The organism is Streptomyces sp. NPDC050085 (genome assembly GCF_044460595.1).
Taxonomy (GTDB): Bacteria; Actinomycetota; Actinomycetes; order Streptomycetales; family Streptomycetaceae; genus Streptomyces.
Genome location: NZ_JBITJZ010000026.1, coordinates 1 through 56,885, shown reverse-complemented (window position 1 = coordinate 56,885; position 56,885 = coordinate 1). Strand labels below are relative to the sequence as shown.

The following is a 56,885-nucleotide window of genomic DNA, read 5'->3' as shown; positions in this document are numbered from 1 at the left end:
CGACGCTGCCGGGTGGCTCGAGTAGTACGTCTCGTACTGGCCGCCCGGCTTCGTCATCTCGCGGAGCTCGGACGGGGCGGCTATGGATGCCTGGACTTCGGGGTGTACGCCGATCCACCAACCGATCAGGGCGGCTATCCCTGTGGAGACGAGTGCGGTGGGGACCCACCAATGGCGTGCCTTGTAGACCGCTGCCGGGAAACCGTGGGTGAGGAAGCGCGTGACGTCGCGCCATGAAGCGCGGCGGGTTCCTGTCACTGCACTACGCGCGCGTGCCACGAGTTGGGTGAGGCGACCGATGACGCGCGGGTCCGGGGCGCTCGACTGAATGAGGGAGAGGTGCGTGGCCGTGCGCTGGTACAGCGTCACCAGTTCGTCCGCCTCTGTGCCGGTCAGACGGCGTCGGCGCCGCAGCAGAGCGTCCAGGCGGTCCCACTCGGCTCGGTGGGTGGACACGAAGACGTCGAGATCCATCCGGTCTGCTGCTCCTCGCTTTCCGGCACCTGTACGGCGCGATCTGCTCTCAGCTTGGCAGACTGGCGGTTCCGAGGGCAGGTGAGGGAAGGGTGGGTGGCCGGCGTGAGTGAGCTGGTGACGGGCGAGGCGGTGGCCTTGGAGCTGCGGCCCGCGAAGCTGCCGAGCCGGGCGCTCGCCGTGCTCATCGATCTGGCGGTGTATTTCGTCGTCTACATCGCTGTGACGATGGCCGTGGTGGCTGCGACCTCCTCGATGGACGATGCCGCTGCTGCCGCCCTGTCCGTGGCCCTGTTCCTGCTGGTGCTGGTCGGGGTTCCGATCGCCGTGGAGACGTTGAGCCACGGGCGGTCGCTGGGGAAGCTCGCGTGCGGGCTGCGGGTCGTACGGGACGACGGTGGGCCGATCCGGTTCCGGCACGCGTTGGTGCGGGGGGCCGTCGGGGTCGTCGAGATCCTGATGACCTTCGGGGTCGTGGCGTGCATCGCCTCGCTGGTGTCGGCGCGTGGTCGCCGGGTCGGGGACGTGTTCGCGGGGACTCTCGTCGTACGGGAACGGGTGCCCACGGGGCAGGCCGCGTTCGTGCCGCCCCCGCCGCCGTGGCTGGTGGGACGGTTCGCCCAGCTGGATCTGTCCGCCGTGCCGGAGGGGCTGTGGCTCGCCGTGCGTCAATACCTGACGCGGATGGGGCAGTTGGATCCGCAAGTCGGGTGGGGTGTGGCCCAGCGGCTTGCCGCTGATATCGCCGCGCACACCGGGGCGCCGGCCCCCTCCGACGTTCCTCCGGCCGCGTTCCTGGCCGCGGTGATGCACGAGCGGCAGTCGCGAGAGGTGCAGCGGGCCTTCGGTGCGGTGGGGCATGCGGGGCAGGCCGGTCCGCCGATGTCGGGCGCGGTGCCTGGAGCGTACGGCGGTCCCGGGCAGGCCGCGGGTGGCGTGCCGCCCGTCGTTCCGTCTGCTCCCGCGGGTTTCCCGTCCACTCCCCCGGCCGCGTCGCCTCCTGCTCCGCAGCCCGGCAACTCCGGTTCGGATCAGGCGGGTTCGGAGCCGCCGGCCACCGGGTTCGTTCCGCCTGCCTGAAGTCGTGCCGGAAGTCGGGCCTGAAGTCGTAGCGGGACCGGCGGAGTTCAGGCGAACGTCGACGGTGGGGTCTCGAGGTTCTCCAGCTCGATGCCGGGGGCCGCGAGGACCACGTCGCCGCTGATGTGGACGGTGTGCTGTTCCCCCGTGTCCAGGGCTGTGACCTGGTATTCGTCCACGGTCAGGGGGCCGTTGTCAGTGGCGTGTGCTTCGCTGTTCAGCAAGGTCCAGGACTGGTCCAGGGTGCGGGGGGCCAGGACGGGATCCGTGAGGGCGACGAGGCGGACGCGGGTCGAGGGGGATGCGGGGGTGAGGTTCAGCAGACGCGTGGTGGCGATGAGGAACGCGGGGGATGTGCCTGTGAACGCGTGCGCGGGGGCGTTTCCTTCGGTGGCGTGGGTGCCGGTGGGGTCGGTGCGTACCCAGGTCACGCCGTCGAGTGCGGCGCCTCTCACCTGCCAGCTCGCGGCGTTGAGTTCGAGGCGGATGGGGCGGCCGAGCGCGTCGAGGGCGAGGTCGATCGAGCCGGCGTGTTCGCCGGAGGGAGTGGTCCGTTGGGCGACGTAGCGCCAGCCGGAGGGGCCGGGTGCGCAGTGGAAGTGCTCTTCACCGAGGGGGGTGTGATCGTGCGGATCGTGGAGCGAATATCGGCCGCGGGGCATGGGGTTCGTGGGGTCCTCTGTCTGGCCTGATGACGGCCGCCGTCGGTCGGGATGTCCCGGCCGTGCGGGCCGGCGGGCGTCGAAGGACGTGTCCACCGTAGCCAGCGGTGCGGCCCGGCACGGGACAGGCCCCCGGCACGGGGGTGCGGGGGCCTGTCCTGTCAGTCGGCGGGTGCGACCGGGTGGTGCTCAGCCGGTGCTCAGTAGCGGTAGTGGTCCGGCTTGTACGGGCCCTCTACCTCGACACCGATGTACGCGGCCTGCTCCGGGCGCAGCTCGGTGAGCTTGACGCCGAGCGCGTCCAGGTGGAGACGCGCGACCTTCTCGTCGAGGTGCTTGGGCAGCACGTACACGTCGGTCGGGTACTCGGCCTGCTTCGTGAACAGCTCGATCTGGGCCAGCGTCTGGTCCGCGAACGAGTTGGACATCACGAACGACGGGTGGCCGGTCGCGTTGCCCAGGTTCAGCAGGCGGCCCTCGGACAGCACGATGAGGACCTTGCCGTCGGGGAACGTCCACGTGTGGACCTGCGGCTTGACCTCGTCCTTCACGATCCCCGGGATCTGCGCCAGACCGGCCATGTCGATCTCGTTGTCGAAGTGGCCGATGTTCCCGACGATCGCCTGGTGCTTCATCTTGGCCATGTCGCTCGCCATGATGATGTCCTTGTTGCCGGTCGTCGTCACGAAGATGTCGACCTGGTCCACGACGTCGTCCAGCGTCGCGACCTGGTAGCCGTCCATCGCCGCCTGCAGCGCGCAGATCGGGTCGATCTCCGTGACGATGACACGCGCACCCTGGCCGCGCAGCGACTCCGCGCAGCCCTTGCCGACGTCGCCGTAACCGCAGACCAGCGCCGTCTTGCCGCCGATGAGGACGTCCGTGGCGCGGTTGATGCCGTCGATCAGGGAGTGGCGGCAGCCGTACTTGTTGTCGAACTTCGACTTCGTCACCGCGTCGTTCACATTGATCGCGGGGAACAGCAGGACGCCGTCGCGCTGCATCTCGTACAGGCGGTGGACACCCGTCGTGGTCTCCTCCGTCACGCCGCGGATCTCGGAGGCCAGGCGGGTCCACTTCTGGGAGCCCTCGGAGATCGTGTCGTTCAGGAGCTGGAGGATGACACGGTGCTCGTCGGACTCGGCGGTGTCGACCGAGGGGACCTTGCCGTCCTTCTCGTACTCGACGCCCTTGTGGACGAGGAGGGTGGCGTCACCGCCGTCGTCCAGAATCATGTTCGGACCGCCGGTGGGCGAGTTCGGCCAGGTCAGCGCCTGCTCCGTGCACCACCAGTACTCCTCGAGCGTCTCGCCCTTCCAGGCGAAGACGGGGACGCCCTGGGGGTTGTCCGGCGTGCCGTTCGGGCCCACCGCGATGGCCGCGGCGGCGTGGTCCTGGGTGGAGAAGATGTTGCAGGACGCCCAGCGGACCTCGGCGCCCAGGGCGACCAGGGTCTCGATGAGGACGGCCGTCTGGACCGTCATGTGCAGGGAGCCGGTGACGCGGGCGCCCGCGAGGGGCTGCGTGGCGGCGTACTCCTTGCGGATCGACATCAGACCGGGCATCTCGTGCTCGGCGAGGGTGATCTCCTTGCGCCCGAAGTCGGCCAGGGACAGGTCGGCGACCTTGAAGTCCTGGTCCTGTCGGGTGGCGGCAGAAGTCATGAGTGAGCTGCTCCTCGGTGCAGTTGCGGTCGGTCGAGGTGGGCTGACGCGCCTACCCGTACGGGATGCGCGCATGGCTGGTCTGCGAGTGCCCGGGACACGGGTGGCCCCTGGCGCTCGCAGCGCAGTCCGTCGGAGGCCCTCTCTCCCTCGGACGACCCGGCGTGCGGGCCGCCCGACCGCCATCAGCAGCGACGTCTGGCTCGTTACGAATCTACACCGATCGGCGCAGTCGCCCCCACCCCCGCTCCACCCAGCTGGGCGTAGGGGCGTGGCTGATTCTCGCCTGTTGATTCACAGGAGCAGAAGTGGCGTGAGACCGGGCAATTAGGGACTTTTGGGCTTTTGATCCCGTGCTTATGTGTTGCAGGATGCTAGGAAGGCCGCGAACATTTGCGCGGTCTTGTAAGGCGAAGGCGCAAAGGAGAGCCACGTGACCAGTCCGGCCGACCCCCACGCGGGCGGAGGGGCCGTCGAGCAGCAGAAGAAGTTGAAGCTGCTCGCGGTGACCGCCTGTCCGACCGGCATCGCGCACACCTATATGGCGGCGGAGAAGCTGCAGCAGGCAGCCGATGCCCTCGGCATCGACATGAAGGTGGAGACGCAAGGATCCATCGGCGCCGAGAACGTCTTGACTGACAACGATGTCAAGAACGCCGACGGCATCATCATCGCCGCGGACAAGGAAGTCGACCTCGACCGCTTCGCCGGCAAGAAGGTGCTGAGCGTCCCGGTCGCCGACGGCATCCACCGGCCCGAGGAGCTCATCGCGCAGGTGCAGAACGCTCCGGTGCAGGCCGCCGGTGCGGCTCCCGCGGCCGGCAGTGGCGGCGGCAAGGAGCGGAGCCTCGCGTACAAGGCGCTGATGAACGGCGTCTCGTACATGATCCCGTTCGTTGTCGTCGGCGGTCTGCTGCTGGCCATTTCGCTCTCGCTCGGCGGGCACGCCGACCCCAAGGGCGGCCTGGTCATTCCGGAAGAGACCTTCTGGTGGTACGTCAACAAGCTCGGCACGACCGGCTTCAGCCTGATGCTGCCGATCTTCTCCGGCTACATCGCGTACGCCCTGGCCGACCGTCCCGCTCTCGTGCCCGGCATGATCGGCGGCTTCCTGGCCTCGGACGCCGTGGGCATCTACAAGGCCGACGCCAACGCGGGCTTCCTCGGTGCGATCGTCACCGGTTTCCTCGCCGGATACCTGGTCCTGGGCCTCAAGAAGGTCAAGGTTCCCAAGGTCGTCCAGCCGATCATGCCCATCATCGTGCTGCCGATCGTCTCGACCTTGGCGCTCGGGCTGTTCTACATCTACGTGATCGGGCAGCCGATCTCCTGGGTGTTCACGCACCTGACCAACTGGCTGAACGGGATGACCGGTTCGAGCGCGATCGTGCTCGGCATCATCATCGGCCTGATGATCTCCTTCGACATGGGCGGCCCGGTCAACAAGACGGCCTTCCTCGTCTCCGTCGGCCTGATCGGCACCAACAACGCCGTCATGGGTATGGCCGCCGCCGCCATCCCGGTCATGCCGCTCGGCCAGGGCCTGGCCACGCTGCTGCGCAAGAAGCTCTACAGCAAGCAGGAGCAGGAGACAGGGCTCGCCGCCTTGTTCATGGGCTTCTTCGGAATCTCTGAAGGTGCCATTCCGTTCGCGGCCGCGCGACCACTCCAGGTGATCCCGGCCAACATGCTCGGTGGCGCCGTCGCCGGTGCGATCGCCGGTGTGGCGGGCGTCGAGGACTCCGTGCCGCACGGTGGTCCGATCGTTTCGCTGTTCGGTGCCATCAGCGGGGTCGCGATGTTCTTCGTCGCCATCGCCGCCGGTACGGTCGTCACCGCGCTCACCACGAACGCGCTGGTCGGCATCCAGCAGCGCAAGTTGAACGGTGGAGCCTCGGTGGCCGAACCCGCTCTGGCGACCGTCGGCGCCGGCGCTGGTGCCGGTGCTGGTGCTGGTGCTGGTGCCACGGTGCAGGCGGCGGCAGCGGCGCCGCAGGCCTCGACCGCCGTTGCTCCTTCCCCGGCCGCCGCCGAAAAGCCGAGCGGCAGCGACGACGAGGTCCTGTCCGGCTATCTCACCGAGCAGACCGTGAAGGTCCAACTGGACGCCCAGGACAAGGAGTCCGCGATCCGCGAGATCGCGGGGCTGCTCGCGTCCACCGGCAAGGTCAAGGACGTAGAGGAACTGGTGCAGACCGCGCTGCGTCGCGAGGCGCAGGGGACGACGGGGCTCGGCGAGGAGATCGCCATTCCGCATGCCAAGACGGATGCGGTGGCGTCGCCGGTCGTCGGGTTCGCCCGGTCCGCCGAGGGGATCGAGTGGGGCTCGCTGGACGGGACGAAGGCGAAGCTCGTCTTCATGATCGCGGTGCCGGAGGCGGCCGCCGGTGACGAGCATCTGCGGATTCTCGCGCTGCTGTCGCGGAAGTTGATGGACACGGAGTTCCGGGCGCGGTTGCAGGCCGCTCCGGACGACGCCGCGATCCTGCGGGTGCTGGCCGAGGTTCAGTAACCGCGGGTCATGACGCAGTGGGGCCCCCGCCGAAAGAATCGGCGGGGGCCCCACTACGTAGAACGAAGACTCAGTGACCCGGCGTCTCGGCAGGCGTCGGGCCGCCCGGCGTGGCCTCTCGGTCCGGGCCCTTCGCGGCCTCGGCCTCGCTGTAGATGTCGGGCTCGAGGTAGATGACGCGGGCGATGGGGACGGCGGCGCGGATGCGGGCCTCGGCCTCGTTGATGGCGCGGGCGACCTCGGCGGCCGTGTCGTCGTGCTGGACGGCGATCTTCGCGGCGACGAGGAGTTCCTCGGGGCCGAGGTGGAGCGTGCGCATGTGGATCAGGCCGGTGACGGTGTTGCCGTCGACGACCGCCTTCTCGATCGCCGCGACCTCGTCCGTGCCCGCGGACTCGCCGAGGAGCAGGGACTTGGTCTCCAGGGCGAGGACGATCGCGATGGTGATCAGGAGGAGGCCGATGCAGAGCGTGCCGATGCCGTCCCAGACGCCCTCGCCGGTGGCGAGGGTGAGGCCCACGCCGAAGAGCGCGAGGATCAGACCGATGAGCGCGCCGAAGTCCTCCAGGAGGACGACGGGAAGCTCGGGGGCCTTGGCGCGCTTGATGAACTGGCTCCAAGTGAGCTTGCCGCGCAGGGCGTTGGACTCCTTGATGGCCGTACGGAAGGAGAAGCCCTCGGCGATGATCGCGAAGACGAGGACGCCGACCGGCCAGTACCAGTTGTCCAGTTCGTGCGGGTGCCTGATCTTCTCGTAGCCCTCGTAGACGGCGAACATGCCACCGACGGAGAAGAGGACGATGGAGACCAGGAAGGCGTAGACGTAGCGCTCGCGCCCGTACCCGAAGGGGTGTTGCGGGGTCGCTTCGCGCTGGGCCTTCTTGCCGCCGAGCAGCAGCAGGGCCTGGTTTCCGGAGTCGGCGAGCGAGTGGACCGACTCGGCGAGCATCGACGAGGAGTTGCTGAAGAGGAACGCCACGAACTTCGCCACCGCGATTGCGAGATTGGCGGCGAGCGCCGCCACGATCGCCTTTGCTCCGCCTGAAGCACTCATGTTGTTCCTGGTGTCCCTTCGAGGTCGTACGTCCCGTGCCGCTGCCGCGAGAAGCCATGCTGCTTTGCCCGGCCTTTGCGGTGGGTCATTGTTGCAGCACGGGACGGCTCAGAGTCCTCTCAGGCCACGACCGTCGCCCGGAAAACCGTGCCGACTCCGGACACTTCAGCCTTTTCGCCCGCAGCGACGAAGGCCGACTCGCCGGGTGCGAGGGTGAGGTCACCGGCCCGGACCGTGCCCGCCGTGCAGAGCAGGATCTGCGGGGTGGCCGCGGTGAGGTCGCGCGCGGCGGCGCCCTCGGGCAGGACGAAGCGGGAGAGGCGGAACTCGTCGATCGGGGTGTCGTAGACCTCTTCGCCGTCCGGGGAGGCCTCGGGACGCAGCACGCCCGGGTCGGTGGCCTCGAAGCGGACGATGCGCAGCAGCTCGGGGACGTCGACGTGCTTGGGGGTCAGGCCGCACCGCAGGACGTTGTCGGAGTTGGCCATGATCTCGACGCCGAGGCCGTTCAGGTACGCGTGCGGGACGCCCGCGCCGAGGAACAGGGCTTCGCCGGGCTGCAGTTGGACGTAGTTGAGGAGCATGGCCGCGATGACGCCCGGGTCGCCGGGGTAGTGGTGGGCGATGCCCGCGTACGGCTCGTAGTCGCCGCCGATGCGCTGGGCGGCGGCCGTGGCGTCGGCGACGGTCTGGGCCATCTCGTCGCGGTCGGCGCTCAGGACGGCGGTCAGCACCTCGCGCAGCGCGGCCTCTTCGGGGTGGGCGCGCAGCAGATCGGCGTACGGCTTGAGGCTGTCGACGCCGAGGCCCTCGAGCAGCTCGGCCGCTTCCTCGGGCGCGCGGAAGCCGCACAGGCCGTCGAACGGGGTGAGGGCGCAGATGAGTTCGGGCTTGTGGTTGGCGTCCTTGTAGTTGCGGTCGGGCGCCGTGATCGGAACGCCCCGCCTCTCCTCTTCCTCGTAACCCTCCTTCGCCTGCTGGAGGTTCGGGTGCACCTGCAGCGAGAGGGGTGCGCCGGCGGCGAGCAGCTTGAGCAGGAAGGGCAGGCGGGGGCCGAACTTGGCGACCGCCTCCTCCCCCAGCTCGGCGGCCGGGTCCGCGTCGATCACCTCGTTGAGCGGGCCGCGCTCGGTGCGCGAGGGGGCGCCGGGGTGGGCGCCCATCCACATCTCGGCCTGGGGTTCGCCGGTCGGCTCGGCGCCGACGAGGTGCGGGATGGCGGTGGTGGAGCCCCAGGCGTAGGGGCGGATGGTGTTGGTGAGGCGGTCCATGCGTCCAGTCTTCCGGTGCGTACGGCGATGAGTGCGGCGGCGAGCGCGTGCCGAGGGGGTCAGCTCACGCCGTGGAGGCGAGGCCCAGGTAAACGGCGGCGAAATCCGTGACGGCGATCAGCTCGGCGAGGGTCTCGAGCTCGGTGCCCTCCTCCGGTTCGAGTTCGCTGATCGCGGTGTCGTGCGACAGCGCGAGTTCGCGGGCGGCGGGGGCGGCGGAGAGGCCGCCGGTGGGCCGGTCGCGGAGCAGGACGACGCGGGCGCGCAGGGCCTGCTCGTCCTCGACGCGGTCGCGGAAGAAGTCGTCGGGGTTGCCGCCCGCGGCGAGGGCACTGGTGAGCAGCGCGCCGTGCGCGGGCATCGCCTCGGGCAGGTCGGCGGCGAGCGCGGGGCGTCCGGCCAGCTCGGCGAGGGCGGCGGCGAACCTGCGGCCCGCCGGGCCCGCGGCCGCGCCCTCCGTCCAGATCAGCGGGAGCGATTCGGCGAGCTCGGAGGCGAGGGTCTTCGCCGGATTGCTGTACGTCGCGATGGCCGGGCCGCAGCGCTCGGCGGTGCGGTCGAGGCGGTCGGCGACCTTCTCCAGGACCTCCGCGGGCGCGGCGAGGAGGCCGGTGCGGTCGAGGAGCGCGAGGAGGGGGGTGAGCAGGGCCCAGAGCGCGCCCGGCGCGGAGGCCGCGGCCGGTTCGTCCTGCTCGTACGGGGCCGTGGCCATCGGGACGAACAGGCCGTGGGCGCCGGCCACGGCTTCGGTGAGCGGGGCGCCGGTCGGGCAGACGGCGACGACGGTGACGCTGCGCCGGTAGGCCTGCTCTACCAGGAGCGAGAGGCTCGGTTCGGTGCCGTCCGGGGTGGCGATCAGGAGCAGGTCGACGGGGCCCGCCCAGCCCGGCAGGTCCCAGCGCAGGGCGCCCGCGGCCGCGGCGACGCCGGTGGCGCGCAGCTTCGTCACCGGGCAGGCCGCGCCCGCCAGGCGGCCGATGAGGTCGGCGACGCCTGCGGCCGCGGTGCCGGGGCCCGCGATCAGGACGGCGCGGGGGCGGCCGTCCGGCTTGAGCTCGGTGATACCGGCCTCTGCCGCGTACCGGGCCGCCGTGCGGACGCGGGCGCCCGCTTCGGCGGCGCCGCGCAGCAGGCCGCGGTGGTCGGCCCTGGCCAGCGCCTCCGGGTCGTCCAGGAGCGGTTCGTCGAACATGGCGGCGGGCCTCCTGCTCGTGAGCGGGGTGGTTACGCGGGGCGGCGGGCCTCGTCGACCAGGAGGACGGGGATGCCGTCGCGGACCGGGTAGGCCAGGCCGCAGTCGTCGCCGGTGCAGATCAGCTCAGCGTCGGCCTCCTTGAGGGGGGCGTGGCAGACCGGGCAGGCGAGGATCTCCAGGAGGCCGGCTTCGAGCGGCATGGGGGGTCCCTTCGGGGTGCGGGTGTGTGGGTACGGGGTGCTTTTGTTCAGCCCCGGTCAGCGTACCGCCGGGGCGGTGTCGCGGGCCGGGTGGATCATGGGCGGGCCAGGGGTGCCGGGCCGGGGGGGGCGGGGGCCGCTGCGGGTCAGGCCCGGATGACGGCCAGCACCTCGTCCCGCACCTTCTCCATCGTCTCCGTGTCCCGCGCCTCCGCGTTCAGGCGCAGCAGCGGCTCCGTGTTCGACGGGCGGACGTTGAACCACCAGTCCGTGGACGTGACCGTCAGGCCGTCGAGCTCGTCCAGGGTGATCCCGTCGCGGTCGCCGTACGCGGCCCTGATCGCGGCGAGGCGGTCGGCCTGGTCGGCGACCGTGGAGTTGATCTCGCCGGAGCCGGCGTAGCGGTCGTAGGAGGAGACCAGCGCGGAGAGCGGGCCGTCCTGGCCGCCGAGTGCCGCGAGGACGTGGAGCGCGGCGAGCATGCCCGTGTCCGCGTTCCAGAAGTCCTTGAAGTAGTAGTGCGCGGAGTGCTCGCCCCCGAAGATCGCGCCGCTCGTCGCCATCTCCTGCTTGATGAAGGAGTGGCCCACGCGCGTGCGGACCGGCGTGCCGCCGTTCTCCTTCACGACCTCGGGGACGGACCAGGACGTGATCAGGTTGTGGATGATCGTGCCCGCCCCGCCGTTCCTCGCGAGCTCGCGGGAGGCGACGAGGGCGGTGATGGCGGACGGGGAGACCGGGTCCCCGTTCTCGTCGACGACGAAGCAGCGGTCCGCGTCGCCGTCGAAGGCCAGGCCGATGTCGGCGCCCTCGGCGCGCACGCGGGCCTGGAGGTCCACGATGTTGGCCGGGTCCAGCGGGTTCGCCTCGTGGTTCGGGAACGTGCCGTCGAGCTCGAAGTACATCGGTACGACGTCCAGCGGCAGCCCGTCGAACACGGTCGGGACGGTGTGCCCGCCCATCCCGTTGCCCGCGTCGACGACCACCTTCAGGGGGCGGATGGAGGTGAGGTCGACCAGGCCGCGCAGGTGCGCCGCGTAGTCCTCCAACGTGTCGCGCTGCGTGATCGTGCCCGCCGTGGCGGCGGGCTCGGGGGCGCCCGACTCGCTCCATTCCTCGGCCAGTTGGCGGATCTCGGCCAGGCCCGTGTCCTGGCCGACGGGGGCGGCGCCCGCCCGGCACATCTTGATCCCGTTGTACTGCGCGGGATTGTGCGACGCGGTGAACATGGCGCCGGGCAGGCCGAGCGCGCCCGACGCGTAGTACAGCTGGTCGGTGGAGCACAGGCCGATCTCGGTGACGTCCGCGCCGAGGGCGGCGGCACCGCGCGCGAAGGCGCGGGTCAGCCCGGGCGACGAGGGCCGCATGTCGTGCCCGACGACGATCGCCGAGGCGTCGGTCACGCGCACGAAGGCGGCGCCGAACAGCTCGGCGAGCCTCTCGTCCCACTGGTCCGGGACCACCCCGCGCACGTCGTACGCCTTCACGATCTGCGACAGATCAGCAGCCACTGCCGGCCCAGCCCTCCTGGAGTCCTTCACTGACTCCACAAACTACCTGGCCGCGCCGACAACCGACCGTGAACCCCTCATTCCTCCCAAAGAACGCAGCTGTCCGCGTCGTCACTGGTCAAGCAGGTCAGGGCAGCATCCACGACAGCACCACCGTGCTCTGGGCGTACACGATCAGGCACATCACCAGCAGCAGGCCCAGGCTCCACGGCAGCACCTTGCGCAGCAGGTCGCCCTCCTTGCCCGCGAGTCCGACGGCCGCGCAGGCGATCGTCAGGTTCTGCGGCGAGATCATCTTGCCGAGGACGCCGCCCGAACTGTTCGCGGCCGCAAGGAGTTCCGGGGACAGCCCCGATTGCTGGGCGGCGGTGACCTGGAGGGCGCCGAAGAGCGCGTTGGCCGAGGTGTCGGACCCGGAGACCGCGACGCCGAACCAGCCAAGTACGGGCGACAAGAAGGCGAGTCCCGCGCCCGCCGCCGCCACGAAGTGCCCGATGGTGGCGGCCTGTCCGGACAGGTTCATGACGTACGCGAGGGCGAGCACGCTCGTCACGGTGAGGATCGCGAACCGCAACTCGTACACGGTCCCCAGCCATTCGCGTACGGCCACGCGCGCGTGCACGCCGAGCACGACGGCCGTGCACACGCCTGCCAGCAGCACGAGCGTGCCTCCGGTGGAGACCAGCGGCAGCGTGAAGACGTTGCCGCTCACCGGCTTGCCGGCGGAGTTGGCGACATCGAGGAAGGGCCAGTCGAAGACCCGGTTCGCCTTGGCCAGCCAGTCCTTGACGGCGGGGATCTGGGCCACCGAGAAGATGACGACGATGAGCGCGTAGGGGGTGTAGGCGCGCACGACGTCGGGCCGCGCGTCCTCCTGGTCGAGGTCCTCGCTGCGTACGCCGGTGAGGACGGCCACGCGTACGGGCTCGGCGGCGGGCCTGCGCGCCTGCGGCACGGCGACCAGGGCGCCCGCGCCGATCAGGGCGGCCCCGATGTCGGCGAGTTGGGCGGAGACATAGTTCGAGGCCGCGAACTGGGCGACGGCGAAGGCGACTCCGCAGGCGAGCGCGGGCACCCACGTCTCGCGCAGCCCTCGCCGCCCGTCCACCAGCCAGACGAGCACCAGCGGCACGAAGAGCGCGAGCAGCGGCGTCTGACGGCCCACCACGGACGCGACGGAGTCCAGCGGGAGCCCGGTGACCTGGGCGAGCGTCACGACCGGCGTGCCCATGGCCCCGAAGGCGACGGGCGCCGTGTTCGCGACGAGGGAGACCACCGCCGCCTTGACCGGGTCGAAGCCGAGCGCGACGAGCATCACCGAGCAGATCGCGACGGGCGCCCCGAACCCGGCGAGCGCCTCCAGGAGCGCACCGAAGCAGAACGCGATGACGAGGGCCTGGATGCGCGGATCGTCGGACAGGCGCCCGAAGGAGCGGCGCAGGATGTCGAAGTGCCGGGTGCGGACCGTCATCCGGTACACCCACAGGGCGTTGACGACGATCCACATGATGGGGAAGAGCCCGAACAGTGCGCCCTGCGCGGCGCCGGAGACGGTCTGACCGAGCGGCATGTCGTACACGAGCCATCCGACGAGGACGGCGACGCCCAGGCCGATCAGGCCCGCCACGTGGGCCTTCATGCGCACGGCGCCGAGCAGGACGAGGACGGTGACGAGCGGCAGGGCCGCGACGAGGGCGGACAGGCCCAAGGAGCCGCCTACGGGCTCCAGTTGCTGGACGAACACGAGCGCCTCCCGGAATCCCGGATTCCCATGAGACAGGGTGGCGAAATCGTCGGGGGCTCGACAATCACGGGTCAACGCGTACGACGGCGAAGATCCCGTGAAGGGCCAACGGGGCTTCGGGGAGCGTCAGTTGTCGGGCGAGCGCAGCACCCTCAGGTGGCCGCGGCGCGCGACCTCCATCGGATCCGCCGTGCGTGCGCCGCCGGCCTCGGCCGCGCGCTCCTGGGGGCGGGCCGCCTCACGCACCGCGTTGGCGAGGGCCTCGAGGTCGTCGCCGCTGGGGCGGCTGGGGCCACTGCCGTCGGTCAGCCGGACGACCTCCCAGCCGCGCGGCGCGGTGAGGCGCTCGGAGTGCTCGGCGCACAGGTCGTAGCAGTGGGGTTCGGCGTAGGTGGCGAGCGGGCCGAGGACCGCGGTCGAGTCGGCGTAGACGTACGTCAGCGTCGCGACGGCGGGCCGGCCGCAGGCGGTGCGCGAACAGCGACGTACAGGGCTCACGACGTTGGACGGTACCGCACTCTTGAGCGGGCCGCGACGACTCTCCCTGAGGTCACCCCACCGTGTCGTGGTGTGAGACGGCGCACACCGGTCCGCGCGGGCGCGCTCGTGACCTGCGGGGACCCGGGGTCGTACGCCCCGCCCGACAGTTGAAAGCGGTCACCACTCAGGACAAATGGCTTCAACTAACGCGAGTTCAACGGTCCGGGAGAGATGTGTAATCAGGCCCAAGATTGGCTTGATCGGTCAGGAAGCGACATGCGGTGCTCCGTACGGAGCCGCCCTGCTCGGAGCGGTCCGGAGGACTACGCTGCGTCGGTGATGGAAAGGCCCCCGAACCCCGACACCCCCGACGGCGCCGCCGACGCGACCCCGCGCCCACCGCGCCGCCGCGACCGGCACGGCCGCGGTATGCGCGGGCCCGTGGCGCCGCCGCAGGTGCCCCTGTCCGCGAGCCGCGCCGAGGTCTTCGCGGACCTCGTGCAGGACTCCGTGGAGCGCCTCGAGCGGCGCTGGCCGCAGCTCTCCGAGGTCGACTTCCTCGTCCTGGAGGTGCCGCGCCTGACGGCCGAGGACGAGGCGTGGGGCGCGGACGCGGTGCCGCTGGGCGGCACGATCCCCGCACGGGACGGGACGCCCGCGCGCGTGGTCGTCTACCGGCGGCCCGTCGAGATCCGCACCAAGGGGCGCGACGAGCGCGCCGCCCTGGTGCACGACGTCGTCGTGGAGCAGGTGGCCGAGGTCCTCGGGCTCACTCCGGAGACCGTCGACCCCCGGTACGGGGACGGCGAGGACTGAGTCCCTGAAGGCCTCGGGGAGCTACTTCTGCAGGACCGAGAGGTCCTCGTCCGCCTGCGGCACCGACACCGTCCCGCGGTCGTCGGGGAGCGTCTGGATCGTGAACGCCGGAACGTCGTCCTGCTTCTCCTCCAGCATCCGCGAGCCGTAGACGGTGCCGCCGGACACGGGCTCCACCGTGAGCGCGTACCTGCCCTTCAGGCCGCTCGGCACGGGCGGGGCGACCGCGAGGGTCGTACCGCCCTTGACCGTGTACTCCTTGGTGACGGCCGTGCCGCCCTCGCTGCCCGCGGACGCGGTGACCTTCACCTTGCCGGTGGCGCCCGGCGCGGTCAGGGACAGGGTGGCGCCCTTCGCCCGGTTGTCGGCGACCGTGGCGCGGGCGCCGATGTCGCGGGTGGCCGGGATGAACGCCGTCTCCTGGTTGTCGCCCTTGCCGCGGGTGACCTGCAGCGCGGCGACGACCGGCACGGAGGCGCCGGTCGGCGTCAGGATCAGCGAGCCCGCGTCGCCGCGCGTCACCGCCCCGAGGTCGGCGGCCGCCGTCATGCCGGACTTCACGTGCAGCGTGTCGTGGCCCGCGGGCGTGATCTTCCCGCTGGAGGTGGCGAGTTGGACCTTCAGGTCGGCGTCGTCCTGCCCCGGCGCGAAGGCGACCAGGCGCACGCTCGTGGCGTCCTTGGGGATGCCGGGGAGCACCAGCGAGGCCGCGGGGTCGGTGGCGGCGGGCAGCCAGTCGCCGCCCGTCTTGTCGTCGTCGGCCGAGACGGCGGCGGCGACCCGGCCGCTGCGCGCCGTCACGTGCAGCGTCAGGTCCGCGTACGGCTTGGCGGTCAGCGTCGAGAGCAGCAGCGGGACGCTGGAGTGCGGGCCGACGGAGATGCCCTCGCCGACGTCGGACTTGATCGTGCCGTCCGGGCCGTACAGCTGCACGTCCACGACCGCGGCCTCGTCGTCCGGGTTCGTGAGGTGGACGTAGTCGCTGCGGTCCTTGGCGGTGGACGCGCCGGGGAAGTAGAAGTCGGTGTCCGGCGCCGAGCAGCTCACGCCGCGCAGGCCGCGGCCGGTGCCGGCCTCGACCGTGGTGCTCTGCTGGACGGTCCAGCCGGGGGCCAGGGCGCCGTCGGCGGTGCCGACGAGGGCGGGCGCGTCGGCGCCGGAAGCATCACCCGTGGCGGGCTTGCCGGGCGCCTTCGGGGTGACGGGCGCCGTGTCCTTCTTGTCCTTGCCCTTGACGTCGCCGGCGTCGCCCGCCCCCTTCTTCGAGGGCACCAGCTGTGCCTTGCCCGCGGACTCGGCCGCTTCCTTGGAGGTGGGCGTGTACGACGTGTACGCGGTCTCCGCGAGGTCGGACTGGCTGGGGGCGGGACACAGCAGGCTGGAGCGCTCCACGGGCAGCTGGGCGGCCGCCTCGGCGGGCGCGTCGTCCGTGCCGCCCGAGGTCGCGGCGGCGAACCCGGTGACGGCGGCCAGGGCCGTGGCGGCGGCGATCAGGGACAGGGTCGTGCGGTTCACTGCTGGCTCCCGTCGGGGCGCTGCTCATGGTCGGCGCCGTTGCCGTGGCCGTGCTGCTGCTCGTACGTGGGGTCGTACGGCTCCTGCTGCTCGTACGTGCCCCCGTAGGTGTACGGGTCGTACTGGCTCGCCTGGTAGGGGTCCGCCTGGTACGGGTCGGCCTGCGGGTCGTACCCGTAGGCCGCGCCGCCCTGTTGGTACTGCTGCTGCTCCCCCGCGGCGTACGTGCCGTACTCGGCGTTCGCGTAACTGGGCTGCTCCCACTCGCCGTACGTCTGCTGCTGCGGGATGTCGGCCACCGGTGCCTCCTCCGAAGGAGGAGGCGGTACAGCGCCCTCGGCGCTCTGCTCGGCCTCGGCCTGGGCGCGCAGCCTGCGTGCCCTGCGGCCCTCGCCCGCGACGGCCTGGGCGGGCACGACCGGCTCCTCCGGCAGGTCGTCGTCGACGTCCTGGCGGCGGCCCGGCAGGGCGAGCACCACGAGGACGAGGGCGAGTGCGCCCTGGACCCACAGCCAGGCGGTGTGCGTGACCGGCGCGTCGTAGGTGACGTCCAACCGGCCGCCCGACGCGGGCAGTTCGAAGCCCTGCGCCCAGCCGTCGACGGTGGTCTTCGTCAGCGGCGTGCCGTCGAGCGTCGCGGTCCAGCCCTCGGCGGCCTGGTCGGCGAGGCGCAGCACGCGGCCCTCCTTGCCGGCGGGCACGTCCGTGTGCACGTCGACGGGGCCCGCGGCGACGGCCTCGGCCTCCTCCGACGTCGATCCGGCGTCCGCCGTGGGCAGCACGACCACGCGCGCCACCTGCCGGTCGACGCGCCACAGGGCGGTGCCGTCCTGCTGGCTGAGCCGGGTCAGGCCGGGCGTCGCGTCCAGGACGCGGCCCATCTGGCGCGGCGCCCCGTCGCGGACGAGGACGTAGCGCACGGCGAAGCCGCCGAGCTGGTCGGCCTGGTCGGCGCCGGAGCCCGCGACCAGGTTGGCGACGACCTTGTCGAGGTTCTTGTTCTCGCCCTCGGCCGCGGTCAGTTCGCCGTCGCCGAGGCGGGCTCCGGCGCCCCGCACGAGCGAGTACGAGACCTCGCCCGCGGAGCCGTCCATGACGAGCGTGCGGGCCTGGTCGCGGGTGCCGGCCTCCTCGGCGACGAACGCGGGCACCTGCACCGGGTCGCGCCGCTCCAGCGGCCCGTCGGCACCGGCGATCATCCAGCCCGCGGCGAGCAGCAGCGGGCCCGCGGCCGCGGCGAACGCGATGAGCGCGGCCACCGGCTGGCGCCAGCCGAAGCTCTGCTCGGCCACGCGCGAGCGCGCGCCGTCGGCGCCGAGTGCGGCGGCGGCGAGCAGGGCGATGCCGTAGACGAGGGTGGCGGGGCCCGCCCACGTCGAGCTGTTCGACAGGACCGCGAAGACCAGGGCCACGAGGGCGACGGCCCAGGCCGTGAGGACGGCGAGGCGGCGCTCCTGGCGCAGCAGTGCGGCGAGCGCGGCCAGGACGATGCCGATGAGCAGCAGGCTGCCGGTGGTGCCGGGGCCGCCCGGAGAGGCGCCGAGCAGGCTCAGGGCGCTGCCGGAGCCCTTCCCGTACGGCAGTCCGGCCTCCTTGAAGAAGCCGAACGGCAGCAGGGTCAGCGACCACGGGGCGAGCATCAGCAGCGGGGTGCCGAGCGCGGCGAGGAAGCGCAGCCCGTAGGCGGTGATGTCGTCGCGCCGCACGACAAGAAGGGCGATGCCGAGGACGAGGGCGATGGGCCACACGATCGGCGTGAAGGCCGTCGTGACGGTCAGCAGCAGCGCGTACGCCCAGGTGGCCCGCCAACTGCCGCGCGCGCCCCGGTCGTTCATGAGGCCGGAGGCCGAGAGCCCCGCGCGCGCGATGAGCGGCAGCAGGATCACGAGGACCGCCGTGCCGAGGCGGCCGCCCGCAAGGGCGCCGGTGGCGGCGGGCAGGAACGCGTACGCGACGGCCGCCCACGCGCGCAGCAGCCGGGACTCGACGAGCGGCCTGGAGGCGAAGTACGCGGTGAGTCCGGCGAGCGGCACGGAGCCGACGAGCAGGACCGTGACGGCGAGTCCGGTGGAGCCGAACAGGACGGAGGCGAGCGCGGCGATGATCGCGAGGTACGGCGGCGCCGCCTGCGTGCCGCCCGCGCTGGTGGCGTGCCAGGCGTCGAGGTAGCGCGACCACAGCTCGGAGGAGTCACCGGGCGCGGGCAGCAGTGCCCCGCCCGCGAGCGCGCCGCTTCCCAACAGGCTTCTGCAGGCGATGAGGGAGACGAACAGCAGCACTACGAAGAGCATCGGTCCCGGCTTGCGGGCGATGCGCTTGAGGCGGGCGAACTGCTCGACCTGGATGAAGTCCGCGTCGTCGCTGCCGGGGCCCGATTCCAGACCGCCGCCGCCGTGGCGCCCGGCCGTGGTGGTCTCCGGGTCGGAGGCGCCGAAGAGACTGCCCGCGACCTGCTCGACGGTGAGCCGCACCGTCGCTCCGGGCGGCGGGAACAGCGGCCGCAGTTCCTTGCCGTCGACGAGGCCCTTGCCGCGCCGCCTGCGGGCGGCCAGGATCCGGCCCGGTCGCAGCAGCGTCGCCATCAGACCGGCGATCTCGTCGAAGGCCTGTCCCGGCACCTTGCCGACGAGGTAGGCGACCGTACGCAGCACGGTGCCGACCACGAGGCGGACCAGGACCCAGGGGAGCGTCACCGCGCGCGCGTTGACGAGCAGCGTGTAGACCGCGCCCGCCTTGTCGACCTTGTGCGGCGACGACGCGGTGCGGCCCACGCAGTCGACGGTGCGGCGCTCGCGCGCGGAGGCCTCGGCGTGTCGCACGACGGCGTCGGGGGCGACGACGACGCGGTGTCCCGCGGCCTGCGCACGCCAGCACAGGTCGACGTCGTCACGCATCAGGGGCAGCCTGCGGTCGAACCCGCCGAGCTGCTCGAAGACATCGCGCCGGATCAGCATCCCGGCGGTGGACACGGACAGGACGGGCCGCACGTGGTCGTGCTGGCCCTGGTCCTGCTCGCGGCGGTCGAGGCCGGTCCAGCGGCGCCCCGAGTTGGCGATGGAGACGCCGACCTCGAGCAGCTGCCTGCGGTCGTACCAGCCGCGGAGCTTGGGTCCGACGATCGCGACGTCGCTGCCCGCCTCGCGCTCGGCCTCGACGACGCGCAACAGCTGGGCGAGCGCTTCCGGTTCGGGCGCGCAGTCGTCGTGCAGCAGCCACAGCCACTGCTCGGGCTCGCCGTGCGGCAGGTCCGGCAGGTCGTAGGCGTCGTCGCGCCAGCTGCGGCTGACGGGGTCCCAGCCACTGGGCCGCTTCAGATAGGGCAGCTCTTCCGGGGTGAGCACCCCGGCGCCGCGCACGGCCTCCTCGACGGCCTGGCCGAAGCCGGTGCGGCGGGCGAGGTGCAGCACGCGCTCACCGCCGAGGGCGTCGGCGATCAGGGCCGCGGAGTCGTCGGCGCTGCCGGTGTCGGCCGCCACCGCGTTCTGCACGGGGCGCTCCTGGCCGAGCAGGCCCGACAGGACGTCTGGCAGCCAGCGGGCACCGTCGTGCGCGACGAGGACGGCGGTGACGACATGCCTGGGGAACTCGGGGGCGCTGCTCGGGTCGAGCCCTGCGGCGTGCCCCGGGTTGAACGCGGCGGCGGCAGTACCGAATTGGCCTGCCGAGTGGCTGTGCACGGACATCGAGGTACGGGCCCCGGTTCGTTGGACTGCGGTGGACGTCTGTGCCCACTGGGGGCACCGTGGCGTCTCGGACGGGGCCCCACACTAACGGCTGCCAACAACAGCGGCCCGCCGCCTGTGGACAACCACCGGCGACAGGCCGTACGTACCGCGCATATTGGGGACTAGACAGCGGCCTTCTTCAGGCGCCGGCGCTCGCGCTCGGACAGGCCGCCCCAGATGCCGAACCGCTCGTCGTTGGCGAGCGCGTACTCGAGGCACTCGGAGCGCACCTCGCACGCCAGGCAGACCTTCTTGGCCTCCCTCGTGGAGCCGCCCTTCTCCGGGAAGAAGGACTCGGGGTCGGTCTGGGCGCACAGTGCGCGCTCCTGCCAGCCGATTTCGTCTTCCGCGTCTTCGACCAGCAGATCCTGAAACGACTCGGTCATAGTGCGCCCCTCGTCTGTCCGTGCGTCCCCGTGATGTTGCCGTTACCGATTTCGGCTGAACGACACGAGTGAAATTACAAGTGTGCCGATCCGGGGCAGTCAAGCCGGGATCTGCTATTGGGCCCCTGATTCACTCTGCGGAACCAAGGCTATGCGGAAAGTGTTCAAATCGGCAAAAACCGTGACACTTGCCAGCGGCCCATCCGGATGTCACCACCCGCACGCGACCTCTCGCCCCCCTCGTAAACCACTACAAGGAAGGACGTCGCAGAGTTTGATCTCGTTCCTGCGCGCCTACAGAAGCGAAGCGGATCACATTCGGATCACGGGATCGCAACGGCGTTTGCGCGCCTGACTGCTGCGCCACATGTCCGCTCCCGAGACTGCACAAACCTTTCGCCTGCCAGAGATACCGGATGAGGTGAAACATATCTCGCAATCCGGACATTGGGTTGACAGGGCAAGCATGAACCGGTGTCCTGGTGGGCATGCTCGCAAATTCGGCCCAGACGACGACCCGCACCACCGGGTCCGCCGCTGCTGCCTGCGCGTGTTGTTGCTGTTCCAGCTGTTGAGTCGTTGAGCCACCGAGCTCCGACCGCACGCTTCTCCTCCTCAGTACGGCCCTTCGCCCCACCCTGACGCCGGGGCACCCCGCACTCTCCTTCCGAGGAACAACGACACCCCATGAACAGCGACAGCGACCTCCAGATCGCCGGCGACATCCTCGAAGTACCGCACCTGCTGCAGCCCGCTCGGGAACACCCCGAGACCGTGGCCGAGTTCGTCGGCCTCGCGCGCTCCATCGCCGCCGACCGCTCGCAGTGGGAGCACCTCGTCGCGTACGACGCCACGAGCCGCTGGTACCACCGCCTGCGCACCGGGCCCGGCTACGAGGTGTGGCTGCTGTCCTGGGTGCCCGGGCAGGGCAGCGGGCTGCACGACCACGGGCGGTCGTCCGGCGTACTGACGCTGCTCGAGGGCGAACTGACGGAGCGTACGGAGAACGGGGCACGGACCCTCGGCGCCGGGGCGCAGCGCGTGTTCGCGCCCGGCTACGTCCACGAGGTCGTCAACGACTCCCTGGAACCGGCGGTCAGCCTGCACGTCTACTACCCGGGCCTGACCGAGATGCCCATGCACACGGCCACCTGCTCGACCCCTCAGCAGGCCACTGTCTGAGACCGGCTGCCGGATTGTCGGTGCTGCCTGCGATGCTGTGGGGCATGCGCATTGTGGTTCTGGCAGGCGGCATCGGTGGTGCCCGGTTCCTTCGTGGTCTGAAGCTGGCGGCTCCGGACGCGGACGTCACGGTCATCGGCAACACCGGGGACGACATCCACCTCTTCGGCCTGAAGGTCTGTCCCGACCTCGACACGGTGATGTACACGCTGGGCGGCGGCATCAACGAGGAGCAGGGCTGGGGACGTACGGACGAGTCGTTCAAGGTCAAGGAGGAGCTCGCGGCGTACGGGGTCGGACCCGAGTGGTTCGGGCTCGGCGACCGGGACTTCGCGACCCACATCGTCCGTACGCAGATGCTCGCGGCGGGCTTCCCGCTCAGTGCCGTCACCGAGGCGCTGTGCGAGCGGTGGCAGCCCGGGGTCCGGCTGATCCCCATGTCGGACGACCGGATCGAGACGCACGTCGCCGTCGATGTGGACGGTGAGCGCAAGGCCGTGCACTTCCAGGAGTACTGGGTGAAGCTGCGGGCCTCCGTGGACGCGCAGGCCGTCGTGCCGGTCGGCGCCGAGCAGGCGAAGCCCGCGCCCGGCGTGCTGGAAGCCATCGCCGAGGCGGACGTCGTTCTCTTCCCGCCGTCGAATCCCGTGGTGAGCGTCGGGACGATCCTGGCCGTGCCCGGGATCCGGGAGGCCATCGCCGAGGCCGGGGTGCCGGTCGTCGGGCTCTCACCGATCGTGGGCGACGCGCCGGTGCGGGGCATGGCGGACAAGGTGCTGGCCGCGGTCGGGGTCGAGTCCAACGCCGCCGCCGTCGCCGAGCACTACGGGTCGGGGCTGCTCGACGGGTGGCTCGTCGACACCGTGGACGCGGGGGTCGTGGAGCGGGTCGAGGCCGCCGGAATCCGGTGCCGGGCCGTGCCGTTGATGATGACCGACCCGGAGGTCGGGACCGCGGCAGCGGACATGGCGCGGGCCGCGCTCGCGCTCGCCGAGGAGGTGCGGGGCGCGTGACGTCGTCGCAGGCTCCGTCCTTTCACGCGTGGGCCGTCGCCGGAATTCCCGAGGTCAGGGAGGGCGACGAGCTCGCCAAGCTGATCGTCGCCGCCGAGCCCGCGCTCGCCGACGGTGACGTCCTGCTCGTCACCTCGAAGATCGTCAGCAAGGCCGAGGGGCGCATCGTGCGCGCCGACGACCGGGAGGCGGCGATCGACGCCGAGACCGTCCGGGTCGTGGCGCGCCGCGGAACGCTGCGGATCGTGGAGAACAAGCTGGGGCTCGTGATGGCCGCGGCCGGTGTCGACGCCTCCAACACCCCTGCGGGGACGGTGCTGTTGCTGCCCGAGGACCCGGACGCGTCCGCTGCCGCGATCCGGGACGGGGTGCGCGACGCGCTGGGCGTCGAGGTCGGCGTGGTGATCACCGACACCTTCGGCCGGCCCTGGCGGAACGGGCTGACGGACGTCGCCATCGGCGCCGCCGGCGTCCGCGTGCTCGACGATCTGCGCGGGGGCGTGGACGCGTACGGGAATCCGCTGAGCGCGACCGTCGTGGCGACCGCCGACGAGCTGGCCGCCGCCGGGGACCTCGTGAAGGGGAAGGCCGGGGGCCTGCCGGTCGCTGTCGTGCGCGGCCTCGGGGAGTCCCTCGTGCGCGAACAGGCCGGTTCCGCACGGGAGTTGGTGCGCGGTGCGCGCGACGACATGTTCCGGCTCGGGACCTCCGAAGCCGTACGGGAGGCCATGACGCAGCGGCGTACCGTGCGGGCGTTCACGGACGAGGCGGTGGATCCGGGCGCCGTGCGGCGGGCCGTCGCCGCCGCCGTCACCGCGCCCGCGCCGCACCACACGACGCCCTGGCGGTTCGTGCTGCTCGAGTCGGAGGCGGCTCGGGGGCGGTTGCTCGACGCCATGCGCGAGGCGTGGGTCGCCGATCTGCGGCGGGACGGGAAGAGCGAGGAGTCCATCGCGAAGCGGGTGCGACGCGGGGACGTGCTGCGCAACGCGCCGTATCTGGTGGTGCCCTGTCTGGTGATGGACGGGTCTCATACGTACGGGGACGCGCGGCGGGATGCCGCCGAGCGGGAGATGTTCGTGGTGGCCGCGGGGGCCGGGGTGCAGAACTTCCTGGTGGCGCTGGCCGGGGAGCGGCTCGGGTCGGCGTGGGTGTCCTCGACCATGTTCTGCCGGGACGTCGTGCGCGACGTACTGGAGCTTCCGGAGGGCTGGGATCCGATGGGGGCCGTCGCGGTGGGGCATGCGGCCGCGGCGCCCGCCGAGCGGCCGGCCCGGATCGTCTCGGAATTCATCGAGGTCCGGTAGCTACCACTCGGCGATGTTCACCCGGCGCATCTTCGGCTGCCTGCGCGGCGGGGCCACCCCGCTGAGCAGGATCAGGCGGGCCGCCCGGTGGCGCTGGCCCGCGTACGGGGCCAGGAGTTCCAGCATGTCCTCGTCCGTCGCGTCGCGGTTGCGGGCGAGGGCGTAGCCGATCGTGCCGGGCAGGTGCAGGTCACCGGTCGTGACCTCGTCGGGGGCGCCGTTCGTGCGCTGGATCGTCTCGGCCGAGGTCCAGGGGCCGATGCCGGGGACGAGTTCGAGGCGGGCGCGGGCCAGGGGCGGGTCCATGTGCGCCGCCTCTTCCAGGCGGCGGGCGACCTGGGCCGCCCTGATGATCGTCGAGGCACGCTTGTTGTCGACGCCCGCCCTGTGCCACTCCCAGGACGGGATGCGCGTCCAGGCGTACGGGGTCGGGGGGATCCGCATGCGCAGGTCCTGGCCGCCTGCCGGGCCCGGGGCCGGTTCGCCGTACTTGTGCAGGAGGAGGCGCCAGGCGCGGTACGCCTCGTCCGTCGTGACCTTCTGCTCCAGGATCGACGGGATCAGCGACTCCAGGACCAGGCCCGTGCGGATCAGGCGCAGGCCCGTGCGGCGGCGGGCCGATTCGGCGACCAGGCGGTGGCGGGGCGTGAAGGCGGCCGGGTCGTCCGACTCGCCGAGCAGCTCCGGGAGTTGAGCGAGGAACCAGTCGGCGCCTGGACCCCAGGCCTGGGCCTGGACGGTGCCGTCGCGTTCCTCGGTGAGGCGGAGGGTGCCGGGGCCCTCCGGGGTGCGGCTGGATCGCCAGATGCCGGTGGGGGTGGTGCGGAAGGTGGGGTCCGCGGGGCCTCGGCGCAGGGGGCCGAGGGTGAGGCCCAGGTGGAGGGGGGCGGGGGGTGTGTAGGTGCGGGTCGCGGGTGCGGGGTGCGGGATGAGGGGCGCGGCCGGGGGCACGGCTGTTTCGCCGCCGCGCACGGTGGTGCGGGTCGGTTGTGTGCGGGGGGCGTATCGGCGGCCTGCCACGGGGGTCCTCGGTCGGGGCGGGTGTGTCTTTCGAGGGTAGGGCGTCTTTTCCCCCCCCGACCCCCGACCCGCCCCTTCCCGAAAATGCCCCTCCGGGGCGGGAGGGGCTGAGGTTTCGGGGTGGAAACAGCTACTGGTCCGAGGAGAAGCGGATCGAGGCCGGGGGGATCGTGGCGTCGCACCATACGCGTACGCCCGTCTGCAGTTCGTTGTCCGCGCCCACCTCGGCGCCGTCGCCGATCACCGCTCCGGTGAGGATCGTGCGGGCGCCGATGCGGGCGCCCTTGCCGATCAGGGAGTCCGTGATCACCGCGCCGGGTTCGATCACCGCGCCGTCCAGGACCGCCGAGCCGGAGATGCGGGCGCCCTCGCCGACGCGGGCGGCGTCGCCGATCACGGTGCCGCCGGTCAGCTTGGCGTCCGGGGCGACCGTCGCCGTCGGCAGGACCAGGCGGTCGCCGCAGCGGCCGGGGACCGCGGGGGACGGGGCGCGGCCCAGGACCAGGTCGGCCGAGCCGCGGACGAAGGCCCCCGGCGTGCCGAGGTCCAGCCAGTACGTGGAGTCGACCATGCCCTGGAGGTGGGCGCCCGAGGCGAGGAGGTCGGGGAACGTCTCGCGTTCCACCGAGACCGGGCGGCCCGTCGGGATCGTGTCGATGACCGAGCGGCGGAAGACGTACGCGCCCGCGTTGATCTGGTCCGTGACGATCTCTTCCGGGGTCTGGGGCTTCTCCAGGAACGCCGTCACCCGGCCCGTGGCGTCCGTGGGGACCAGGCCGAACGCCCTCGGGTCCTCGACCCGGGAGAGGTGGAGCGAGACGTCTGCGGCAGTGCGCTCGTGCTCGCTGACCAGCGCTCTGATGTCGAGCCCGGTGAGGATGTCACCGTTGAAGATCAGGACCGGGTCGTCGGGGCCCGAGTGCAGGTGCGAGGCGACGTTGCGGATCGCGCCGCCGGTGCCGAGGGGCTCGGCCTCGGTGACGTACTCCAGGTGGAGGCCGAGACGGGAGCCGTCGCCGAAGTACGGCTCGAAGACCTCCGCCAGGTAGGACGTGGCCAGCACGATGTGGTCGACGCCCGCTGCCTTCGCGCGCGCCAGTTGGTGCGTGAGGAAGGGGACGCCGGCCGCCGGAACCATCGGTTTCGGCGTGTTCACCGTGAGTGGCCGGAGTCTGGTGCCCTTGCCGCCGACCAGGAGGATCGCTTCTGTCACCTTGTCGTCTCTGCTTCCTGCTGGGGCCGGCCGAACTGTCTTTCGGCCGGCCAGTGTATGCAGACCGTGTGGGGTGCCCGGGCCGGCCGCCGGCCTCAGCGACCCTGCAGGCGGGCCGAGCTGCTGCGTGCTTTACCGAGCTTCTTGTAGAGACGGCGTCCCGGGCATTCGGTTGCAAAGCCGTCCCGGTGGCCTGAGATCACATGCAGTCGCACGTTCTTTCCCTTGCGGTAGAGATTGCCACCGCCCGACTTGAGATATGTCGTACCGCGCGGATTTGCCCCGTACAGGCCGAGCTTCCAGGCCGTGAGCCGCGCGATCGCGTTCAGGGCGGCGGCGGGCGGGTTCGAGCCGTTGAACGAGCCCAGGACGGCGATGCCCATGCTGTTGGTGTTGAAGCCGAGGGTGTGGGCGCCCATGACCGGCTTGGCGATTCCGCCCGCCCGGCCTTCGTAGATGGTGCCGCACTTGTCCACGACGAAGTTGTAGCCGATGTCCCGCCAGCCACTGCTCTTGACGTGGTAGCGGTAGATACTGCGGATGACGGAAGGGGCTTGTGAGCAACGGTAGTTGTTGCCCGATGCGCTGTGGTGGACGAAGGCGGCCTTGACGACCTTCGTGTAGACGAAGTCGCGCTCGCGGAGCTTCTCGTTGGCGCCCCAGCCCTTGCGCGTGACGATGCGCGGGCGGGCCCCGACGTACGGGCGGGCCTTCGTCAGCGCCGCGTCGCCGCCGCGGGCCTCGATCAACTCGTCCTCGGTCGCCTTCTTGGTGAGGGCGGGGACGGCGGTGGCGCCCAGCGGGGCCAGCTCGGCGTTGACCGCGGAGGAGGCGGCGGCCTCGGCGGTCAGGGAGACGCCGCGGGGGCCGTCGGCCGGGGCGCCCTGGGCCGGCTCGTCGCCCGGGTCCACGAGTTCGAGGCGCAGGCCCCTGGGGAGGAGGGGCTCGGGGGCGGCCGCGGCGCGGGTGGCCGCGGGGGCGTCGGCCTTCACCCGTACTTCCACGCCGTCGGAGTCGCCCACCCACAGGGGGGCGGTGGAGCCGTGGACGTGTCCCGAGGCGCGCTCGGGGGTGTCCAGGTCGGGGGCGTCGTCGTTGTGGGTCTCCAGGTCCTGCCAGGCGGACCAGGTGGTGGTGGTGGTGCCGGTGGTGCGGGTGCGGACCTGGACCTGGCCGTGCAGTTCGGCGCTGAGGTCGTCCCAGACGACGCCGACGAGGGAGAAGGGGCGGACGTCGCGCTGCGGCAGGCCCTGTTCCCCGGCCGCGCCGTTGCCCGCGGCGCGGGTGGCGGCGAGGGGGGCGAGGGCGAGGGACTGGGTGGTCCCCGGGAGCGACTCCTGCACCGGGGTCGGGGCCGGCGCTGCGTGCGAGGTGGCGGGCAGGGTGAGCGGGAGGGCCAGGGCGGCCGCGCAGGTGACGCCGATCGAGGAAGCAAGGAATCCACGCATGCCCACGATCGTGGACACACCCGGAGGTTCCGGCCATCGGGGAGTGTCATATGGGTGCCCGGGGGGTGGGGTTGGGGTGAAGTCCTGGGGTGCGACGGGCGGGTGACGGGGCGTCGGGCGGGGAGGGAGACGGGGAGCCGGGCGGGGAGGGAGACGGGGAGCCGGGCGGGGAGGGAGACGGGGAGCCGGGCGGGGAGGGAGACGGGGAGCCGGGCGGGCGGGTGACGGGGCGTCGGGCGGGCGGGTCACCCGGGCCGCGTCACCTGGGCCGGGCCGCACCCGTGGCCGCGCGTAGGCTGACCCGCGTGAATTCCGCGCACCGTACCCCCGCCGCTCTGCTCCAGGCCGCTCTCGTCGCCGATCCCGGGCGGCCGCTCGTCACCTTCTACGACGACGCGACCGGGGAGCGCGTGGAGTTGTCCGTGGCGACGTTCGCGAACTGGGTGGCCAAGACCGCCAACCTCCTGCAGGGAGAGCTGAACGCCGAGCCCGGTGACCGGCTCGCGCTCCTGCTGCCCGCGCACTGGCAGAGCGCGGTGTGGCTGCTCGCCTGTTCGTCGGTGGGCGTCGTCGCCGAGGTCGGCGGCGATCCGGCCGCGGCCGATCTCGTGGTCAGCGGGCCCGAGCCCGACAACCTCGCCGCCGCCCGCGCCTGTTCCGGGGAGCGGGTCGCGCTCGCGCTGCGGCCGCTCGGCGGGCGGTTCCCGCAGCCGCCCGAGGGGTTCGTGGACTACGCGGTGGAGGTGCCCTCGCAGGGCGACCGGTTCGCCCCGTTCTCCCCCGTCGACCCGGACGAGCCCGCGCTCGTCGTCGCCGGGGAGGAGCTGACGGGCGCCGAGGTCGTCGAGCGGGCGGGCGCCGACGCGGCGGGGCTCGGTCTGACGGGCCCCGGCTCCCGGCTGCTGTCCGGGCTCGCGTACGACAGCTGGCAGGGGCTCGCCGCCGGGCTGTACGCACCACTGGCGACCGGCGGTTCCGTGGTGCTCTGCCGCCACCTCGACCAGCTCGGCGACGAGGGCCTCGCCAAGCGGATCGAGAGCGAGCGGGTCACCGCGACGGCCCGCTGAGAGCGACCCCGGGTCCCCCGTTCGGCCCCTCTCCCCCGGCCCCGCGGCGCCGCGGGGTCCATGGTCGTAGAGACGCATTCGTACGCACGCGACTGCCCTGTCTTCTGCTTCGCCATGAGATTGACATGAGGGGGACCCCACGTGACCGGCTCCACAGCCATGCCCCCGCCGCTCGGTCCGGGCGGCGGCTCCTCCCCCACCGGCGCCGGGCGCGCACGGCGGCGCGGGCGATGGCTGCGGTACTCGGCGATCGGGCTCGCGCTGCTCGTGCTGGCCGTGGGCGGGGTGGGCTGGGTGGCGTACAAGAAGCTCGACGGGAACATCAGCGAGGACGAGCGGGCCGCGCAGGAGCTCGCCCGCTATGAGAAGGAACGGCCGACGGTCCTCGTCGACGGGGCGCAGAACCTGCTGCTCATCGGGTCCGACTCGCGGGCCGGCGCCAACGGCAAGTACGGGCGCAACGACGGCACCCAGCGCTCCGACACCACGATCCTGCTGCACGTCGCGGCGGACCGGAAGAGCGCGACCGCCGTCTCGTTCCCGCGGGACCTGATGGTGGACGTGCCCGCCTGCGGCACGGCGGACGGCAGCCGCGCCGAGCCGATGTTCGCGATGTTCAACTACGCCTTCGAGGTGGGCGGTTCGGCCTGCACGATCCGTACGGTCGAGAAGATGACCGGCGTACGGATCGACCACCACATGGTCGTCGACTTCCAGGGGTTCAAGGACATGGTCGACGCCGTCGACGGCGTGGACGTGTGCCTGGACAAGCCCATCGACGACCCCGACTCGCACCTGCAGCTGACCGCGGGCGAGCACCTGCTCAACGGCGAGCAGGCCCTCGGCTACGTCCGTGCCCGCAAGACCCTCGGCAACGGCAGCGACACCGAACGGATGGACCGCCAGCAGCGGTTCCTCGGCGCACTCATCGAGAAGGTGCAGAGCAACGGGGTGCTCCTGAACCCGGCCAGGCTCTATCCGGTGCTCGACGCCGCCACGTCGTCCCTGACCACCGATCCGGGGCTCGCGTCGCTGCGCGGTCTTTACGACCTCGTGCGCGGGATGCGGGACATCCCGGCCGACCGCATCCAGTTCCTGACGGTGCCGCGGGAGTCGTACGTATACAACGCCAATCGCGACCAGCTCGTACAGCCTGCGGCCGAGCGGCTGTTCACGCGGCTTCGGCTCGACGCTCCGCTCGTCGTCTCGAAGGAGACGCCGGCCGACGTCCAGGCCGAGAGCGACGGCGCGTACGACAACGGGGACGAATCCGGCGCCTCGTACGAAGAGGACGGCGGGCAGGAGTACTACTACTCCGACGGCGACGAGGGCGAATGGGACGACGGGAAGCCCGGCGCCGACCCCTCGGCCTCCGCGACGCCCTCCCCCGCGCCCACTTTCCGGGGCAACACCGCGCGCCAGAACGGGTGCGGCTGAGGCGCCTCAACTGCCCCTGGGTAAAGCGGGAGTCATCAGCAGGCACACAGGTTCAAAGATATGGGCCGTATTGCCCGGTTGTAGGGGAGTGGAATTTGTCACCGTCGTCGCTCCACGCTGAACTGGGCGGATAGTGTGAGCGATCCGGTGCACCCGGCCATGCTTCGTCGCACGGCCTGGCACTGCTTACCGACTGACCGGGCGCCTCCTTTGAGGGGGGTGAGGCGCCGCGTGGCCCCGACGGAGGACCAGACAACCGTGGACGCGCAAGGCCGTGGGCGGGCGGAGAATGTCGACCCCGCAGACCAGTGGGTGCTCAACCCCCAGACTGGCGATTACGAACTGCGACTGAACCCTTCCGCTGGGCAGTCACCGGTGCCGGGACCGCGCCGCGCCGCACGACGCGGCGGGAACGGCAACGGCAGACGGCAGCAGCCGCAGGACGCGCCGCCACCGCAGCGCAGGCGGGGCGCCGAGCCGAAGGCCCAGGACCCGTCCGGGCCCGGGCGGCGTCGCTCGAAGGCCAAGAAGAAGAAGTCCACGGTGAAGAAGGTCCTGCTGTGGTCGTCCGGCAGCGTGGCCTTCGTGGTCCTCGTCGCCGCGGCCGGTGGGTACCTCTACTACCAGCACCTCAACGGCAACATCACGACGCAGGACGTCGTCGGCGCCAAGAACGGCTTCAGCAAGGACGAGGCGTTCAACATCCTCGTCATCGGCACCGACAAGCGCACCGGCAAGGGCAACGAGGGCTACGGCGACAAGGGCAGCGTCGGTCACGCCGACACGAACATCCTGCTGCACGTCTCCAAGGACCGTTCGAACGCGACCGCGCTCAGCATTCCGCGCGACCTCATCGTGGACGTACCGGACTGCCAGGTGAAGGAGGACGACGGCACGCTCAAGACGATCCCGGGCACGTCGAACGTCCGCTTCAACACCAGCCTCGGGCAGGACGGGCGCGACGCCGGCTGCACCATGAAGACCGTCCAGTCCATCACGGGCGTCATGCCCGACCACTTCATGATGGCCGACTTCAACGCGGTGAAGACGCTGACCAGCGCGGTCAACGGCGTCGAGGTGTGTGTCGCCAAGGACGTCAACGACCCGGACTCGCACCTCAAGCTCGACGCGGGCAAGCACACCCTGGAAGGCGAGGACGCGCTCGCGTTCCTGCGTACGCGGCACAGCTTCGGCAACCAGGGCGACCTGGACCGCATCAAGGCGCAGCAGGACTTCCTCGGTTCGCTGGCGCGCAAGATGAGCTCCGGCGACACCATCACGAACCCGGTCAAGCTGACGAAGCTCGCCGAGGCCGCGACCAAGGCGCTCACGGTCGACAAGGGCATAGGGAGTCTGAACAAGCTCAAGGACGTCGCCCTCGAGATCAAGCAGGTCCCGACGAAGAACCTGACGTTCGTGACCGTGCCGGTGCTCGACAACCCGGCCGACGGCAAGATCCACAAGACCGTCATCGTCGACGAGACGAACGCGCCCCCGGTCTTCGAGGCCATCAAGGGCGACATCTCCCTGACGGAGACGAAGAAGAAGCAGAAGGCGGCCGCGGACGCGAAGCTCAAGGGCACCAAGTCCGCCGCGTCCGACGTGCGCGTCGACATCTACAACGGCAGCGAGAAGCCGGGCGCCGCGCAGGCAACCCTGACCTGGCTGCAGACCAGCGAAGGGGTCACCAAGTCCAGCCAGATGGGCAACAAGAAGCCCTCGCTGACGAAGACGTCCCTGGAGTACTCGCCCGACCAGGCCGACCAGGCCCGGCGGCTCGCCGCCATCATGGGGCTGCCCGGTTCGGCCCTGAAGGAGGGCAAGAGCGAGAAGAACGACCAGGGGTTGCCGGCGATGATCCTCGTCATCGGCAAGGACTACAAGGGCGCGGGGGTGCCCTTGAGCGGCGGTACGGCGAAGGTGAACGCGCCTCAGAAGACCGCTGACAAGACTGTGTGTTCCAAGTGACCAACCTCGGCCGCCCTTTGACTGTCTAACCAAGCGACAGCAGGGCGGCCGAGCCATGGTCGAGGGCGGGGAGGGTGGGGCAGGACATGGGGCGAAGCGGTGTGCGCGGGGAGCGCTCACGGCCGGACAGCACCGGTGAATCGACGGCTCGGGCCGGTGAGTTGGGCTGGGACGAGAGCCTGTACGGGGACGCGCCCCCGGGTGAGGAGACCGATCCCGGTGAGCGGCGCCCTCCGGGCCACCGGCGCAAAGGCGCGCGGCCGCGGCGGCGCAGAGGCCGAATACTGGGCTGGATCGCGGGAGTTCTCGCGATCCTCGTGCTGGGTACGGCCGGCGCCGGCTACCTCTACTACGAGCATCTGAACAGCAAGATCAAGACGGACAAGCTCAATCTGGGCGAGCACCGGGCCCCCAAGGCGAAGCCGAACGCGGCGGGCCAGACCCCGCTGAACGTCCTGCTGATCGGCTCCGACAGCCGGAACACCGCGGAGAACCTGAAGCTCGGCGGGCACAAGGCGAGCGTGGGCGCACCCCCGCTGGCCGATGTGCAGATGCTGCTCCACGTCTCGGCGGACCGCACCAACATGTCGGTGGTGAGCCTGCCCCGCGACACCCTGCTCGACCAGCCCAAGTGCACCGATCCGAAGACGGGTCACGTGTACCCGGCGGAGACCCGGCACATCGCGAACGATTCGCTGGCCCGTGGCGGCCCCGGCTGCACGGTCGCCATGTGGGAGTCGTTCACCGGCATCCACATCGACCACTTCATGATGATCGACTTCGCGGGTGTGGTGTCGATGGCCGACGCGATCGGCGGCGTACCGGTCTGCGTCGACAAGAACGTCAAGTCCCGCAGCAGCAACGGCGAGGGCTCGGGCCTGAAGCTGCGCAAGGGCACGACGTACGTCAAGGGCGAGCAGGCCCTGCAGTGGCTGCGGACCCGGCACGGTTTCGTGGGCGGCACCGACATCGCCCGCGCCAAGGCACAGCACATGTACATGAGCGCGATGGTGCGTGAGATGCGCAAGAACGCGACGATCACCAACCCCGGCAAGCTGCGCACGCTCGCGGAGAAGGCGATCGACGCGCTCAAGGTCGACGACGACCTGGACACCATCAAGAAGCTGTACGACCTGAGCAACGAGCTGAAGAAGCCGGAGCCCAAGCGCATCACGATGACGACCATGCCGTTCTACTACGTGGGCGACCGTGTCGCGCCGAAGGAGACGCCCACGAAGATGCTGTTCCAGCTCATCCGGGACGACGTACCGCTGGACGGCAAGGACAAGAAGAAGGTCGACGAGGCCGCCAAGCTGTCCAACGATCCGCCCGCGGCCGACGACAAGATCGCGGTGCAGGTGCAGAACGGCACGCGGACGGCGACGACCCCCGCGACGCCCGGGCGGGCCTCCGCCGTGACGCAGCTCGTGATCGGCAAGGGCTTCACCCAGGCCAAGGCGGACCAGTCGCAGACCCTCGCCGAGGACAGCACGCTCGTCCGCTATCCGTCGGCCGACCTGGAGGGCGACGCACAGCGGGTCGCCAAGTCCCTCGGGATTCCGCTCAGTTCGGTGAAGAAGTCGACGGACGTGTCCGGGGTGACGCTGGTCGTCGGCGCCGACTGGACGACGGGCACGGTCTACAAGAAGCCCAAGGCCGACGCCAAGGACGCGCTGGACAAGAACGAGACGGTGAACGGTGCGGAGGGCGGCTGCATGCCGGTGGACCCGTACTACACCTGGTAGTACGCGCTCATACGCTTGCGGGGCGCGGGAGGTGAACTCCCGCGCCCCGCAAGCAAGTTGAAGACGTCAGTTGGCCGCGGTCTCCGGGTTGCGCACGGCCGGGCGGCGCGACGCGATGACCCGCTTCGCCAGCGACTTCGGGCTCGTCAAGAAGCCCCAGCCCCACGACATGTGCATCGTGGCGAGGGCGACGGGGATCTGCGCGCGGGCCTTCAGCGGCAGTCCCTTGCCCGCCGGGACCGAGCCCGCGGCGATGGCCGCCAGGTAGCCGGCCGGGATCACGAAGCCCCACGGGGTGAGCGCCGCGCCCACGACGACGCCCGCCGCGATCGCGACGACGGCGGTCGGCGGGGCGAGGTAGCGCAAGTTGATCGAGCCCGAGTGGTAGCGGGCGACGACGTGGCGCCAGCGGCCGTAGTCCTTGTACTGCTTGGCCAGGGCCTTGACGGACGGGCGCGGGCGGTACGAGACCAGCAGGTCGGGCGAGAACCAGATCAGGCCGCCGGCCTCGCGGATGCGGAAGTTCAGCTCCCAGTCCTGGGCACGGATGAACTCCTCGTTGTAACCGTTCTGCTGCTCCAGGGCCTCGCGGCGGAAGACGCCGAGGTAGACCGTGTCGGCCTGCTGCGCCTCGCCGCCGGTGTGGAAGGCCGCGTTGCCCACGCCGATCTTGGAGGTCATCGCGGCGGCGACGGCCTTCTCCCAGTCGTTCGTGCCCTGGGCGTGCATGATGCCGCCGACGTTCATCGCGCCGGTCTCCTCGAGGAGGCGCACGGCGGTCGCGATGTAGCCGGGCGAGAGCGCGGCGTGGCCGTCGACGCGGACGACGATCGGGTGCCGGGAGGCCTTGATCGCGGCGTTCAGCGCGGCGGGGGTGCGGCCCGTCGGGTTCGGCACCGTGTGCACCTGGGGGTGGTCCGCCACGAGCTTCGCGGCGATCTCGTCCGTACGGTCCGCGGACGGGCCGAGCGCGAGCACGACCTCCATCTCGCCGCCGTACTCCTGCGCCAGGATCGCCTCGACGGCCTCACGCAGATGCCGCTCCTCGTTGAGGATGGGCATGATCACGGATACGGCCGGAAGCTGCATGTCAGTGTTGACGGTCGCGTTCATCAGGCGTCACGTTACCGCTAATGGGGGACACGGGCGCGCGCCGCCCGCCTCGCTGCCCCGGGCTGGAGATCGTATCGGCCTACGGTGCTGACGATCCCCTGCCCACCTTCGCGGAGGTGTCCCACGTGCCCACACCGCCCAGGTCCCCCGCCCGTCCGCAGCGTCCCCCGAGGCCCGGGCAGAGCCGGTCCGCCGCCCCGCTGCGCAGGAGGAAGCCCCGGTGGGCCATGCGGGTCGCGACCACGTTCTCGGTGACCGTGCTCGCCGCGGCCGGCATCGGGCACGCGCTCGTCACCGGCATCGACTCGGGCATCGACCGGATCGACCCCTTCAAGGACATGAAGAACCGGCCGGCCGCGGGGCACGGCATGAACGTCCTCCTCGTCGGCACCGACGGCCGCGACAAGATCAGCGAGGAGGAGCGGCAGAAGTACCGGCTCGGCGGGGCGCCCTGCCACTGCACGGACACGATCATGATCGTGCACATCTCGGAGGACCACGAGCGCGCCTCCGTCGTCTCCCTGCCGCGCGACTCCTACGCGATGATGCCGGCGCACACCGACCAGAACAGCGGCGACGAGCACCACGCGCACCCCGTGAAGATCAACGCGGCGTACGCGGAGGGCGGGCCGCAGCTGACCGTGCGTACGGTCGAGAACATGACCAAGGTGAAGATCGACCACTACCTGGAGGTCGACTTCACCAGCTTCATGAAGACCGTGGACGAGCTCGGCGGGGTCGAGGTGTGCACGGCGCGGCCGCTCAAGGACTCGTACACCGGGCTCGACCTGGGCGTCGGCACGCACGAGCTGGACGGCGGCGAGGCCCTGCAGTACGTGCGGTCCCGGCACACCGACGGGGCCGGTGACCTGGGGCGGATGCAGCGCCAGCAGCGGTTCCTGGCGTCGCTGATCTCGAAGACGACGTCGTCCGGGGTGCTGCTGAATCCGGTCCGCTTCCGCAACGTCGCCCGTACGCTGCTCAGCTCGGTCCGCGCGGACAAGGGGTTCGGGGCGGACGAGATGGTCGAGCTTGCGCGGGCCATGCGCAGCTTCGGGCCGTCGTCGTCGGAGTTCACGACCGTGCCGATCGGGAACATCAGCTTCCCGGTCAAGGGCATCGGCTCCACCGTGAAGTGGGACGAGAAGAAGTCCGCGAAGCTGTTCCAGGCGCTGCGGGACGACGAGCCGCTGGCTCCGCACCGGGCCCGGAAGAAGGCGACCGTGGTGGACGTCTCGCCGCAGCAGATCCGGGTGCAGGTGGAGAACGGGACGGTGACCTCGGGGCTGGGGCGGAAGGTCGACGCGGCGCTGCGCGGGACGGGGTTCCGGACCACGAAGGCGCCGGTCACTTCGGGTGACCGGCACGTGAAGCGGACCGTCGTTCTTTACGACCCGCGCTGGGACCGCTCCGCGAAGTCCCTGGCCACGGCGCTGCCCGGGGCGCAGCTGAAGGCCGTGAAGGGGCAGGGGGCCGTGCTGAAGGTGGTGGCCGGTGGGGATTACAAGGGGGTTCGGGCGGTGCGGGCCGAGGATGCGTACCAGGGTGAATTCGGGGCGGTGACCGGGGACCAGGTGGTGTGTCCCTGACGTCCTGAAGCGCGCTGGAGCGCGGGTCACGGGGCTCTGCCCCGGACCCCGCTCCTCAATCGCCGGAGGGGCTTGTTCTTGCCCTCAGTTCCTTGATCGCCCGGCGGCGGGCCAAGCGGTGCTGGCGGCGGATCTGGGCCTCCTGGTAGCGGCGCCGGTCGCGGTCGGTCTCCGGGATCACGGGCGGGACCGCCCTCGGCTTGCCGTCCGCGTCGACCGCCGCGAAGACCAGGTAGGCCGAGCCGACCTGCTGGGCCGGGGTCGATTCGTTCCAGCGCTCCGCGAGGACCCGGACGCCGACCTCCATCGAGGTGCGGCCCGTCCAGTTGACCTGGGCCTTCACATGGACCAGGTCGCCGACGCGGACCGGTTCGAGGAACGCCATCTCGTCCATGGAGGCCGTCACCGCGGGCCCGCCGGAGTGCCGGCCGGCCACCGCGCCCGCCGCGTCGTCGACCAGCTTCATGATCACGCCGCCGTGCACGGTGCCGAGGAGATTGGTGTCGTTGTGCGTCATGATGTGCGACAACGTCGTGCGGGAAGCGGCGGTCGGCTTGCCCGGAATATCGGACTCCGCGCCGTGGGCCTGGTCTGTCATGGCTCCCACCCTATGCGCGTACCGTTTGTGTCAGCTCTGCAACAGCCCTGGCCCGATTTCCCACCCGGCCTTGTGAGGCACACACTCGCACCCTGCACACTGGCCCAATGAACGATTGGCCCGAGGGGCGCAGCGACAGGCAGAGCGGCGGCGGCAACCGCGGCGGCTACGGCCGTGGCAGCGGCAGCGCGCGCCCCGAGGGTGCCCGTGTCATGCGGCACGTGCAGCGCCCCGTCCCCCAGCAGCCGCCGTCCCCGTACGACAACGGGAACGGTCAGGGTGACGTGTTCGACGACCTGTACCGTCCCGAGGGCGGCCCGCAGGCCGGTCAGCAGTCGTACGACGGCGGCCATGACAACGGCTACGACAGCGGGTACAACACCGGACAGGTCTACGGCCAGCCCAGCCGCGCCACCCGCCCCCCGGGCGGCAACGGCGGGGGCGACGGTTACGGTGCGCCGCCGACCGGGCGTCCCGCGAAGCCCGCGCCGAACTGGCGCAAGCGCATCAAGTGGACCGCGATCACCCTTGTCACCGTGCTCGTGGTGACGAGCGTCGCGACGTACTTCTGGGCCGACTCCAAGCTGCACCGGGACGTCGACCTGTCCAAGGTGATCGACCGGCCCGACGGGGGCGACGGCACGAACTACCTGATCGTCGGCACCGACAGCCGCGAGGGCATGTCCGCCGAGGAGAAGAAGAAGCTGCACACCGGCTCCGCCGAGGGCAAGCGCACGGACACGATGATGATCCTGCACGTCGGTGACAACGGGGACACCCTCGTCTCGCTGCCGCGTGACTCGAACGTCACGATCCCGAGCTTCAAGGGCGCCGAGTCCGGCAAGCTCTACCCGGCCACGGGCCGCCAGACGAAGCTGAACGCCGCGTACGCGGAGGACGGCCCCGAGCTCCTTGTACGCACCGTCGAGGCCAACACGGGCCTGCGCATCGACCACTACGCGGAGATCGGCTTCGCCGGGTTCGCCAACATCGTCGACTCGGTCGGCGGTGTGGAGATGAACCTGAAGGACGGCTTCAAGGACAAGTGGTCAGGGGCCGACTTCAAGGCGGGCAAGCAGACGCTGAACGGTCAGCAGGCGCTCGCCTTCGTCCGTACGCGGCACGCGTTCGCCGCGTCCGACCTGCAGCGCACCAAGAACCAGCAGGCGTTCCTCGCGGCCCTCGCCCACAAGGTGGCGTCCCCGTCGACGATCATGAACCCGTTCAAGCTGTACCCGACGCTGGGTGCGGGCCTGGACTCGCTTGTCGTCGACAAGGACATGAGCCTGTGGAACCTGGCGTCGATGTTCATGGCGATGAAGTCCGTCTCCGGCGGTGACGGCAAGTCCATGAACATGCCGGTCAGCGGTAGCTCCGGCGGCAACCTGCTGTGGGACAAGGCCAAGGTGAAGCAACTCGTCGACCAGTTCAACGCGGACGAGAAGGTGACGGTCACCAGCGACTGACGCCGACTGGCGCTGCCTCGCGCACACAAGAGGGCGGGTCCGGTTCATCCGGATCCGCCCTCCTTTTGTGTTGCGCATATTGCAAGCACGTGGCGAAGGCTGCGCGAACCCTTGACGGACACCTCGCGGACTTATTTTCTTTCCGCACACAACTAGGAGGTGACCGTGATCCGCCCCGTTCCCCGCGCTCTCGCCCTGACCCTCGGCGTGCTCGCCGGTGCCGCTCAACTGGTCCTCGCCACACCGGCGTCCGCCGCCTCCAGCACGTACTACGTCGACTGTTCCGCCGCGACGAACGGCTCCGGCACCCAGGCGTCCCCGCTCAACTCGATGCCCGCCGCGAACGCCGTCGCGCTCACGGCCGGTGACTCGGTCCTGTTCAAGCGCGGCACCACCTGCGAGGGGCAGCTCTACGCGCACTACTCGGGGACGGTGAACTCCCCCGTCACGTACGGGAGTTACGGGACCGGGGCCGCCGCCCACATCGACGCCAACGGCAACTACGCGGCCGTCTGGCTGAAGAACGCCTCGTACGTCACCGTGCAGGACCTGGAGCTGACCGCACCCGGCGACAACACCACCGCCCGGCGCGGCGTCTGGGCCCAGGCCGTCGACTCCGGGGACCTGACCGGGGTCACGCTCCAGCGCCTGGACATCCACGACGTGCGCGGGGTGCTGCCCGCGAAGACCGGCGGGAGCGCGGCGAGCGGCAAGTACGCGGGCGCCTCCGGCGGGATCGTGGTCGAGGGCCTCGGCACCACAACCCCCTCCGCCTTCAAGGGACTTCGGATCGCCGACAACACCATCCACACCGTGGACCGGGCCGGGATCTACTTCTGGTCCAACTGGTGCCGGCGGGCGGACCTGGTCGGCTTCTGGACGTCGCTGTGCACCGCCGCCTGGCACCCGCACTCCGGCACCGTCGTCGAGGACAACACCCTCACCGACATCGGCGGCGACGGCCTCGTCGTCAAGACGAGCAGCGACGTGCTCGTCCAGCGCAACGACCTCGACGGGTTCAACGAGCGCGCCGGATCCGTCAACGCCGGGATGTGGACGGCCAACAGCGACTACGTCACCTTCCAGTACAACCGCTCCGCGCACGGCAACACCACGGCGGACGGCCAGGGTTACGACGTCGACCACTCCACCAACCACGTCACGTTCCAGTACAACGTCAGCCACGACAACGACGGCGGCTTCTTCCTGCTGTGCCCCTACGGCGCCGATGTGCCGGGCCAGTCCAAGGACTTCGTGATCCGCTACAACCTGTCGGTCAACGACCACGCCCGTACGTTCCAGGTGTGCGGCGGCGGGCTCGTGCGCGGACAGATCTACGACAACACGATCCAGCTGCCCGACGACGCGAACCACCTGATCGTCACCGAGGGTGCCACGAAGGACGGCGCGCTGGACGTCGCGTTCACCAACAACCTTGTGCGCGGGGCGAGTTCGTCGACCTCTGCGCTGTGGACGCTCAACGACTCGGCCTTCCGCATCGATCACAACCTGATCAGCGGCGCCCCGGTCCCGCCCACGGCCACCGCCACCGTCACCGCGGCGCCGCTGCTCGCCGCGCCCTCCACCACGTCGTCCGACCCCGACGACTTCACGCTGCTCGCCGGCTCCCCCGCTCTCGGCGCCGGTACCGCGATCGCCGGCAACGGCGGCCGCGACTTCTTCGGGACCGCTCCCGCCTCCCCGCCGTCCATCGGCTTCCACGAAGGAAACTGAGACCCGCCATGCCCACCACCCAGTCCCCCGCCCCGGCCGCCACCGGGAGCGTCACTCCGCAGCAGGCGCGGTTCGCCCGCCGCTGGACACCGCGCCTCGTCGCGTTCGGCGAGTTCATCGACGGCTACGACCTGCTCGTCATGGGCGCGGCCATGATCTTCCTCAAGCCCGCCTTCGACCTGACGAACTTCCAGGTCGGCTGGCTCGGCGCGATCGCCTTCATCGGCGCCGCGGTCGGCCTCGTCGTCTTCGGCGACCTCTCCGACCGCTTCGGGCGCAAGGTCATCTTCGTCATCAACCTGGTCTTCTTCGTCGCCGCCTCGATCGCCGCCGCGTTCGTCACCGAGGTCTGGCAGCTGATGATCGCGCGGTTCCTCATCGGGGTCGCCGTCGGCATGGACATCCCGACCTCGCACGCGTTCCTCGCGGAGATGTCCCCGAAGGCGCGGCGCGGCCGGATCGCGGGCTCGCTGCCCAACATGATGTGGCTGGGCGGCGCCATCACCAGCGTGCTCGTCGCGCTCGCGCTGCGGGACGCGGCCGGTCCTGACACCTGGCGCTGGATGTTCGGGCTCGCCGCGATCCCGGCCCTCGCGGTGCTGATCGCCCGCCAGTTCCTGCCGGAGTCGCCGCGCTGGCTGCGCGCGCAGGGGCGGCACGAGGAGGCGCGGCGGGTCTTCGAACTCCTCGGCGTGGAGGAGCCGAAGACCGCGCCCGCCGCCGAGCAGCGGGACCTGCGGGAGCTGCTGCGGGGCGGCGCCGGACGCCGTCTCGCCGTCGTGGCCGCGTTCTTCGCGTTCAACTCCTTCGGCGGCGCGGTCGCCACCGTCGCGGGCCCGCTGGTGATGACGGCGGCCGGGATCGGCGCGCAGCACGCGCTGTACTTCTCGCTCGGCGGATACGTGATCGGCCTGGTCGGCGTCCTCGTCGGCGCGCTCGTCATCGACCGGATCAACCGGCGCACGATGGGCATCGCGGCCTGCCTCGGGGTGTTCGCGGCGGGCCTCGGCATCGCCTACCTGGGCCCAAAGAGCGACGGGGCGCTGCTGGTCTTCTGGCTGGCGTACTCGCTGCTGACCTGGTTCGGTCCCGGCGTCCTTGCGTGGGTGTGGTCGTCCGAGGCGTTCCCCACGCAGCTGCGCGGCGTCGGCTCCGGGCTCACGCAGGCCGCCGCGCGCCTGACGGCGGCCCTGAACGTGACGCTCGTACCGACCATGCTGGAGTCCTTCGGCCTCAAGACGGTCGCGCTCGCGGCCTGCGCGTACGTTGTGTGCGCGGGCCTCGTCGCCGCCTCCCCGTTCCTGGCCACCACCGGGGTGGAGCTGGAGGAGGTCAACGCCCAGCAGGCGTAGACGAGTCGAGACCGTACGAGAGAGGGCTTGGGGACGATGACCGTGACCGACGACCGGCGCACCCCCGCGGGTCTGCGCCGCGCCAACACCGCGGCCGCACTGCGGGCCGTGCTCGACGAGGGGCCGCTGCCGCGCGCGGACCTGTCGGAGCGGCTCGGCCTCGCGGCGGGCACGGTCAGCAGGATCGTCTCGCCCCTGGTCGTCGCCGGTCTGCTGCGGGAACTGCCCGCGCTGACCGGGGGCGGCGGCCGCCCGCGCGTCCCGGTCGACCTGGTGCCGGGCGCGCGGTACGCGATCGGCGTCCATCTGGGCCGGCAGCGCACGACGGCAGGACTGGTGGACCTGCGGGGCCGCGTGCACGAGGTGCGCACGCACGAACGCGGCCCGGGCCCGGTGGACCAACTCCTCGCGGGGGCAGCCGAGTTGGTGGCCGCTCTGCGCAAGGAAGCGGGTGCGACCCCCGTCCTCGGGGTCGGCGTGGCCACCGGCGGCTGGGTCGAACCGGTCACCGGGGTCGTCGTCGACAACGAGGCGCTCGGCTGGCAGGGCGTACCGCTGCGCTCGCTCCTGACGGAGGCGCTGGGCACGGACGTGCCCGTCGTCGTCGACTCGGGCGCGCGGGCGCAGGCGACCGCCGAGGTGTGGTTCGGCTGCGCGCGCGGCGCCGAGACGTCCGTGCACCTGTTCACCGGCAACGTCATCGACGCGGCCCTCGCGATGGGCCGCCGCGTGCACACCGGGGCGCGGGCCGCCGCGGGCGCGGTCGGCCACCTTCCGATACGCGCCTCGGGTCCCGCCTGTGCGTGCGGGCGGCGCGGGGTGCTGCAGGCGGTGGCGTCCGACCGGGCCGTGACCGAGGCCGCCGCGGCGGCCGGACTCGTCGACGCGGACGCGGACTTCGCGCGCGTGGGCGAACTCGCCGCGTCCGGCGACGCCACCGCCGACGCCCTGCTGCGCGAACGCGCCCGGCACATCGGCGCGGCCGTCGCGCACCTCGTGGACCTCTTCGACCCCGGACTCGTCGTCCTGTCCGGCGGCGTCCTGCCCTACGCCGACGAGGTGCGGGCCGAGGCCGCGCGCCTCATCGGCCGCTCCTGGAACCCCGCGTGCGTCAAGGCGACGGCGCTCGGGCCGCACGCGCTCGCCGCGTCGTCGGGGGCGCTGCTCCTCGCGTCGTACTACGCGGACCCGCTGGCGTACGAACACCTCAACTGACCGTCCATAGAGAGGCCTTGACGCACGTGACCGCTCCGCCCGCCCTCAGCGGCCGCACGCCCCTGCACACCGTCCGCGTCACCGCCCGCACGACCTGGCTCCTCGTCCAACAGGGCGCGGGATGGGGCGAGTTGTCGGACATCCCGGAGGCGGAGGCGGCACGGCTGCTCGGCTCGTCCGACGCGCTGCCGGACACGTTCGCGGGCCGTACGGTGGCGGGCGGGCTTCGCACGGCGCGGGCGGACGCGGCGGCGCGCGAGGCGGGGCTGCCGCTGGCGGACTGGCTGTCCGGGCGCACCGGCCTGCCGGTCCTGCGCCGCGCGATCCCCCTCTACGCGAACATCAACCGGGCCGTACGGGAACGCACCCCCGAGGCCGCCGCGGACGTGGCACGGGCGGCGGTCGCCGCCGGGTATCCGACGGTCAAGATCGCCCCGTTCGACGGCCTGACGGGCCCGGACCGGATCGGCCGCGGCCTGGACATCGCGCGGGCGGTCCGCGAGGCGATCGGTCCCGGCCGCGAACTGCTCCTGGACGCACACCACTTGCTGACGGTCGCCGAACTCGTCGCCCACGCACAGGAGTTCACCGCCCTGCGGCTCGGCTGGCTGGAGGACACGGCCCGCCTCGACGACGTACGCGGGCTGCTCCGCGTACGGGAGGCGATCGGCGCTCCGCTGGCGGGCGGTGAGTTCGCGGCCACGGAGGAGGAGGTGCGGCCCGCCCTGGCGTCGGGGGCGCTCAGTGTGCTGATGCCGGACGTGAAGCACGCGGGGGGTCCGTTGCGGGTGCTGGACCTGGCCTCGCTCGCCGCGGAGCACGGGGTCGCCGTGTCCCCGCACAATCCGAGCGGGCCCGTCGCCACGGCGGCCAGCGCCCACGTCTGCGCGCTGCTCCCTGCCGGGCCGCCGCTGGAGACGATGTTCGGGGAGGTCGCCTGGCGGGCCTCGGCGGTGACGCCCGTTGAGCCGATCGTCTCCGGCGGGTATGCGATCGGGGGCGGGGCGGGACTCGGGGTGTCGCCGGTGACATCGCCGGCTGACGGCCGGTGGGGCTTCTCGCGCAGTTCCCCGTGCCCCTGAGATGCCTGCGGCATCTCGGGGAAGGCTGCGCGCAGCGCATGCCTTCAGGGGCGCGGGGAACTGCGCGCCCAGCCACGAACCACCCGCACCCGGCAACCGATCCGCAAGCCGCACATCCCTGGCCGCACTCGCACACAAAGGAGCCGCACCATGACCACCGCCCTCGTGCTCGGCGCAGCCGGCGGCGTAGGACGCGCCGTCACCGCACGCCTGGCCGCCGACGGAGTCGCCGTCGTGGCCGTCGATCAGAACCCCGCCGTGCACCAACTCCCGGACGTGGCCGCCGCGTTCGACGGCGACGCGACCGACCCGGCCCTCACCGCCCGCGCCTTCGAGGCCGCCCCCGAACCCCCGGCGATCCTCGTCCACGCCCTCCTGTGGGAACTCCGGGCCCCGTTGGCCGAGTTGAGGCCGGAGCAGTGGCACCGGGTCTTCGACGTCGGCCTCGTCTCCGCCTGGCAGGCGGCCGCCGAGCTGGTGCGGCGCAAGCCCGAGGGGGCCGATGCCCGCATCGTGCTGATCGGGTCGGTGCATGCGCACGGCGCCGCCCCCGGCTGTGCCCCGTACGCCGTCGCGAAGGCGGGACTCGGCGCTCTCGCCCGCGCCGCGGCCGCCGAGTGGGGACCCCTGGGCGTCCGCACCAACGTCGTGGAGCCGGGGTTCGTCGCCATCGAGCGCAACGCCCACCGCTGGCAGGACCCGGCCGAACGCGCCCGCGTCGAGGCCGCGTACCCCCTGGGCCGGCTCTGCTCCCCGGAGGAGATCGCCGAGGTCGTCGCGTTCCTGGCCGGGCCCTCGTCCTCGTACGTCAACGGGATCTGCCTGCCGGTCGACGGCGGGGCGCTGGCCGTGCTGCCCGAGGTGAACGTCCCCGCGCCGCAGGAGAGTTGAGAATGGAGGTGCTGACACCGCTGCCGCCTGACACGCTGCACCGATGGACAACGAAGAGATCTCCCGCATCGCCCACACCGGCCACCCGATCAAGGCCCCGCTCGGCGACGAGTCCGTGAGCCGCCTCCTCGCCCACGCCCTGCCGCACGGCGACGGGCGCGCGCTCGACCTCGGCTGCGGCACCGCCGAGTGGCTGCTGAGAGTCCTGGCCGCGCACCCGAAGGCGCGGGCCGAGGGCGTCGACATCGCCGAGGGGTCACTGGCACAGGCGCGGCAGGCCGCACAGGAACGCGGGGTCGGGGACCGCCTCGCCCTGCACCACGCGTCGGCGGCGGACTTCGCCCCCGACCACGGTTTCGACCTGGTCCTGAGCGTCGGCTCCGCGCACGCCTTCGGCGGTCTGCTGCCCACCCTGGAAGGGGCGCGGGCCCACCTGGCGCCCGGCGGCCGGGTACTGATCGGCGACGGCTACTGGCAGAGCACGCCGACGCCCGAGGCCATCGAGATGCTCGGCGACTTCACCGACCTCGCCGGCACCCTGGACCGGGTGACGGCGGCGGGCTGGACCCCGGTGTACGCGCACTCCAGCACCCGGCACGAGCTCGACGACTACGAGTGGACGCTGTGGGGCGCGCTGGCCGACTGGGCCCTTGACCACCCCGAACATCCGGACGCCGCCGAGGCGTTGGCGACGGCCGGACAGCGTCGCGAGGAGTGGCTGCGCGGTTACCGGGAGTCATTCGGCTTCGTGTGCCTGGTCCTGCGTCGCACCCACGAATGAGGGGCCGGGCCGCGCGGGGGTCATACTGAGCCATGACGAAGTCCGGGACACCCAAGCGCCACCTGCCCACCAGCCCCTTCAAAGCCCCGGTCGCAGCCGCCCTCAAGCATTTCGAGGCGGGCGATCAGGTCACGCACGACGTGTACGGACTGGGCCGGGTGGTCTCCGTCGAGGACGGGACCGCGGCGCTCGTGGATTTCGGCGCGACGCAGATGCGGATCCTGAGCCCGTACACCAAGATGACCAAGCTGTAGGACCGTTTTTGTGACCTTCGGTGATCCCGGAAGGGCGCCTCATTCCTGGGCGCCCTTCCGGGACCTGCCGGCCGACGGCTACGGCAGGTTGCGCACCATGACGATGCGCTGCACCTGGTTCGTGCCTTCGTAGATCTGCGTGCTTCACGGAGAACACGGCTCTGAACTGAGGAGAACGCCTCCTGTCGAGACACCTCCCCAGCATTTCCCCATGATCACGATGGCGTCGCACCGGGTTGTTGCTGGTCATGCGCTGCCAAGCACAGCGCGCCGCTTCCCCGCTGCTCAGAGGTACTGCGGCCATGACTCGCTCCGCCAACTTATGCGAGGACGTGACTAGAGGCTCGCCGCTCTTGTGGCGCGGGTAAGACGCTCCGTAACTTGCTGACCACACAAGGCCGGAGGGGGTCTCAGTGGACGAACTACGCATGATCGCGGGCGGTCCGTGCAGGAGCACTGACGACGACAAATGCGGGAACGGCGACTGCCCGACTGTGTACGAGACGGCAGAGCCCGGGATGTTAGCCATCCAGGGGTACGACGTGGACCGGCAGTCGCCCGCAGGGGAATCGGTGATCCTGGTCCCCGAGGAGATCCTGAAGGAGGCCGCACGTGCCCGTGGATGGCTCTAGCCCGATCCTGCTGGACGGCGAGGAGTGGCAGTCGTACTTCCGGGACTTCAAGCGCTCCGCGTTCCGCATGGAGGTCCACCAGACCTACTCGATGCCCGCCGAGACGGAGACGGTCCGCGCGTTCCTCTCCGGGGAGCCGATGCCAGAGAGCTTCAACGCTTCATGGCACGACCTGATCCGGGAGCACGCCGCAGCCGGGCGCGGGATGACGCGGGCCAAGCTCGTGCGACGACCCCTGACCGACTACAGCCGCTACCTGTTCGAGTGGTGCATCCCAGGCAATGTCGCGGCCGGGGAGAACTACCAGATAGTTGATTTGACGGACGGCACGATCCCGGGCCTTCCAGAACAGGATTTTTGGCTGTTCGACGAAACCACGGTGGTCCACCTGAACTACCGCGAAGACGGAACTCAGATCAACCGTGAGCTGATCCAGAATCCCGACATCGGAAAGTATCTCCGGTGGCGGGATCTAGCACTCGAAAGCGCAGTTCCATTCAGTGCCTATCGAACCTGAGACACAGGCACAGGAGCGCAAGGATTTGGCGGGGGCTCTTCGGAGCCTCCGTCGCGCTGCTGGATTGAGCGGCGAACGCCTGGCCGGTCGCTGCAACATGAGCCAGACAAAGATCAGCCGGATTGAGACCGGCCGCGCCCTTCCTACCGTCATGGATGTCGAACGCATCCTGAAGGCTCTCGCGGTTCCTGGTGAAGTGGCTGACGAGATACTGCGGCTCGCGCGCAGGGCGAATGTGGATTATGCGTCCTGGCGGACCTATGCCCGAGTGGGGTTGCACCAGAAGCAGGCCGAGTTGAAGGCCCTGGAGTCTTCCTCACGGGTGATGAGGCACTTCCTGCCTGCCATTCCTACGGGCCTGCTGCACGTGCGGGACTACGCGACTGCCACCCTGTCGCCCACTGTGGAGAGTGATCCGGCCCGGGACGTGACCAGGGCCGTGAACGCCCGCATGGAGCGCCAGAAGATCCTGGACGACACCTCACGGTCGTTCTACTTCCTGATGACCGAGCAGGCCGTCAGATGGCGTCGTGCGCCCTGGGAGGTCATGGCCGCACAGTGCGCGCACATGGCGAAGGTGAACGAGAAACCGAACGTGCACCTGGGCGTCATCCCTCATGATGCCGAAGTTCCCGGCACGCCCATGAATATCTTCGTCGTCTACGACGATCGGCTGGTTACGGTCGAACTCTTCTCTGGTGAAGTCGTCCAGAGGGACCCCCGAGACATATCCCAGCACCTTGGTTTGTTCGACCTGTTCTGGGAGCACGCACTCACGGGTGAGGCTGCCACGGCATTCCTTACCGACTCAGCACAGGCCTTTATGCGTCAACGTAACTAGCGCTTCCTTCAAGACCTTTGATTCCCAATGATGGACTCATGGCGAGCAACGAGGAACCACAGCAGCGGGGCTGGAGACTCGACCCGATTCCCAGCCGCAAGGCGTACCGGGACGATGACGGATTCATTCGTGTACCCATGTGGATTGCCAAGGACGGCAAACACGTTGCGGACACCGAAATGGTTCTGCTGCCCTCCGAGGCCGCGCTATTGAGCGAGCGCCTGACCGAGGCTCTTGCCGGTTCCCTCACGATCATGCAGGAGCTGTTTCACGGCGATGTCCTGGCGGAAGGGCCGGGCGTCACGGTGGTCTCCAAACTCCCCCGCTCAGCCTGAGGCAGCACACTCCCCGATCACTTCCGCCCGACACGGGCGGAGGACAGTCCTGCCCTGGGACTGTCGGACACTCAGGAAGGCACCGCGATGACCGACCTGTACGCACTCCCCATCCCTGAAACCGCCGTGTCCAACAAGGCCTGCGGCGGCCCCTGCACCGAAGGGTGCGTCACCCTCACCAAGATCGGTGACGACGCGTGGGCCCTGGGCGACAGCAAGAAGCCCGACATGACCCCGCTGCGCTTCACCTCTGAGGAACTCGACGCGGCCGGAATCGATCCGGCTCGCTTCACCGTCTCGGCCTGACGGTCGCTCCATCTCCGATCGGTCTCCGTCCCCCTCCAACAGGCGGAAGCCGGTCGGATCCCACTCCCTTGCACCCCCAAAGGGGAACCAGCAGTGCATCACCATGGGTATCTGTGGACCGGCTCCAAGCAACGGCTCGACCAGGAGGGCGACAGGCGGCCCGCACACCCCAACCCGCCGCCCCCGCCAGCCGGTGACGACGACACGGACGGGATCAAGCTCAACCGGCGCTATCGGGAAGCCGGGGCGGAGTTCCGCTCAGGAGGCCTGCCTCCGATGGAGACCGCTCTGTGGCTCACCAAGCCCAGGGAGTTCGTCCGGGGCACGTGGACGGAGCCCAAGGAAGCTGCCGAGTGGCTGGGCGCGCAACTCGCCGAGTATGCACCCCGGTTCATGTCGGAGTCCGACCGTGACAGCACCTTCCTCGCGGTACTGGTCAACTCGGCGGCCGAACGGCTCGGTTGGGGCGGTGACGCGTCCCACGGCTTCTACCTCGAACGGCCCTCGTTCCTGTACCTGGCCCTGGTGACGTGCTCTCCCAACCGTGCTGCCCCAGACCTCCCCTGCCCGACGCGATAACCACCCCTGGCAAGAAGGAGCGCAAAGCGATGACCCGCTCCGTCCTGCGGTACGCGAAGCACCGGATCACACAGCATCCGGATACGGAAGTGACGTTCGAGGCCAAGTGCCTGACATGCGACTGGGAAGCCGCCCCTTTCCTCGGACGGCGCGGCTGTGGACGTCGAGTGCATGAGCCACACCGGCCGCACCCAGCACACCCGGTTCCGCCGCATGTGCACATCGGTCGCCCTGGTCGAACGGGCGTGACACCGAAGCAAAGAAGCCCCGGCCCTATTCGGGCCGGGGCTGTTGTGTTGATTGGTTAGAGCAGAGCGCGGAAGGGGTTTGCGTCGAGATTCGGTTCCGGCCGCTTCGGAGCGGGGGCAGGCATGGAGGTCTGCTTGGGCTCCGGGCGGTAGGTGTCCAGACGCACGACCGTGGCGCGGTTCTGCTCACGCTGCGGCGCGGCCGGCATAGGTTGAGCAGCCGTTTCGGTGGACACAGCGTCTTCGGAAGCGTCACCGCGCAGCGTGAAGACGGTGGCTGGACGGCCGCTCTTCCCCGAACGTTCTACGGTCACGACGATGCCGGTCAGTTCCTTGACCTCGGCGGCCGACGCTCCCACGTACGGGAGCACCTGAGACGACGTGGCACGTCCGCCGTGCAGCTCGATGCGGGCACGGACCTTGTCCTCGAGACTGAACGGCTGACGCTTCACCTTCGGGGCGCTGGCCCCCTTGGTGATCCGGACGGCATCGCTTCGGAATCTCTTCAGTTCTGGTTGTCCAGCCACTTCTCCAAGTCGGCCGGTCGGCATCTGAGGGACTGGCCCACCTTGCGGAACGGGAGCTGTACAGCTCTCCAGTTCCCGTACACCCAACTCCGGGGCTTGCTCAGGTAGTTCGCCACTTCATCAACGGTCATCAGCTTGGTCACATACTCCCCAGGAAATGAAAGAGCCCCCGAGAGGCCTCGGGGGCTGTCGAAATGTGAAGTTCGCTTGTGGATCAGCTTTCCGCGTCGCTCATCGAGTTCAGAACTGCTCGGGCCTTGTCCGTGAGTTCTCCACCGGCCTTACCGGCGACCGTGCCCAAGTAGCCATCCCTGCGTGCCTTTTTGAGGTGGTCCTTGATTGTCTCCGGGCGCCGCTCCACCACCCTCGCCAACCATCTGACAGGCGCGGGCGCCCCGGCATCGGCCATGCCCTTGTACGTCGCAGCGAGGAGAGCCAGGTAGCGCTCGGAGACACCCTCGTCTGCCAGGAGGCGGCCAGCTCGCTCCCCTGACTCGCTGAGTCTCTGAGCCGCGTCCTCCAAGGTGCTCTGCATTTCCGGAGCCTGCTTGGCCAAGTTCATGGCCGCCGTGAGGTCGAGCCTCCGAAGAACTGTTGTGGAGATGCCTCGGGCCACGTCGCGCGCAGGAGCACCGTCCGCCCGCTCCACAGTGATGCGCTGCGGCCCACCTGTGACGGGGCCGGTCGGCCACCACATCCGGATCACCCAAGCGCCCTGCTCCTGCGAGAGACGCCGGGTGGTCCGTGCGTCATCAGCGGGAGGGGAAGCCTGTGGCTCGGGCGTGGGTGACGCGGTCCAAGGACGATCCGAAGAAGTGGACGACGTTCTGGTACGACCCGGACGGCAAGCAGAGACAGAAGAGCTTCGACACCAAGAAGCGCGCCGACGACCACCGGAAGCGGAAGGAGCAAGAGCTAGACGCGGGCACGTACTTGGACGACCGGCTGGGCAAGCAGCCTGTGACGGCCGTCTGGGAGCAGTGGATGAATCAGCGGAAGCTGACCAACAGCACCAAGAAGCAGTACCGATCCATCCTCAACACGACCGTTGAACCGTTCTTCAAGGCCCGGTCCATCGTGTCTCTCAAGGTCGCGGACATTGAGCAGTGGGTTTTGTGGATGGAGCAGGATCGGAAGCTGTCGGCGCGCACTCGGCGTCAGCGGTTCTCGTACTTCTCCGGAATGATCGATTGGGCCGTGATCAACGAGATCATCGGCCGCAACCCGTGCAAGAAGATCCGGCACGCGGGTAGCCGCGCCAAGGAGATTCGCGAGCACAAGAGCAAGGCAACCCGTCTGACGACCCGCGAGGTCCTGGCGATGTTGGACGGCTGCCCGCCCAGGTACCGCGCGATGCTGTGGCTCATGGCGGGGTGCGGGCTGAGGCTTGGTGAGGCCATGGCCGTTACACGCGATCAGATCGACTTCAAGACCGAGACGCTTCGTGTGGACTTCCAAATCACCGAGGACGGCGCCACTGAGTCCGGCAAGAACAGCGCGATCCAGCGGCGACACATCAAGGCCCGGGACGAGGAAGAGCCAGGGCGTCTCGTGCCCCTGCCGCCCAACGTCGCCTTCGAGCTGCGGCGACACATCAAGAACCACGGCGTCTGGGGGCCGGAACGGCTCCTGTTCCCCAATGTCACACGCACCAACTACCTCTACGCGTCGTACTTCTACCCAAAGATCTGGATGGTGGCGCTGAAGAAGGGCGGGGTGCCCTACTGCAAGCCTCACTCTGTCCGGCACTACTACGGATCGCGTCTGCTGTACGCCGGAGTCCCTGAGAACGACGTGGCCGACTGGATGGGGCACAGCAGCACAGACGTGCTGAGGGAGCACTACCACTACATCTTCGAGGGGGCCGAGCAGCGCGGTCGGGCAGCCATCGCGACCATGCTGACGCCCGGCGCCGACGACCCCACGGAGAATGAGGCGTCAGAGGTCGTCTGATCCACGTACGACAACAGCCCCCGGCACGATGCCGGGGGCTGTGTTGTTTGTGCTGGTCAACGACTGTTCTCGGGGCTCAACTCCCCCAGGATTTCCCCAGGATGACGCCCATGAACACCCTTGATCGGGCTGCAATGGGCGGGAAGGCAAGAGCCCACTTCCAGAGCCTTCATACCGCCTATGACCTGCAAAAACCCTGCTACGGAAGGTTCCTCGCCATGACGATCCGCTGAACCTGATTCGTACCTTCATAAATCTGCGTGATCTTGGCGTCGCGCATCATGCGCTCGACCGGGTAGTCACGGGTGTAGCCGTAGCCGCCGAGCAGCTGGACCGCGTCCGTGGTGACCTCCATCGCCGTGTCCGAGGCGAAGCACTTGGCGGCCGCACCCAGGTACGTGAGGTCGGCGTCGCCGCGCTCCGATGCGGCCGCGGCCTGGTAGGTCAGGGCCCGGGCGGCGGAGATCTTCATCGCCATGTCCGCGAGCATGAACTGGATGCCCTGGAAGTCGGCGATGGCCTTGCCGAACTGCTTGCGCTCCTGGACGTAGCCCTTGGCGTAGTCGAGGGCGCCCTGCGCGACACCGAGCGCCTGCGCGGCGATGGTGATGCGGGTGTGGTCGAGGGTCTTCATCGCCGTGGCGAAGCCGGTGCCCTCGGCGCCGATCATGCGGTCGGCGGGGATGCGCACGTTGTCGAGGTAGACCTCGCGGGTCGGCGAGCCCTTGATGCCGAGCTTCTTCTCCGGGGCGCCGAAGGAGACGCCCGGGTCCGACTTCTCGACGACGAAGGCGCTGATGCCCTTCGAACGCTTCTCGGGGTCGGTGACGGCCATCACCGTGTAGTACTCGCTCACGCCCGCGTTCGTGATCCAGCGCTTCACGCCGTTCAGGACCCAGTCGTCGCCGTCGCGCACCGCACGCGTCTTCATGCCGGCCGCGTCCGAACCGGCGTCCGGCTCGCTCAGGCAGTACGAGAACATCGCGTCGCCCTTGGCCAGCGGGCCCAGGTACTTCTTCTTCAGCTCCTCGGAGCCGGAGAGGATGACGGGCAGCGAGCCCAGCTTGTTCACGGCGGGGATCAGGGAGGACGAGACGCAGGCGCGCGCCACCTCCTCGATCACGATGACCGTGGCGAGCGCGTCGGCGCCCGCGCCGCCGTACTCCTCCGGGACGTGCACCGCGGCGAGCTCGGCCGCGACGAGCGCGTCGAGCGCCTCCTGCGGGAAGCGCGCCTCCTCGTCGACCGCGGCGGCGTGCGGGGCGATCTTCGCCTCGGCCAGCGCACGGACGGTCTCCCGGAGCATGTCGTGCTCCTCGGACGGGCGGTACAGGTCGAACGCCGCGTTTCCGGCGGTCCCGGTCTTGGAAGCCGATCCGGCCAAGGTGTCTCACGCTCCAAGCGATGCTAATTACCGTTAAGTAACCCAAATTTTAGGCCGCCGCCCACGCCATGGATACGTGAGTTGCGCGACAGCGGGAAAGTTGCCCGCTGAGGGGCCCGCGCATGCCCCGACTATGCTCGACCAGCGCACGCAGCACCCACACCTCTGGAGCCCCGTTATGGCCCTCAAGATCACCGTGATCGGCACCGGCTACCTCGGCGCCACGCACGCCGCGGCCATGGCCGAGCTCGGCTACGAGGTGCTCGGCCTGGACGTCGTACCCGAGAAGATCGAGATGCTGACGCGGGGCGAGGTCCCGATGTACGAGCCCGGTCTCGAGGAGCTGCTGCGCAAGCACGTCGCCGGGATCGAGGGGTCGAGCGGGCGGCTGCGCTTCACGATGGACTTCGCGGAGGTCGCGGACTTCGGCGACGTCCACTTCGTCTGCGTGAACACGCCGCAGAAGCACGGCGAGTACGCGTGCGACATGAGTTACGTCGACGCCGCCTTCTCCTCGCTCGCGCCGCACCTGAAGCCGGGCGCGCTGGTCGTCGGCAAGTCGACCGTGCCGGTCGGGTCCGCCGAGCGGCTGGCCGAGATCCTGCCCGAGGGCGCGGAGCTGGCGTGGAACCCGGAGTTCCTGCGCGAGGGCTTCGCCGTGAACGACACGCTGCACCCGGACCGGATCGTGGTCGGGGTGACCAGCGAGCGGGCCGAGAAGCTCCTGCGGGACGTGTACGCGACGCCGCTCGGCGAGGGCACGCCGCTCGTCGTGACGGACTTCCCGACGGCCGAGATGGTCAAGACGGCGGCGAACTCCTTCCTCGCCACCAAGATCTCCTTCATCAACGCGATGGCCGAGGTGTGCGAGCCCGCGGGCGCCGATGTCGCCAAGCTGGCCGAGGCGATCGGCTACGACGACCGCATCGGGCACAAGTTCCTGCGGGCCGGGATCGGCTTCGGCGGCGGCTGCCTGCCCAAGGACATCCGCGCGTTCATGGCGCGGGCCGGCGAGCTCGGCGCGGACCAGGCGCTGACCTTCCTGCGCGAGATCGACTCGGTGAACATGCGGCGGCGCGGCGCGATGGTCGAGATGGCGCGCGAGGCTCTCGGCGGCGGCTCGTTCCTGGGCAAGCGGGTCGCGGTGCTCGGGGCGACGTTCAAGCCGGACTCCGACGACGTACGGGACTCGCCCGCGCTGAACGTCGCCGGGCAGATCCACCTCCAGGGCGGCCAGGTGACCGTCTACGACCCGAAGGGCATGACGAACGCCCGCCGCCTCTTCCCCACGCTGGGGTACGCGGAGACGGCGCTCGACGCGGTGCGGGGTGCGGACGTCGTGCTGCACCTGACCGAGTGGCGGGAGTTCCGGGAGCTCGACCCGGCCGAGCTCGGCGCCGTCGCTGCGGAGCGGGTCGTTCTGGACGGGCGCAACGCGCTGGACCCGGTGTTGTGGCGCGAGGCCGGCTGGACGTACCGGGCGATGGGCCGCCCCTCCGCGTAGCGGTACGGGCATACGGCCCACGGGCCCACTACGGGCCTACTTCGCGCGGTACCTGCGCATCTTCGCCCGCGCCCCGCACACGCTCATGTCGCACCAGCGGCCCCTGCCCGCCGGGCTGCGGTCGTAGTAGGCCCAGTGGCAGTCCTCGGCCTCGCAGGCCTTGAGGCGGACCCAGGTACCGGCCGCCTCGGCCTGGGCGATCGCCAGGGCCACCCTCGAGGTGAGCGGGGCGCTGTCCGTGCTGTCCGTGCTGTCCGGGAGGACGAGTTCCGCCGAGCCGTCCTCGGCGTCGATCGCCACCGTCAGCGGGGCCCGCGTCAGCAGGTCGCCGAGCGGGGTCACCTCGCGGTGCGGGGGGTGGCCCGCGTGGGCCAGGCACGTCGCGCGCAGGGACTCGCGCAGCTCTCGTACGTCGTCGAGGTCGGCCCGGGTGATGCCGAAGCTCCGGCGGACCTCGGCCCGCTCCAGCGCGTCCTCGCCCGTGGTGATGTCGAGCAGCGTGTTCACCAGGGCCTCGATCAGGGCCAGGCCACCTGGTGCGGGCGCACGGTCGGTCATGGTTGCGACGTTACCTCTTGTGCGCCAGTATGCGGTAACGCGGCGGTTACCGCATGGGCCGCTGTAAAGGTAACTCCGAGGAGGATCCTCATGCCTGTCGCACAACTCGGTGTCGTAGTCCTGGACTGTCCCGAACCGCGCGAGCTCGCCGACTTCTACGCGGCCGTTCTCGGTGGCACCGTCACCGCGGACGACGGCGAATGGGTCGATCTCGAGGTGCCGGGCGGGCAGCCGCTGGCGTTCCAGAAGGCTCCCGGGTACGTGGCACCCGCCTGGCCCGCGCCCGACGCCTCGCAGCAGTTCCACCTGGACCTGACCGCGCCCGACCTGGACGTCGCGGAGAAGGAGGTCCTCGCGCTCGGGGCGACGGTGCTCGACGCGGCGGACCGCTCGCGTACGTGGCGGGTCTACGCGGACCCGGTGGGGCACCCGTTCTGCCTGTGCGCCGGCTGACCTACGGCGTGGCGGTCGAGGGGCCCCGGCGCTGCTGCGCGGCACGTGCGGTGAACTCCGCGCCGCGCAGCACCCGTTGGACGTTGCCCCAGGTGAGCAGCGCGAGGTCCGGCTCCGTCCAGCCGCGGTCGAGCAGTTCCGCGATCAGGGCCGGGTAGCCCGCGGCGTCGGTGAGGCCTTCGGGGTGCGCGTCCCCGGTGTCGTACATGCCGGAGAGCCCGACGGACTCGGGGCCCGCGACGCGTCGTACGTGGTCCAGGTGGTCCGCCACGTCGCGCAGCGCAGGGCCCGTCCTCGCCACCGAACAGGGCACCAGGCACAGGCCCTTGTGCGCGCCGAGCGCGGCGAGGAGGTCGTCGGGAACGTTGTCCGGGTGGCCGTTCAGGGCGCGGGCACCGGAGCGCGTGAGGACCGCGGGGGCCTTGGACACGGCGAGGGCGCGGTCGGCCGTCGCCGGGGTCGCGCCGGTGAGGTCGATGAGCATGCCGAGCCGGTTCATCTCCCGTACGACCTCTTCGCCGAAGCGGGTCAGGCCGGTGTCGGCGTCATCGCTCCAACGCGTACCGGCAAGCGTGAGGACGCGCAGGCCCAGCGTGTACAGGGCGCGCAGTGTGCCCAGCGAGTCGCCCGCCGCGGCGGCCGGGGCCGGTCCCGGGACGACGCCGATCCGGCCGTGCGAGCGGGCGTCGGCGGTCTCGGAGGCGGAGCCGGCAAGCCGCAGGCCCTCCGGGTAGCGGGCCACGACGTTGTTGACCAGGTCGATCTGTTCGAGCGCCGAGGTGACCGGCCGGGTGTCGTCGAGGCGCAGCGCCCACAGCAGGGCGCCGGTGCCGCCCGCGCGCAGCCGTGGCAGATCCGCCTCGACGGCGCTCTCGCCCAGCTCCAGGTCGTACCAGGGCAGGGTGTGCAGCGCGCCGGGCAGACCGCAGTAGCCGTCCGCCACGGGGTGCCTGGCCAGCAGGGCGCGGGCCGGGGTCGGGTCGGGTTCGGGGAGCGCGGGGAGGGATGCCGCCGCGAGCACGCCTGCGTCTGCGGGGGCATTCAGTTCGTCCTGCAGGTCTGCCATGGCACGGCTCCGGCCGTCGGTGCTGACGTTCGGACCACCGTGGCACGGGCCGCGGGGGGCGGTCTCGGTGGGGTGAGCCGAACGGGGGTCGAGCGCGCGACCCGGGTCGGAGCGGGCGTCCCCGGGTCGGGCTGGGCCCTTGTTGTATCGCGCACCCGGCGCTCGGGGGCCGCCTTGCCCACCCTGCCGCCCCAGGCGGCAGACTGCCCAAGGCGGGG

Annotated in this window: 51 protein-coding genes (1 of these 51 running past the window's edge); 27 read left to right on the top strand and 24 right to left on the bottom strand. The window is 70.7% G+C overall.

The annotated features are described in order from the left end of the window. Positions 1 to 474: the beginning of a stage II sporulation protein M gene (locus ACIBUY_RS41645; protein WP_365580873.1), read on the bottom strand. 534 nt of this gene lie to the left of the window's left edge; the window shows 474 of its 1,008 coding nt (coding positions 1–474); its start codon is at positions 472 to 474; its stop codon lies beyond the left edge, outside the window. A gap of 105 nt (positions 475 to 579) precedes the next feature. Between ACIBUY_RS41645 and ACIBUY_RS41640 the strand changes: the two genes are divergently transcribed. Continuing rightward, entirely contained in the window at positions 580 to 1,554 is a 975-nt protein-coding gene (locus ACIBUY_RS41640) for an RDD family protein (RefSeq protein WP_365580876.1), read from the top strand. Positions 1,555 to 1,601: 47 nt separating this feature from the next. On the opposite strand, the gene ACIBUY_RS41635 is transcribed toward ACIBUY_RS41640, so the two are convergent. Together ACIBUY_RS41635 and ahcY are read right to left on the bottom strand one after the other, a co-directional pair. Next, positions 1,602 to 2,216 (bottom strand): hypothetical protein, encoded by a 615-nt coding sequence (locus ACIBUY_RS41635; protein WP_365580879.1) that lies wholly within the window; start codon positions 2,214 to 2,216, stop codon positions 1,602 to 1,604. A gap of 200 nt (positions 2,217 to 2,416) precedes the next feature. Further along, positions 2,417 to 3,880, bottom strand: a complete 1,464-nt coding sequence (ahcY, locus tag ACIBUY_RS41630) for an adenosylhomocysteinase (protein WP_366078489.1) — start codon at positions 3,878 to 3,880, stop codon at positions 2,417 to 2,419. 433 nt (positions 3,881 to 4,313) lie between these two features. On the opposite strand from ahcY, the gene ACIBUY_RS41625 reads away from it, so the two are divergent. After that, positions 4,314 to 6,392: a fructose-specific PTS transporter subunit EIIC gene (locus tag ACIBUY_RS41625; protein WP_399155462.1), complete on the top strand. Its 2,079-nt coding sequence runs from the start codon at positions 4,314 to 4,316 to the stop codon at positions 6,390 to 6,392. 70 nt (positions 6,393 to 6,462) lie between these two features. Here ACIBUY_RS41625 and ACIBUY_RS41620 read toward each other — a convergent pair whose 3' ends face one another. From ACIBUY_RS41620 to ACIBUY_RS41590, 7 genes are all read right to left on the bottom strand, one after another. After that, on the bottom strand, positions 6,463 to 7,446 hold the full coding sequence (locus ACIBUY_RS41620; protein ID WP_365580045.1) for a cation diffusion facilitator family transporter: 984 nt from the start codon (positions 7,444 to 7,446) through the stop codon (positions 6,463 to 6,465). Between the two features lie 119 nt (positions 7,447 to 7,565). Beyond that, the gene (gene manA, locus ACIBUY_RS41615; RefSeq protein ID WP_399155461.1) at positions 7,566 to 8,717 is read right to left on the bottom strand and encodes a mannose-6-phosphate isomerase, class I; all 1,152 of its coding nucleotides are present in this window, start codon (positions 8,715 to 8,717) and stop codon (positions 7,566 to 7,568) included. A 64-nt stretch (positions 8,718 to 8,781) separates the two neighbouring features. Beyond that, on the bottom strand, positions 8,782 to 9,909 hold the full coding sequence (locus ACIBUY_RS41610; protein WP_365580040.1) for an SIS domain-containing protein: 1,128 nt from the start codon (positions 9,907 to 9,909) through the stop codon (positions 8,782 to 8,784). A gap of 32 nt (positions 9,910 to 9,941) precedes the next feature. Then, positions 9,942 to 10,112 (bottom strand): Trm112 family protein, encoded by a 171-nt coding sequence (locus ACIBUY_RS41605; RefSeq protein ID WP_365580037.1) that lies wholly within the window; start codon positions 10,110 to 10,112, stop codon positions 9,942 to 9,944. Between the two features lie 146 nt (positions 10,113 to 10,258). Continuing rightward, entirely contained in the window at positions 10,259 to 11,623 is a 1,365-nt protein-coding gene (locus tag ACIBUY_RS41600; RefSeq protein WP_399155460.1) for a phosphomannomutase/phosphoglucomutase, read from the bottom strand. Between the two features lie 127 nt (positions 11,624 to 11,750). Next, positions 11,751 to 13,367, bottom strand: a complete 1,617-nt coding sequence (locus ACIBUY_RS41595; protein ID WP_399155459.1) for an L-lactate permease — start codon at positions 13,365 to 13,367, stop codon at positions 11,751 to 11,753. 126 nt (positions 13,368 to 13,493) lie between these two features. Next, on the bottom strand, positions 13,494 to 13,865 hold the full coding sequence (locus ACIBUY_RS41590; RefSeq protein WP_365580029.1) for a DUF3499 domain-containing protein: 372 nt from the start codon (positions 13,863 to 13,865) through the stop codon (positions 13,494 to 13,496). A 321-nt stretch (positions 13,866 to 14,186) separates the two neighbouring features. On the opposite strand from ACIBUY_RS41590, the gene ACIBUY_RS41585 reads away from it, so the two are divergent. After that, positions 14,187 to 14,663, top strand: a complete 477-nt coding sequence (locus tag ACIBUY_RS41585) for a metallopeptidase family protein (protein ID WP_365580054.1) — start codon at positions 14,187 to 14,189, stop codon at positions 14,661 to 14,663. A 21-nt stretch (positions 14,664 to 14,684) separates the two neighbouring features. On the opposite strand, the gene ACIBUY_RS41580 is transcribed toward ACIBUY_RS41585, so the two are convergent. From ACIBUY_RS41580 to ACIBUY_RS41570, 3 genes are all read right to left on the bottom strand, one after another. Next, a complete protein-coding gene (locus tag ACIBUY_RS41580; RefSeq protein ID WP_399155458.1) occupies positions 14,685 to 16,178 on the bottom strand; it encodes a DUF5719 family protein in 1,494 nt (497 codons plus the stop codon). Continuing rightward, complete coding sequence (locus ACIBUY_RS41575) at positions 16,175 to 19,861, bottom strand: glycosyltransferase (protein WP_365580024.1); 3,687 nt, start codon at positions 19,859 to 19,861, stop codon at positions 16,175 to 16,177. Before ACIBUY_RS41575 ends, ACIBUY_RS41580 begins: the two co-directional genes overlap by 4 nt. A 164-nt stretch (positions 19,862 to 20,025) precedes the next feature. Then, positions 20,026 to 20,289, bottom strand: a complete 264-nt coding sequence (locus tag ACIBUY_RS41570) for a WhiB family transcriptional regulator (protein WP_365580021.1) — start codon at positions 20,287 to 20,289, stop codon at positions 20,026 to 20,028. Positions 20,290 to 20,976: 687 nt separating this feature from the next. Here ACIBUY_RS41570 and ACIBUY_RS41565 point away from each other — a divergent pair. From ACIBUY_RS41565 to ACIBUY_RS41555, 3 genes are read left to right on the top strand one after another with little or no spacing between them, the layout of a single operon-like run. Then, the gene (locus tag ACIBUY_RS41565; protein ID WP_365580019.1) at positions 20,977 to 21,471 is read left to right on the top strand and encodes a cysteine dioxygenase family protein; all 495 of its coding nucleotides are present in this window, start codon (positions 20,977 to 20,979) and stop codon (positions 21,469 to 21,471) included. Between the two features lie 44 nt (positions 21,472 to 21,515). After that, entirely contained in the window at positions 21,516 to 22,484 is a 969-nt protein-coding gene (gene cofD / locus ACIBUY_RS41560) for a 2-phospho-L-lactate transferase (RefSeq protein ID WP_365580017.1), read from the top strand. Beyond that, the gene (locus tag ACIBUY_RS41555) at positions 22,481 to 23,791 is read left to right on the top strand and encodes a coenzyme F420-0:L-glutamate ligase (protein ID WP_399155457.1); all 1,311 of its coding nucleotides are present in this window, start codon (positions 22,481 to 22,483) and stop codon (positions 23,789 to 23,791) included. The genes cofD and ACIBUY_RS41555 overlap by 4 nt, the downstream gene beginning before the upstream one ends. On the opposite strand, the gene ACIBUY_RS41550 is transcribed toward ACIBUY_RS41555, so the two are convergent. The 3 genes from ACIBUY_RS41550 to ACIBUY_RS41540 all read right to left on the bottom strand — a co-directional run bounded on the left by ACIBUY_RS41550 (position 23,792) and on the right by ACIBUY_RS41540 (position 27,472). Continuing rightward, positions 23,792 to 24,811: a DNA-3-methyladenine glycosylase 2 family protein gene (locus ACIBUY_RS41550; RefSeq protein WP_365580012.1), complete on the bottom strand. Its 1,020-nt coding sequence runs from the start codon at positions 24,809 to 24,811 to the stop codon at positions 23,792 to 23,794. Between the two features lie 130 nt (positions 24,812 to 24,941). Further along, positions 24,942 to 26,024: a sugar phosphate nucleotidyltransferase gene (locus tag ACIBUY_RS41545; RefSeq protein ID WP_399155456.1), complete on the bottom strand. Its 1,083-nt coding sequence runs from the start codon at positions 26,022 to 26,024 to the stop codon at positions 24,942 to 24,944. A gap of 95 nt (positions 26,025 to 26,119) precedes the next feature. Beyond that, the gene (locus tag ACIBUY_RS41540) at positions 26,120 to 27,472 is read right to left on the bottom strand and encodes a peptidoglycan recognition protein (protein ID WP_399155455.1); all 1,353 of its coding nucleotides are present in this window, start codon (positions 27,470 to 27,472) and stop codon (positions 26,120 to 26,122) included. Positions 27,473 to 27,777: 305 nt separating this feature from the next. On the opposite strand from ACIBUY_RS41540, the gene ACIBUY_RS41535 reads away from it, so the two are divergent. From ACIBUY_RS41535 to ACIBUY_RS41520, 4 genes are all read left to right on the top strand, one after another. Continuing rightward, positions 27,778 to 28,539, top strand: coding sequence for a TIGR03089 family protein (locus ACIBUY_RS41535; RefSeq protein WP_365566442.1), 762 nt, complete (start codon positions 27,778 to 27,780; stop codon positions 28,537 to 28,539). A 159-nt stretch (positions 28,540 to 28,698) separates the two neighbouring features. After that, positions 28,699 to 29,976 (top strand): LCP family protein, encoded by a 1,278-nt coding sequence (locus tag ACIBUY_RS41530; protein ID WP_365566452.1) that lies wholly within the window; start codon positions 28,699 to 28,701, stop codon positions 29,974 to 29,976. A gap of 258 nt (positions 29,977 to 30,234) precedes the next feature. Beyond that, positions 30,235 to 31,944, top strand: coding sequence for an LCP family protein (locus tag ACIBUY_RS41525; protein ID WP_399155454.1), 1,710 nt, complete (start codon positions 30,235 to 30,237; stop codon positions 31,942 to 31,944). Positions 31,945 to 32,030: 86 nt separating this feature from the next. Continuing rightward, positions 32,031 to 33,689 (top strand): LCP family protein, encoded by a 1,659-nt coding sequence (locus ACIBUY_RS41520; RefSeq protein WP_365566440.1) that lies wholly within the window; start codon positions 32,031 to 32,033, stop codon positions 33,687 to 33,689. A 66-nt stretch (positions 33,690 to 33,755) separates the two neighbouring features. Here ACIBUY_RS41520 and ACIBUY_RS41515 read toward each other — a convergent pair whose 3' ends face one another. Further along, positions 33,756 to 34,802: a glycosyltransferase family 2 protein gene (locus ACIBUY_RS41515; RefSeq protein WP_399155453.1), complete on the bottom strand. Its 1,047-nt coding sequence runs from the start codon at positions 34,800 to 34,802 to the stop codon at positions 33,756 to 33,758. Between the two features lie 227 nt (positions 34,803 to 35,029). On the opposite strand from ACIBUY_RS41515, the gene ACIBUY_RS41510 reads away from it, so the two are divergent. Next, positions 35,030 to 36,391 (top strand): LCP family protein, encoded by a 1,362-nt coding sequence (locus ACIBUY_RS41510; protein ID WP_365566438.1) that lies wholly within the window; start codon positions 35,030 to 35,032, stop codon positions 36,389 to 36,391. Positions 36,392 to 36,446: 55 nt separating this feature from the next. Here the strand turns inward: ACIBUY_RS41510 and ACIBUY_RS41505 are convergent, their stop codons facing one another. Then, positions 36,447 to 36,989, bottom strand: coding sequence for an acyl-CoA thioesterase (locus tag ACIBUY_RS41505; protein WP_365566437.1), 543 nt, complete (start codon positions 36,987 to 36,989; stop codon positions 36,447 to 36,449). 107 nt (positions 36,990 to 37,096) lie between these two features. On the opposite strand from ACIBUY_RS41505, the gene ACIBUY_RS41500 reads away from it, so the two are divergent. The 13 genes from ACIBUY_RS41500 (at position 37,097) to ACIBUY_RS41440 (ending at position 48,974) form a co-directional block, all read left to right on the top strand. Continuing rightward, on the top strand, positions 37,097 to 38,455 hold the full coding sequence (locus tag ACIBUY_RS41500; RefSeq protein ID WP_399155452.1) for an LCP family protein: 1,359 nt from the start codon (positions 37,097 to 37,099) through the stop codon (positions 38,453 to 38,455). Positions 38,456 to 38,620: 165 nt separating this feature from the next. Beyond that, positions 38,621 to 40,189: a right-handed parallel beta-helix repeat-containing protein gene (locus tag ACIBUY_RS41495; protein ID WP_399155451.1), complete on the top strand. Its 1,569-nt coding sequence runs from the start codon at positions 38,621 to 38,623 to the stop codon at positions 40,187 to 40,189. Positions 40,190 to 40,197: 8 nt separating this feature from the next. Next, complete coding sequence (locus ACIBUY_RS41490; protein WP_399155450.1) at positions 40,198 to 41,541, top strand: MFS transporter; 1,344 nt, start codon at positions 40,198 to 40,200, stop codon at positions 41,539 to 41,541. A 36-nt stretch (positions 41,542 to 41,577) separates the two neighbouring features. Beyond that, positions 41,578 to 42,756 carry an ROK family protein gene (locus tag ACIBUY_RS41485; RefSeq protein WP_399155465.1) on the top strand — a complete coding sequence of 393 codons (1,179 nt, stop codon included), beginning with the start codon at positions 41,578 to 41,580 and terminating at the stop codon, positions 42,754 to 42,756. 26 nt (positions 42,757 to 42,782) lie between these two features. Further along, positions 42,783 to 43,838 (top strand): enolase C-terminal domain-like protein, encoded by a 1,056-nt coding sequence (locus ACIBUY_RS41480; RefSeq protein WP_399155464.1) that lies wholly within the window; start codon positions 42,783 to 42,785, stop codon positions 43,836 to 43,838. A gap of 150 nt (positions 43,839 to 43,988) precedes the next feature. Further along, positions 43,989 to 44,729 carry an SDR family NAD(P)-dependent oxidoreductase gene (locus ACIBUY_RS41475; protein WP_399155449.1) on the top strand — a complete coding sequence of 247 codons (741 nt, stop codon included), beginning with the start codon at positions 43,989 to 43,991 and terminating at the stop codon, positions 44,727 to 44,729. A 43-nt stretch (positions 44,730 to 44,772) separates the two neighbouring features. Next, on the top strand, positions 44,773 to 45,510 hold the full coding sequence (locus ACIBUY_RS41470; protein ID WP_399155448.1) for an SAM-dependent methyltransferase: 738 nt from the start codon (positions 44,773 to 44,775) through the stop codon (positions 45,508 to 45,510). 32 nt (positions 45,511 to 45,542) lie between these two features. Next, a complete protein-coding gene (locus tag ACIBUY_RS41465; RefSeq protein ID WP_365566431.1) occupies positions 45,543 to 45,764 on the top strand; it encodes a hypothetical protein in 222 nt (73 codons plus the stop codon). A gap of 612 nt (positions 45,765 to 46,376) precedes the next feature. Further along, positions 46,377 to 46,913, top strand: a complete 537-nt coding sequence (locus ACIBUY_RS41460; RefSeq protein ID WP_399155447.1) for a DUF6879 family protein — start codon at positions 46,377 to 46,379, stop codon at positions 46,911 to 46,913. Beyond that, positions 46,897 to 47,754, top strand: coding sequence for a helix-turn-helix domain-containing protein (locus tag ACIBUY_RS41455; protein ID WP_399155446.1), 858 nt, complete (start codon positions 46,897 to 46,899; stop codon positions 47,752 to 47,754). The genes ACIBUY_RS41460 and ACIBUY_RS41455 overlap by 17 nt, the downstream gene beginning before the upstream one ends. A gap of 38 nt (positions 47,755 to 47,792) precedes the next feature. Then, complete coding sequence (locus tag ACIBUY_RS41450) at positions 47,793 to 48,089, top strand: hypothetical protein (RefSeq protein WP_399155445.1); 297 nt, start codon at positions 47,793 to 47,795, stop codon at positions 48,087 to 48,089. Positions 48,090 to 48,176: 87 nt separating this feature from the next. Beyond that, positions 48,177 to 48,395: a DUF397 domain-containing protein gene (locus tag ACIBUY_RS41445; protein WP_365566427.1), complete on the top strand. Its 219-nt coding sequence runs from the start codon at positions 48,177 to 48,179 to the stop codon at positions 48,393 to 48,395. Between the two features lie 93 nt (positions 48,396 to 48,488). Further along, positions 48,489 to 48,974, top strand: coding sequence for a hypothetical protein (locus tag ACIBUY_RS41440; protein WP_365566426.1), 486 nt, complete (start codon positions 48,489 to 48,491; stop codon positions 48,972 to 48,974). A 304-nt stretch (positions 48,975 to 49,278) separates the two neighbouring features. On the opposite strand, the gene ACIBUY_RS41435 is transcribed toward ACIBUY_RS41440, so the two are convergent. The 3 genes from ACIBUY_RS41435 to ACIBUY_RS41425 form a co-directional block, all read right to left on the bottom strand. Beyond that, entirely contained in the window at positions 49,279 to 49,674 is a 396-nt protein-coding gene (locus ACIBUY_RS41435) for a hypothetical protein (protein WP_365566425.1), read from the bottom strand. A gap of 53 nt (positions 49,675 to 49,727) precedes the next feature. Then, entirely contained in the window at positions 49,728 to 49,892 is a 165-nt protein-coding gene (locus ACIBUY_RS41430) for a helix-turn-helix domain-containing protein (protein WP_366078490.1), read from the bottom strand. 71 nt (positions 49,893 to 49,963) lie between these two features. Further along, entirely contained in the window at positions 49,964 to 50,365 is a 402-nt protein-coding gene (locus ACIBUY_RS41425; RefSeq protein ID WP_399155444.1) for a hypothetical protein, read from the bottom strand. A gap of 128 nt (positions 50,366 to 50,493) precedes the next feature. Here ACIBUY_RS41425 and ACIBUY_RS41420 point away from each other — a divergent pair, with 128 nt between their 5' ends. Continuing rightward, on the top strand, positions 50,494 to 51,702 hold the full coding sequence (locus tag ACIBUY_RS41420) for a tyrosine-type recombinase/integrase (protein ID WP_399155443.1): 1,209 nt from the start codon (positions 50,494 to 50,496) through the stop codon (positions 51,700 to 51,702). 199 nt (positions 51,703 to 51,901) lie between these two features. On the opposite strand, the gene ACIBUY_RS41415 is transcribed toward ACIBUY_RS41420, so the two are convergent. Continuing rightward, on the bottom strand, positions 51,902 to 53,086 hold the full coding sequence (locus tag ACIBUY_RS41415) for an acyl-CoA dehydrogenase family protein (protein ID WP_365566422.1): 1,185 nt from the start codon (positions 53,084 to 53,086) through the stop codon (positions 51,902 to 51,904). 178 nt (positions 53,087 to 53,264) lie between these two features. Here ACIBUY_RS41415 and ACIBUY_RS41410 point away from each other — a divergent pair, with 178 nt between their 5' ends. Beyond that, the gene (locus ACIBUY_RS41410; RefSeq protein WP_399155442.1) at positions 53,265 to 54,590 is read left to right on the top strand and encodes a UDP-glucose dehydrogenase family protein; all 1,326 of its coding nucleotides are present in this window, start codon (positions 53,265 to 53,267) and stop codon (positions 54,588 to 54,590) included. A gap of 36 nt (positions 54,591 to 54,626) precedes the next feature. Here the strand turns inward: ACIBUY_RS41410 and ACIBUY_RS41405 are convergent, their stop codons facing one another. After that, on the bottom strand, positions 54,627 to 55,148 hold the full coding sequence (locus tag ACIBUY_RS41405) for a CGNR zinc finger domain-containing protein (protein WP_399155441.1): 522 nt from the start codon (positions 55,146 to 55,148) through the stop codon (positions 54,627 to 54,629). Positions 55,149 to 55,238: 90 nt separating this feature from the next. On the opposite strand from ACIBUY_RS41405, the gene ACIBUY_RS41400 reads away from it, so the two are divergent. Beyond that, positions 55,239 to 55,601, top strand: coding sequence for a VOC family protein (locus ACIBUY_RS41400; RefSeq protein ID WP_365566419.1), 363 nt, complete (start codon positions 55,239 to 55,241; stop codon positions 55,599 to 55,601). A gap of 1 nt (position 55,602) precedes the next feature. Here the strand turns inward: ACIBUY_RS41400 and ACIBUY_RS41395 are convergent, their stop codons facing one another. Beyond that, positions 55,603 to 56,667, bottom strand: coding sequence for a membrane dipeptidase (locus ACIBUY_RS41395; protein WP_365566418.1), 1,065 nt, complete (start codon positions 56,665 to 56,667; stop codon positions 55,603 to 55,605). Positions 56,668 to 56,885: the final 218 nt, after the last annotated feature.

What these genes read in the sequence shown, in the direction of transcription:
- ACIBUY_RS41635 (WP_365580879.1), bottom strand. Translation starts at nt 2,216, where the DNA reads ATGCCCCGCGGCCGATATTCGCTCCACGATCCGCACGATCACACCCCC.
- ahcY (WP_366078489.1), bottom strand. Translation starts at nt 3,880, where the DNA reads ATGACTTCTGCCGCCACCCGACAGGACCAGGACTTCAAGGTCGCCGAC.
- ACIBUY_RS41620 (WP_365580045.1), bottom strand. Translation starts at nt 7,446, where the DNA reads ATGAGTGCTTCAGGCGGAGCAAAGGCGATCGTGGCGGCGCTCGCCGCC.
- manA (WP_399155461.1), bottom strand. Translation starts at nt 8,717, where the DNA reads ATGGACCGCCTCACCAACACCATCCGCCCCTACGCCTGGGGCTCCACC.
- ACIBUY_RS41610 (WP_365580040.1), bottom strand. Translation starts at nt 9,909, where the DNA reads ATGTTCGACGAACCGCTCCTGGACGACCCGGAGGCGCTGGCCAGGGCC.
- ACIBUY_RS41605 (WP_365580037.1), bottom strand. Translation starts at nt 10,112, where the DNA reads ATGCCGCTCGAAGCCGGCCTCCTGGAGATCCTCGCCTGCCCGGTCTGC.
- ACIBUY_RS41585 (WP_365580054.1), top strand. Translation starts at nt 14,187, where the DNA reads ATGGAAAGGCCCCCGAACCCCGACACCCCCGACGGCGCCGCCGACGCG.
- ACIBUY_RS41575 (WP_365580024.1), bottom strand. Translation starts at nt 19,861, where the DNA reads ATGTCCGTGCACAGCCACTCGGCAGGCCAATTCGGTACTGCCGCCGCC.
- ACIBUY_RS41570 (WP_365580021.1), bottom strand. Translation starts at nt 20,289, where the DNA reads ATGACCGAGTCGTTTCAGGATCTGCTGGTCGAAGACGCGGAAGACGAA.
- ACIBUY_RS41565 (WP_365580019.1), top strand. Translation starts at nt 20,977, where the DNA reads ATGAACAGCGACAGCGACCTCCAGATCGCCGGCGACATCCTCGAAGTA.
- cofD (WP_365580017.1), top strand. Translation starts at nt 21,516, where the DNA reads ATGCGCATTGTGGTTCTGGCAGGCGGCATCGGTGGTGCCCGGTTCCTT.
- ACIBUY_RS41540 (WP_399155455.1), bottom strand. Translation starts at nt 27,472, where the DNA reads ATGCGTGGATTCCTTGCTTCCTCGATCGGCGTCACCTGCGCGGCCGCC.
- ACIBUY_RS41530 (WP_365566452.1), top strand. Translation starts at nt 28,699, where the DNA reads ATGCCCCCGCCGCTCGGTCCGGGCGGCGGCTCCTCCCCCACCGGCGCC.
- ACIBUY_RS41520 (WP_365566440.1), top strand. Translation starts at nt 32,031, where the DNA reads ATGGGGCGAAGCGGTGTGCGCGGGGAGCGCTCACGGCCGGACAGCACC.
- ACIBUY_RS41515 (WP_399155453.1), bottom strand. Translation starts at nt 34,802, where the DNA reads ATGAACGCGACCGTCAACACTGACATGCAGCTTCCGGCCGTATCCGTG.
- ACIBUY_RS41510 (WP_365566438.1), top strand. Translation starts at nt 35,030, where the DNA reads ATGCGGGTCGCGACCACGTTCTCGGTGACCGTGCTCGCCGCGGCCGGC.
- ACIBUY_RS41505 (WP_365566437.1), bottom strand. Translation starts at nt 36,989, where the DNA reads ATGACAGACCAGGCCCACGGCGCGGAGTCCGATATTCCGGGCAAGCCG.
- ACIBUY_RS41500 (WP_399155452.1), top strand. Translation starts at nt 37,097, where the DNA reads ATGAACGATTGGCCCGAGGGGCGCAGCGACAGGCAGAGCGGCGGCGGC.
- ACIBUY_RS41490 (WP_399155450.1), top strand. Translation starts at nt 40,198, where the DNA reads ATGCCCACCACCCAGTCCCCCGCCCCGGCCGCCACCGGGAGCGTCACT.
- ACIBUY_RS41485 (WP_399155465.1), top strand. Translation starts at nt 41,578, where the DNA reads ATGACCGTGACCGACGACCGGCGCACCCCCGCGGGTCTGCGCCGCGCC.
- ACIBUY_RS41475 (WP_399155449.1), top strand. Translation starts at nt 43,989, where the DNA reads ATGACCACCGCCCTCGTGCTCGGCGCAGCCGGCGGCGTAGGACGCGCC.
- ACIBUY_RS41470 (WP_399155448.1), top strand. Translation starts at nt 44,773, where the DNA reads ATGGACAACGAAGAGATCTCCCGCATCGCCCACACCGGCCACCCGATC.
- ACIBUY_RS41465 (WP_365566431.1), top strand. Translation starts at nt 45,543, where the DNA reads ATGACGAAGTCCGGGACACCCAAGCGCCACCTGCCCACCAGCCCCTTC.
- ACIBUY_RS41450 (WP_399155445.1), top strand. Translation starts at nt 47,793, where the DNA reads ATGGCGAGCAACGAGGAACCACAGCAGCGGGGCTGGAGACTCGACCCG.
- ACIBUY_RS41445 (WP_365566427.1), top strand. Translation starts at nt 48,177, where the DNA reads ATGACCGACCTGTACGCACTCCCCATCCCTGAAACCGCCGTGTCCAAC.
- ACIBUY_RS41410 (WP_399155442.1), top strand. Translation starts at nt 53,265, where the DNA reads ATGGCCCTCAAGATCACCGTGATCGGCACCGGCTACCTCGGCGCCACG.
- ACIBUY_RS41405 (WP_399155441.1), bottom strand. Translation starts at nt 55,148, where the DNA reads ATGACCGACCGTGCGCCCGCACCAGGTGGCCTGGCCCTGATCGAGGCC.
- ACIBUY_RS41400 (WP_365566419.1), top strand. Translation starts at nt 55,239, where the DNA reads ATGCCTGTCGCACAACTCGGTGTCGTAGTCCTGGACTGTCCCGAACCG.
- ACIBUY_RS41395 (WP_365566418.1), bottom strand. Translation starts at nt 56,667, where the DNA reads ATGGCAGACCTGCAGGACGAACTGAATGCCCCCGCAGACGCAGGCGTG.